The sequence below is a fragment of the Streptomyces sp. NPDC005808 genome (assembly GCF_042871385.1).
Classification (GTDB): Bacteria; Actinomycetota; Actinomycetes; order Streptomycetales; family Streptomycetaceae; genus Streptomyces.
Map to the genome: position 1 here is coordinate 172,266 of NZ_JBIAIK010000008.1, position 57,671 is coordinate 229,936.

General features: G+C 68.8%; 46 protein-coding genes, 2 tRNA genes, 1 pseudogene and 1 riboswitch (2 of these 50 cut by a window edge). Of the genes and pseudogenes, 27 read left to right on the top strand and 22 right to left on the bottom strand.

What is annotated here, in order from left to right; genetic code table 11:
* On the top strand, positions 1–1,756 hold the 3' portion of the coding sequence (locus tag ACFYPC_RS19735; RefSeq protein ID WP_388677628.1) for a pentapeptide repeat-containing protein. It extends 236 nt beyond the left edge of the window; the window shows 1,756 of its 1,992 coding nt (coding positions 237–1,992); its start codon lies off the left edge, out of view; it ends in the stop codon at positions 1,754–1,756.
* A gap of 207 nt (positions 1,757–1,963) precedes the next feature.
* On the opposite strand, the pseudogene ACFYPC_RS19740 reads toward ACFYPC_RS19735, so the two are convergent.
* Positions 1,964–2,269, bottom strand: a pseudogene (locus tag ACFYPC_RS19740) (YdcF family protein); the annotation flags it as partial.
* 5 nt (positions 2,270–2,274) lie between these two features.
* Here ACFYPC_RS19740 and ACFYPC_RS19745 point away from each other — a divergent pair.
* Positions 2,275–2,958, top strand: a complete 684-nt coding sequence (locus ACFYPC_RS19745; RefSeq protein ID WP_388677630.1) for a tyrosine-type recombinase/integrase — start codon at positions 2,275–2,277, stop codon at positions 2,956–2,958.
* A 134-nt stretch (positions 2,959–3,092) separates the two neighbouring features.
* Here the strand turns inward: ACFYPC_RS19745 and ACFYPC_RS19750 are convergent.
* Both ACFYPC_RS19750 and ACFYPC_RS19755 read right to left on the bottom strand, forming a co-directional pair.
* Positions 3,093–3,179, bottom strand: a tRNA-Ser gene (locus ACFYPC_RS19750).
* 87 nt (positions 3,180–3,266) lie between these two features.
* Entirely contained in the window at positions 3,267–4,856 is a 1,590-nt protein-coding gene (locus ACFYPC_RS19755) for a trypsin-like peptidase domain-containing protein (protein ID WP_388677632.1), read from the bottom strand.
* Between the two features lie 257 nt (positions 4,857–5,113).
* Here ACFYPC_RS19755 and ACFYPC_RS19760 point away from each other — a divergent pair, with 257 nt between their 5' ends.
* The 3 genes from ACFYPC_RS19760 to ACFYPC_RS19770 all read left to right on the top strand — a co-directional run bounded on the left by ACFYPC_RS19760 (position 5,114) and on the right by ACFYPC_RS19770 (position 7,888).
* A complete protein-coding gene (locus ACFYPC_RS19760; RefSeq protein WP_388677634.1) occupies positions 5,114–5,923 on the top strand; it encodes a glycerophosphodiester phosphodiesterase in 810 nt (269 codons plus the stop codon).
* Positions 5,924–6,040: 117 nt separating this feature from the next.
* On the top strand, positions 6,041–6,709 hold the full coding sequence (locus ACFYPC_RS19765; RefSeq protein WP_388677635.1) for an ATP-binding protein: 669 nt from the start codon (positions 6,041–6,043) through the stop codon (positions 6,707–6,709).
* A 189-nt stretch (positions 6,710–6,898) separates the two neighbouring features.
* Complete coding sequence (locus ACFYPC_RS19770; protein ID WP_388677636.1) at positions 6,899–7,888, top strand: DUF5926 family protein; 990 nt, start codon at positions 6,899–6,901, stop codon at positions 7,886–7,888.
* Between the two features lie 437 nt (positions 7,889–8,325).
* On the opposite strand, the gene ACFYPC_RS19775 is transcribed toward ACFYPC_RS19770, so the two are convergent.
* Positions 8,326–8,919, bottom strand: coding sequence for a hypothetical protein (locus ACFYPC_RS19775; RefSeq protein ID WP_388677639.1), 594 nt, complete (start codon positions 8,917–8,919; stop codon positions 8,326–8,328).
* A gap of 56 nt (positions 8,920–8,975) precedes the next feature.
* The gene (locus tag ACFYPC_RS19780) at positions 8,976–9,641 is read right to left on the bottom strand and encodes a bifunctional DNA primase/polymerase (RefSeq protein ID WP_388677641.1); all 666 of its coding nucleotides are present in this window, start codon (positions 9,639–9,641) and stop codon (positions 8,976–8,978) included.
* 480 nt (positions 9,642–10,121) lie between these two features.
* Here ACFYPC_RS19780 and ACFYPC_RS19785 point away from each other — a divergent pair, with 480 nt between their 5' ends.
* Complete coding sequence (locus tag ACFYPC_RS19785) at positions 10,122–11,642, top strand: PP2C family protein-serine/threonine phosphatase (RefSeq protein WP_388677643.1); 1,521 nt, start codon at positions 10,122–10,124, stop codon at positions 11,640–11,642.
* Between the two features lie 310 nt (positions 11,643–11,952).
* On the top strand, positions 11,953–13,449 hold the full coding sequence (locus ACFYPC_RS19790; RefSeq protein ID WP_388677646.1) for an aminopeptidase P family protein: 1,497 nt from the start codon (positions 11,953–11,955) through the stop codon (positions 13,447–13,449).
* Between the two features lie 101 nt (positions 13,450–13,550).
* Here ACFYPC_RS19790 and ACFYPC_RS19795 read toward each other — a convergent pair whose 3' ends face one another.
* Together ACFYPC_RS19795 and ACFYPC_RS19800 are read right to left on the bottom strand one after the other, a co-directional pair.
* On the bottom strand, positions 13,551–14,390 hold the full coding sequence (locus ACFYPC_RS19795) for a triphosphoribosyl-dephospho-CoA synthase (RefSeq protein WP_388677649.1): 840 nt from the start codon (positions 14,388–14,390) through the stop codon (positions 13,551–13,553).
* Between the two features lie 375 nt (positions 14,391–14,765).
* The gene (locus ACFYPC_RS19800; protein WP_388677652.1) at positions 14,766–15,266 is read right to left on the bottom strand and encodes an ATP-binding protein; all 501 of its coding nucleotides are present in this window, start codon (positions 15,264–15,266) and stop codon (positions 14,766–14,768) included.
* A 405-nt stretch (positions 15,267–15,671) separates the two neighbouring features.
* On the opposite strand from ACFYPC_RS19800, the gene ACFYPC_RS19805 reads away from it, so the two are divergent.
* The 9 genes from ACFYPC_RS19805 (at position 15,672) to ACFYPC_RS19845 (ending at position 25,968) form a co-directional block, all read left to right on the top strand.
* Positions 15,672–16,571, top strand: a complete 900-nt coding sequence (locus ACFYPC_RS19805) for a hypothetical protein (protein ID WP_388677655.1) — start codon at positions 15,672–15,674, stop codon at positions 16,569–16,571.
* 226 nt (positions 16,572–16,797) lie between these two features.
* A complete protein-coding gene (locus ACFYPC_RS19810) occupies positions 16,798–17,547 on the top strand; it encodes a YcnI family protein (protein ID WP_388677658.1) in 750 nt (249 codons plus the stop codon).
* 107 nt (positions 17,548–17,654) lie between these two features.
* The gene (locus ACFYPC_RS19815) at positions 17,655–18,308 is read left to right on the top strand and encodes an SCO family protein (RefSeq protein WP_388677661.1); all 654 of its coding nucleotides are present in this window, start codon (positions 17,655–17,657) and stop codon (positions 18,306–18,308) included.
* Positions 18,305–18,769 (top strand): copper chaperone PCu(A)C, encoded by a 465-nt coding sequence (locus ACFYPC_RS19820; protein WP_388677664.1) that lies wholly within the window; start codon positions 18,305–18,307, stop codon positions 18,767–18,769. The genes ACFYPC_RS19815 and ACFYPC_RS19820 overlap by 4 nt, the downstream gene beginning before the upstream one ends.
* Positions 18,770–18,783: 14 nt before the next feature.
* Entirely contained in the window at positions 18,784–20,739 is a 1,956-nt protein-coding gene (locus ACFYPC_RS19825; protein WP_388677667.1) for a copper resistance CopC/CopD family protein, read from the top strand.
* A gap of 6 nt (positions 20,740–20,745) precedes the next feature.
* Complete coding sequence (gene efeB / locus ACFYPC_RS19830) at positions 20,746–22,098, top strand: iron uptake transporter deferrochelatase/peroxidase subunit (protein ID WP_388677670.1); 1,353 nt, start codon at positions 20,746–20,748, stop codon at positions 22,096–22,098.
* A 114-nt stretch (positions 22,099–22,212) separates the two neighbouring features.
* Positions 22,213–23,145, top strand: a complete 933-nt coding sequence (gene pheA / locus ACFYPC_RS19835; RefSeq protein ID WP_388677672.1) for a prephenate dehydratase — start codon at positions 22,213–22,215, stop codon at positions 23,143–23,145.
* A 664-nt stretch (positions 23,146–23,809) separates the two neighbouring features.
* Positions 23,810–25,087, top strand: a complete 1,278-nt coding sequence (gene serS / locus ACFYPC_RS19840; RefSeq protein WP_388677674.1) for a serine--tRNA ligase — start codon at positions 23,810–23,812, stop codon at positions 25,085–25,087.
* Positions 25,084–25,968 carry an HAD family hydrolase gene (locus ACFYPC_RS19845; RefSeq protein ID WP_388677677.1) on the top strand — a complete coding sequence of 295 codons (885 nt, stop codon included), beginning with the start codon at positions 25,084–25,086 and terminating at the stop codon, positions 25,966–25,968. The genes serS and ACFYPC_RS19845 overlap by 4 nt, the downstream gene beginning before the upstream one ends.
* Positions 25,969–26,000: 32 nt before the next feature.
* Here ACFYPC_RS19845 and ACFYPC_RS19850 read toward each other — a convergent pair.
* The 6 genes from ACFYPC_RS19850 to ACFYPC_RS19875 all read right to left on the bottom strand — a co-directional run bounded on the left by ACFYPC_RS19850 (position 26,001) and on the right by ACFYPC_RS19875 (position 30,521).
* Positions 26,001–26,087: transfer RNA gene (locus ACFYPC_RS19850), tRNA-Ser, on the bottom strand.
* A gap of 418 nt (positions 26,088–26,505) precedes the next feature.
* Positions 26,506–26,805, bottom strand: a complete 300-nt coding sequence (locus tag ACFYPC_RS19855; RefSeq protein ID WP_388677680.1) for a hypothetical protein — start codon at positions 26,803–26,805, stop codon at positions 26,506–26,508.
* A gap of 131 nt (positions 26,806–26,936) precedes the next feature.
* Entirely contained in the window at positions 26,937–27,656 is a 720-nt protein-coding gene (locus tag ACFYPC_RS19860; RefSeq protein WP_388677682.1) for an ABC transporter permease, read from the bottom strand.
* Between the two features lie 9 nt (positions 27,657–27,665).
* A complete protein-coding gene (locus ACFYPC_RS19865) occupies positions 27,666–28,577 on the bottom strand; it encodes an ABC transporter ATP-binding protein (protein WP_388677685.1) in 912 nt (303 codons plus the stop codon).
* Positions 28,574–29,542, bottom strand: a complete 969-nt coding sequence (locus tag ACFYPC_RS19870) for an ABC transporter permease subunit (protein WP_388677688.1) — start codon at positions 29,540–29,542, stop codon at positions 28,574–28,576. The genes ACFYPC_RS19865 and ACFYPC_RS19870 overlap by 4 nt, the downstream gene beginning before the upstream one ends.
* On the bottom strand, positions 29,532–30,521 hold the full coding sequence (locus tag ACFYPC_RS19875; protein WP_388678091.1) for an ABC transporter ATP-binding protein: 990 nt from the start codon (positions 30,519–30,521) through the stop codon (positions 29,532–29,534). The genes ACFYPC_RS19870 and ACFYPC_RS19875 overlap by 11 nt, the downstream gene beginning before the upstream one ends.
* Before the next feature lie 251 nt (positions 30,522–30,772).
* Between ACFYPC_RS19875 and ACFYPC_RS19880 the strand changes: the two genes are divergently transcribed.
* From ACFYPC_RS19880 to ACFYPC_RS19910, 7 genes are all read left to right on the top strand, one after another.
* A complete protein-coding gene (locus tag ACFYPC_RS19880; protein ID WP_388677691.1) occupies positions 30,773–31,615 on the top strand; it encodes a M24 family metallopeptidase in 843 nt (280 codons plus the stop codon).
* On the top strand, positions 31,612–33,372 hold the full coding sequence (locus ACFYPC_RS19885; protein ID WP_388677694.1) for an SDR family oxidoreductase: 1,761 nt from the start codon (positions 31,612–31,614) through the stop codon (positions 33,370–33,372). Before ACFYPC_RS19880 ends, ACFYPC_RS19885 begins: the two co-directional genes overlap by 4 nt.
* 194 nt (positions 33,373–33,566) lie before the next feature.
* Entirely contained in the window at positions 33,567–34,478 is a 912-nt protein-coding gene (locus ACFYPC_RS19890; protein ID WP_388678093.1) for a MerR family transcriptional regulator, read from the top strand.
* Between the two features lie 122 nt (positions 34,479–34,600).
* Positions 34,601–35,149: an RNA 2'-phosphotransferase gene (locus ACFYPC_RS19895; RefSeq protein WP_388677697.1), complete on the top strand. Its 549-nt coding sequence runs from the start codon at positions 34,601–34,603 to the stop codon at positions 35,147–35,149.
* A 12-nt stretch (positions 35,150–35,161) separates the two neighbouring features.
* A complete protein-coding gene (locus ACFYPC_RS19900; RefSeq protein WP_388677699.1) occupies positions 35,162–35,620 on the top strand; it encodes a hypothetical protein in 459 nt (152 codons plus the stop codon).
* 167 nt (positions 35,621–35,787) lie between these two features.
* Positions 35,788–36,690: an LLM class flavin-dependent oxidoreductase gene (locus ACFYPC_RS19905; protein WP_388677701.1), complete on the top strand. Its 903-nt coding sequence runs from the start codon at positions 35,788–35,790 to the stop codon at positions 36,688–36,690.
* Positions 36,691–36,800: 110 nt separating this feature from the next.
* Entirely contained in the window at positions 36,801–37,691 is an 891-nt protein-coding gene (locus tag ACFYPC_RS19910; RefSeq protein WP_388677704.1) for a Cof-type HAD-IIB family hydrolase, read from the top strand.
* A 66-nt stretch (positions 37,692–37,757) separates the two neighbouring features.
* Here the strand turns inward: ACFYPC_RS19910 and ACFYPC_RS19915 are convergent, their stop codons facing one another.
* The 6 genes from ACFYPC_RS19915 to hisC form a co-directional block, all read right to left on the bottom strand.
* Positions 37,758–38,804, bottom strand: coding sequence for a peptidoglycan DD-metalloendopeptidase family protein (locus ACFYPC_RS19915; protein ID WP_388677707.1), 1,047 nt, complete (start codon positions 38,802–38,804; stop codon positions 37,758–37,760).
* Between the two features lie 498 nt (positions 38,805–39,302).
* Positions 39,303–41,045 (bottom strand): GAF domain-containing sensor histidine kinase, encoded by a 1,743-nt coding sequence (locus tag ACFYPC_RS19920; RefSeq protein WP_388677709.1) that lies wholly within the window; start codon positions 41,043–41,045, stop codon positions 39,303–39,305.
* A 133-nt stretch (positions 41,046–41,178) separates the two neighbouring features.
* The gene (gene cydD, locus ACFYPC_RS19925; RefSeq protein ID WP_388677712.1) at positions 41,179–44,868 is read right to left on the bottom strand and encodes a thiol reductant ABC exporter subunit CydD; all 3,690 of its coding nucleotides are present in this window, start codon (positions 44,866–44,868) and stop codon (positions 41,179–41,181) included.
* A gap of 88 nt (positions 44,869–44,956) precedes the next feature.
* Positions 44,957–45,964: a cytochrome d ubiquinol oxidase subunit II gene (gene cydB / locus ACFYPC_RS19930; protein ID WP_388677715.1), complete on the bottom strand. Its 1,008-nt coding sequence runs from the start codon at positions 45,962–45,964 to the stop codon at positions 44,957–44,959.
* A gap of 19 nt (positions 45,965–45,983) precedes the next feature.
* Entirely contained in the window at positions 45,984–47,501 is a 1,518-nt protein-coding gene (locus tag ACFYPC_RS19935) for a cytochrome ubiquinol oxidase subunit I (protein WP_388677718.1), read from the bottom strand.
* A 636-nt stretch (positions 47,502–48,137) separates the two neighbouring features.
* Positions 48,138–49,217: a histidinol-phosphate transaminase gene (gene hisC, locus ACFYPC_RS19940; RefSeq protein ID WP_388677721.1), complete on the bottom strand. Its 1,080-nt coding sequence runs from the start codon at positions 49,215–49,217 to the stop codon at positions 48,138–48,140.
* 420 nt (positions 49,218–49,637) lie between these two features.
* On the opposite strand from hisC, the gene ACFYPC_RS19945 reads away from it, so the two are divergent.
* The 3 genes from ACFYPC_RS19945 to ACFYPC_RS19955 all read left to right on the top strand — a co-directional run bounded on the left by ACFYPC_RS19945 (position 49,638) and on the right by ACFYPC_RS19955 (position 53,065).
* Positions 49,638–50,750: a LacI family DNA-binding transcriptional regulator gene (locus ACFYPC_RS19945; protein WP_388677723.1), complete on the top strand. Its 1,113-nt coding sequence runs from the start codon at positions 49,638–49,640 to the stop codon at positions 50,748–50,750.
* A 186-nt stretch (positions 50,751–50,936) separates the two neighbouring features.
* Positions 50,937–52,010, top strand: a complete 1,074-nt coding sequence (locus tag ACFYPC_RS19950) for a metallophosphoesterase (RefSeq protein WP_388678095.1) — start codon at positions 50,937–50,939, stop codon at positions 52,008–52,010.
* Positions 52,011–52,192: 182 nt separating this feature from the next.
* Positions 52,193–53,065, top strand: a complete 873-nt coding sequence (locus ACFYPC_RS19955; protein ID WP_388677726.1) for a hypothetical protein — start codon at positions 52,193–52,195, stop codon at positions 53,063–53,065.
* A gap of 142 nt (positions 53,066–53,207) precedes the next feature.
* Here ACFYPC_RS19955 and thiC read toward each other — a convergent pair whose 3' ends face one another.
* Positions 53,208–55,031: a phosphomethylpyrimidine synthase ThiC gene (gene thiC, locus ACFYPC_RS19960; RefSeq protein ID WP_388677729.1), complete on the bottom strand. Its 1,824-nt coding sequence runs from the start codon at positions 55,029–55,031 to the stop codon at positions 53,208–53,210.
* A riboswitch (TPP riboswitch) is annotated at positions 55,024–55,180 on the bottom strand. Its footprint overlaps the gene before it by 8 nt.
* Before the next feature lie 71 nt (positions 55,181–55,251).
* Between thiC and ACFYPC_RS19965 the strand changes: the two genes are divergently transcribed.
* Positions 55,252–56,862: a YibE/F family protein gene (locus tag ACFYPC_RS19965; RefSeq protein ID WP_388677732.1), complete on the top strand. Its 1,611-nt coding sequence runs from the start codon at positions 55,252–55,254 to the stop codon at positions 56,860–56,862.
* A 100-nt stretch (positions 56,863–56,962) separates the two neighbouring features.
* On the opposite strand, the gene ACFYPC_RS19970 is transcribed toward ACFYPC_RS19965, so the two are convergent.
* Positions 56,963–57,400 (bottom strand): SsgA family sporulation/cell division regulator, encoded by a 438-nt coding sequence (locus ACFYPC_RS19970; RefSeq protein ID WP_388677734.1) that lies wholly within the window; start codon positions 57,398–57,400, stop codon positions 56,963–56,965.
* A gap of 99 nt (positions 57,401–57,499) precedes the next feature.
* A protein-coding gene (locus ACFYPC_RS19975; RefSeq protein WP_388677737.1) for an IclR family transcriptional regulator crosses the window boundary here: on the bottom strand, positions 57,500–57,671 show its end. 629 nt of this gene lie beyond the right edge of the window; 172 of the gene's 801 nt are visible here — the last part of the coding sequence; the start codon falls outside the window, past its right edge; the stop codon is at positions 57,500–57,502.

The following is a 57,671-nucleotide window of genomic DNA, read 5'->3' on the forward strand; positions in this document are numbered from 1 at the left end:
GGATTGCCAGTTCCTAGCGCCGATCGATTTCAGCGACTTCAAGTTTCAAGGTGCATGCTGGTTTGATGGCGCATCATTTGATGCCGCAGACTTCAGTCGGAGCATTTTCCATGAGTCTGCCTGCTTTCTGGGAGCGACATTCCACGCACCGGTAACATTCCAACTTTCCTCACTCGGAAGGGCCGATCTGTCCCGGGCCCAATTCAAAGGCGGGGCGGACTTTAGCTCACTACAAAGACGCCCGTCCGTAAATTTCCAGGATTGCACCTTCGAAGACATCACCAGTTTCGAAAACTCTGAGCTAGAAAACGGCAGTTTCGAACGTACACAGTTCCAAATGGTGCGATTCTCCAGAGCAACCTTCCTAGCTCTTCCGACCTTTCGTCGAGCAGAATTTGGAGGTCTGGCTAACTTCGAAAAAGTAAGGTTTCCGTATGGGGCAAATTTCAGATACAGTAGCTTCCCCGAGGGATGCCTTTTCACAGGTAGCGAATTTGGGTCGCGAGGCCCCGCAGTATTCGCCGGGGCACAGTTCGGCCAAATGACAGGGTTTACCGAGGTCAAATTTGAAAGCGAGGTTTCTTTCAGCGGAGCAGTCTGCAAGGGATCGATAAGTTTCAAGTACAGCCAATTTTCCGACCTGCTCCATGGACCGCTCAGCGCGAAGGACGTGAATCTGGGTTACGCAAGCTTCGATCGCTCGGTTCGTTTTGAGGTGAGTTCAAAAAATCTTGGCCTGTCCCGTGCAACGTTCTCAGCAGCAGCGGCATTTAGTGCCCGATTTTCCACAGTTGACCTCACGGACGTGCATCTTAGCTCTCCTTTGACAATCTCCTCTTATCATAGCGAGTTCACCGTAGGCGATCTCCCGGTTCCTGATCCCGAGCTGGGAGACCTGGACCCCTTGAGTAAAGTAACTCGGCTCGCCGGGGTGGACGCAAAATTGCTGGTGCTCAGCGACGTAGACCTAGCCAAGTGTTCTTTTGCTGGGGCATATCACTTGGATCAGATCACTTTGGAAGGAGACTGTCGCTTCGCCACTCCACCAACTGGCATAAAGTGGGGGGTCTCCACAGTTCCTTTCCGCTGGTGGACGCAGCGCAAAACGCTTAGCGATGAAGTCTCGTGGCGGTCACAGCGTCCAGTTAAACTCTTGAATAAAAAAGGATGGGAAGTAAGTCGTGAAGTTCCGACCCAGACTCCCAGCATCCAGAATATCGCAGCAACATATCGCCAACTCCGTAAGGCATTTGAAGACGGCCTGAATGAACCAGGCGCAGCCGATTTCTACTACGGAGAAATGGAGATGCGAAGGCGTGATGAGCACGCTAGCCGCAGCGAGAGAGGCCTCCTGCATGCTTACTGGGCACTCTCCGGATTCGGTCTTCGGGCATCTCGCGCAATCGGCTGGCTTGCCGCCTCAATGGCAGTCACTATTGTCTTGATGATGGGATGTGGCCTACCCAATCAGGCAGCAAAACAGACAGCCACTGGAATCGCGTCCGCTCCCGGAAAAGAAACAACGCTAGTAATAGAAGTACCCAAACAGAATCTGACCATTCCGTTTGATAAGCGATGGACACTAAGCCGACTAGAAAGGTCGGGGCGGATCGTTATCAATTCCGTTATTTTTCGGTCCAGCGGCCAGGGCCTGACATCCGCTGGCGTTTGGATCGAAATGACTTCCCGCTTCACGGAGCCCATTTTTTTGGGCCTTTCCATTTTGGCCATCAGGGGACGGATCAAACGAAAATGATCTATTTCTGATGGTCAGGCAACACTCGAATTTTAGGGTCCGAGGGCAGGAACAGCGACGGCCCGCACTGCTCAGTGCGGGCCGTCTCCATGCGTGTGGATCAGCTGATGGGCGGGCTGTAGCGCAGGACCCAGTCGAGGCCAGGACGACGAACGGCGCTGAACGAAGCGGGGAGAGCGAAACCCGAGATAGAGCGGACCGAGCCCATCAGGTACGTTGCGCCGCGTCCGGGATGAGTCGACTCGTGAACCCCTGGTCGCGTAGACGCTCGTACGCTGCCACGACGGTATCCGGCACGGCCTGCTCAATGGCCAGACCCCAGTTGGGGAAGAGGAGCACTCGTTGCAATGCTCCGGCGATCATGTCGATCACCATGCGGACGTCCCCGATGGAGTCGGCGTACTCCTCCAAGCCCATCGGCGTGGACGCGGATACGACCTCAACGTCGGGCCAGAGCTTCCGCATCATGGCGTACGAGCGCCGTTCTTCATATGGCTTGCTCACGAGCAGGATTGGACGTGCGGAGCGTAGCCACGCCCGCACAGGCAAGGGCGTTGCTGGACGCGGTCCGTGCGCAGGGGCCGCGCGGTACTCATCTGGTCGCGTTCTTCGCCTGCATCTACTACGCGGCGATGCGCCCGGAAGAGGTGTCCATGTTGAGCGCTGACCAGTGCGAACTACCCAAGGAGGGGTGGGGGCGGCTCATGCTCGCCGGCGCCCGGCCGCAGGTTGGTTCCGCGTGGACGGATGACGGCAAGCCGTACGAGGAAAGGCAGTTGAAGCACCGGGCTCGCCGCGCGGTCCGGCCCGTGCCGATTCCACCTGTCCTGGTCGCCATACTGCGGGCGCATCTCGAAGCGTTCGGGACCACGTCCGAAGGTCAGTTGTTCAGCGCCGTACGCGGCGGCCCGATCCGGTCGCAGGAGTACGGCGCCGCGTGGAAGGAAGCCCGCCGCAAAGCACTCACGCCGGCGCAGGTGACCTCTCCGCTGGCAGCGATCCCGTACGACCTGCGGCACGCCTGCGTGTCGTTCTGGCTCCGCTCCGGGGTGAGCCTGGCCGAGACCGCCCGGCGCGCGGGACAGAGCGTCGCCGTTCTTCAGCGCTACTACGCCAAGGTGCTGGACGGCGAGGAAGGGAAGATGAACACCCTGATCGACCAAGGGTTGGCGGAGCACGAGAGCGGGGCCGAGGGGCCCTGAATCCTGGCCGCAGGTTGGCCGCACGCGCTGGTCAGAAGTGGGATACCGGCGAATCAGGGTGAGACAAGGTCATGCAGAAGGGGTGCCGCTCCGGAGAGTGGCACCCCTTCTGACCTGCAAGCTTCTGACCTGCGCGGTGGGTGTGGGATTTGAACCCACGGTGACATCGCTGCCACGACGGTTTTCAAGACCGTTCCCTTAGGCCGCTCGGGCAACCCACCTCCGCACCGACCACCAGGGGACGGAGCGGGTACAGCGTACCCGCCTCGGGGTGCGTCATGGGCTGGTGGGCCACCCGCAGGCCACGGTCAGCTGTCGCCCTCGCGTTCGCCCAGGGTGACGTCGGTGGTGTGGGTCTTGCCGTCGCGCGTGTAGGTGAGCTTGACGGTGTCGCCGGGCTTGTGGGTCCAGATCTCGCCGATGAGAGTGGGGCCGCTGTCGATCACGGTGTCGTCGAGCTTGGTGATGACGTCACCGGACTTGAGGCCGGCCTTGTCCGCGGGACCGCCGGACGTGATCGAGGCGGAACCGCTCGCACCCTCGTCGGTGATCTTCGCGCCGCCGGTGCCCTCTTCGAGGGTGACCGACGCGCCGATCACCGGGTAGACCGGCGTGCCCGTCTTGATCAGCTGCTGGGCCACGCTCTTCGCCTGGTTGATCGGGATCGCGAAGCCCAGGCCGATGGAGCCGGACTGGCTGGTGCCGCCGAGGCTGCCGCTGGACTGGATCGCCGAGTTGATGCCGATGACCGCACCCTGGGCGTCCAGGAGGGGGCCGCCGGAGTTGCCGGGGTTGATCGAGGCGTCCGTCTGCAGGGCGCTCATGTACGAGGAGCTGCTGGACGTGCCGTCGCTGGAGGCCACCGGGCGGTTCTTGGCGCTGATGATGCCCGTGGTCACCGTGTTCGAAAGACCGAAGGGCGCGCCGATCGCGATCGTCGAGTCGCCGACGGCGACCTTGTCGGAGTCGCCGAGGGCGAGGGGCTTGAGATCCGACGGCGCGTTCTTCAGCTTGATGACCGCGACGTCGTAACCCTGTGCGTGGCCGACCACTTCGGCGTCGTACTTCTTGCCGTTGGAGAAGGTCGCGGTGAGCTTGCCGTTGTCGACCGCGTCCGCCACCACGTGGTTGTTGGTGAGGATGTGGCCTTCCTTGTCGAAGACGAAGCCCGTGCCGGTGCCGCCCTCGCCGCTGCTGCTCTCGGCCTCGATGGTGACCGTGCTGGGCAGCGCGTTGGCGGCCACGCCCGCGACGCTGTCCGCGGCGCGCTTGACGTCACCGCTGCTCTGCGGGGCGGACACCGTCGTCGAGTCCGTGGAATCGTCGTTGTCCTTCGCCAGCGTGTAGCCGATGCCGCCACCCACGCCGCCCGCGACCAGCGCGGCGACGAGGATCGCGGCGACCAGACCCCCGCGGCCGCCACCGGACTTGGGGGCGGGCTGCTGGTAGGAGGAGCCCCAGCCGGAGCCCGAACCACCGCCGTCGGCGTACGAAGGGGTGGCGGGCGGCGGAGGCGGCCAGTCCGCGTCTGCCGCGGAGACCGGCGCCCCGGAAGGCCCGTTGGCCCCGGAGTTGAGGCCGTGCCCGCCAGGAGCCCCGGCGCCCACGGAGGCGTACGCCGGTGCCTGGTCCGGAGATCCGTAGGCCGACGTGTGGCCGGGTGCGCCGTAGGTCGGCGTCTGCTCCGTTGAGCCGTACGCCGGTGCCTGGCCAGGTGTGTCGTACGCCGGTGCATGCTCCGGTGTGCCGGGGGCGCTCGGAGGCACCGTCGGGAGCTGCGCGGTCGGCACGCTCTCCCCCGGCGCGGCCGTCTGCGCGGAAGCAGCGGGAGTGTCCACCGGCACAGGAGGTGCGGACGGGGCCGGGGGTACTGCAGTGCCCTCGTTCTCGGTGCTCACAGCTCTTCTCCTCGATCCACGGCTGTTGTTCTCGGTCGCACTCGGTCACGCTCGCTCACGCTTGTCGGCGGTCCGGCGCGAATCAGCTGTGCATGTGCTCTTGTCTGCCGTCAGCTTTTCCCACTGGACGTCAGAGCACCATAAGCGGTACCTGTGCGTCCCAGACCGTTCTTTATAAGGGTCTTGTCAGGCGAAATTAACCCATTCTCGGCATACCCGCCCTCACGCCTGCCCTTCGACGGTGGCACCATGACGCGGTGACCCACGCACGACAGCAACCGATTCAGGTCGTCGCCCACCGCGGAGCCTCCGAGGAGGCACCCGAGCACACCCTGGCCGCGTACAAGAAGGCGATCGAGCACGGCGCGGATGCCCTCGAGTGCGATGTACGGCTGACCGCGGACGGCCATCTCGTCTGTGTCCATGACCGCCGCGTCAACCGTACGTCGAACGGCCGCGGAGCGGTGTCGGCCCTGGAACTCGCCGACCTCGCGGCGCTGGACTTCGGCGCCTGGAAGAACGGCGACGAGTCCCCCGACTGGGAGTACGGCCCAGGGGACCGCGAGGACACCTCCGTCCTCACCCTGGAGCGGCTGCTCGAACTCGTCGCCGACGCCGGAAGGCGGGTGGAACTGGCCATCGAGACCAAGCACCCCACGCGTTGGGCCGGCCAGGTCGAGGAGCGGCTGCTGCACCTGCTGAAGCGTTTCGGGCTGGACTCCCCGGAGTCCGCCGCGGAGTCGCCCGTACGCGTCATGAGTTTCTCGGCGCGCTCCCTGCACCGCGTCCGGGCCGCTTCGCCGACCCTGCCCACGGTCTATCTGCTGCAGTTCGTCTCACTCCGGCTGCGCGACGGACGGCTGCCCGCGGGTGTCCGGATCGCAGGCCCGTCGATGCGGATCGTACGCAGTCACCCCGGTTACATCGAGCGCCTGAAACGTGCCGGACACCAGGTCCACGTCTGGACCGTGAACGAGCCAGAGGACGTCGACCTCTGTGTTGAGCTGGGCGTCGACGCCATCATCACCAACCGCCCACGCGCGGTCCTGGGGCAGCTGGGCCGCTGACGCGACCGCACACTTTCAGCCAGCGATCTCCCAAAACTCCACAAGAAACCATCGAAATCCAGCCATGCGTTCACTGGGAGTGCTCCGGCGCGTTCGCTCCGTATTCGATCGTTACGAGTGCGTCAGCAGACGTTGATTGGCCGGTTTCCGGTCCAGTTCAAAGGGGCATCCACACCGTGGCGTGGGGCAAAGGAGGTCTCGGGGGTGGCGTTGGTGGTGGCACAGGAGGTGCCCGCGTCGTCGAGCATGGCCGTACCTCATGGCCCTGCGGGCGTGGGGGAAGCAAGACACCGGATGCGGGATCACCTGCGTACCGGTGGCGTAGCGGAAACGGTCATCGACGACGCCGTACTGATCCTTTCCGAACTGCTCAGCAACGCGTGTCGACACGGCAGGCCACTGGGCGACGCCCTCGCGGGGGACGGCGACGTCCGTGCCGCATGGCGTGTGGACCCCTCCGGAAGACTGATCGTCGAGGTGACGGACGGCGGCGGCCCGACCCGTCCGGTGCCGGCCACGCCCTCGGTCACCGCGCACGGCGGCCGCGGGCTGAACATCATCACCGCACTGGCCAAGGACTGGGGCGTCCGGGACGACGCCCGCGGAGAGATCACGGTCTGGGTCGTCGTCCAGGACAACGTGACGGCGTCGCGCCGACGCGACGACCTGGACCGCGACGACCTGGCTACGCGCGTCGCCTCACCGGCCCAGCGACTGCAGCCGCTGATTCCGCAGCAGCCGATACCCGGCCTGGACCTCGCGGACGCCTTCGACGACTTGGCCTGAGCAGGCCCGACACGACGCCGACCGCGGGCTCGACACGACACCAGCGGCAGGCCCGATACGACACCGACCAGGACCGAAGCGTCGGTTCCGGGACGACTCGGTGCGTTGTCCACAGGGTCCCGTCGGCCTCCGTACGAACGGCTAGGCTCGCGCCCGTACGAGACGAGCCGTAACCGGGAGACACCCACGATGGCCAAGAAGCGACCCCAGACGAAGGCCAAGCAGCCGCAGCTGAAGGATGGTGCCCGAGCCGGAGGCGCTGATGGACACGTATCGGTTGTCGGCGCACGCGAACCCTGCCCCTGCGGCAGTGGCCGCCGCTACAAGGCCTGTCACGGCCGAGCCGCCGCGCATGCCGCGACCGAGCTGGTGCAGCGCCCCTTCGAGGGCCTGGCCGGCGAGGGCGACTGGATCGCGCTGCGCGAGCTGGTACCCGCCGCGACCGTCGAGCTGAAACTCAGGGAGAGCCTGCCGGAGGGCGTTCCCTCTGTCACGCTCGCCACCGTCCTGCCGATGGCCTGGCCCGCGCTGCGCCGCGACGACGGCTCGGTCCTGATCGGCCTGCAGAACGACACGGCGTCCGGCGACATCAGCCGCGACCTGGCCGACACCCTCCAGCGGGCGCTCACCGCGCAGCCCGGCACCCCGATCGAGGGCCGCCGCGCCCCGTCCGACGGCCCGCGTCTTCAGGATCTCCTCGACCCGGAAGGCGCGTTCGAGCCAGTTGTGCACGCGGGCTTCGAATTCTGGGTGCCCGACGCGGAGAACGCGTCGGCCGAGGTGACCGCCTCCCTGGAGCGGGCCAACGCCGCCGCCATCCCGACCGTGAAGCTCTCCGGCGTCGACGCCGCCTACTGGTGCGAGACGCCCGACAAGAACCATCTGCGCTGGGTCATGCCGTATGCGGAGGAGCGTCTTCTGGACGCACTCGCGCGGCTGCACGCGGCCGGGAAGTCGAGCCTCGGAGAGGGCACCCGGCTCGTCGGCTCCTTCCGCGCACACGGGCTCACCGTGCCGGTCTGGGACCTGCCGACAGAGGTCACGGCGGACGATGTCGAGAAGCCCGCGGCCGAGTTCGCCGAGCGTCTCACCACCGCCCTGGCCACGGACTCCCCGCTCACCGCGGACGAGCGCCGGGCGCGCGGCGGCCTCACCAATCGACAGGTGACACTCAGCTGACACACAGGCAGGGGAACTGACCTACGGGTCAGGTGGTCAGGAGTCACCAGCCAGGTGACTCCTGTCACAACTCCCCGTACTGGCAGGTAAATTCGTGTCCGAATAGCCAAGACCGAATTTGCGAACTGCCGATCTCTTGTTACCGTTCGAGTAGCCCGGTTGCTGGTGCATCCCCCGTCGCCAGCAACCGGGTCTTTTCCTGTCCGGGCTCTCGTGCGGTGCCAACCACCTTGCTGCAGCACCGAGTTGCTTCCGGAACCTGCTGGGCCGACCTGCTTCCGAACCTCCGCGGCCGACTTGTTTCCCGAACCTGCGGCGCCCAGTTGATGCCTGAACCTGCGAAGCCGAGCTGCTCCTCGATCTACGGGGCGGAGGTGCTCCTCGACCTACGGGGCGAAGGTGCTCCTCGACCTACGGGGCGGAGTTTGCTCCTCGACCTACGGGGCGGAGTTGCTCCCCGAGCGCAGCAGCAGCGGTCCGTCCTCGCCGCCCCTCGCGAACTCCGCGACCGCCGCGTACGCCGCCACATCCCCCGTCGTACGCCCCCGCGGTGTCTCGCACGCCCCCGGGTCGTCCTCCGCGCCCACCGCACAGCGCATCAGCACCGTGCGGCCACCGGGCTCCATGAGGCTCAGTACGGAACTCAGCTCGCCGCCGGTCGCGTTGCGGTAGTAGGTGCGCGCCCAGGTCTCCTCACCCTGCGTCAGGACGCAGGTCTGCGCCTCGATGCCGTCGGCCGAGGTGAGTTCGGGGCCGCAGCGGGCGGCGGTGGCGAGACCGAGGCCGAGCAGCCGGGGCGACGGGGCGGGGTCGGAGGCCGGCGCCTTGTCGCTGCCACTGCCGCTGCCGCTGCCATCGTTTTTGTCACCGTCACCGTCGCCGTCGCCGTTGTGTGGGGAACGGCCGGAGTCTGCGGACGCACGTGCATCCGCAGAACCCGTCTCACCGACAGGTCCTGCGGATGCCACGGCCAACGGAAGAGCCACCGTGACCGCCACTACGCCCGCGAGTGCGAGCAGGCGAAGGTTCATGGAGGTGAAGATAACGACCATGGGCGGGCGCCCGGCTCGCCGCGCGCCCGACACCCCTACAACTCGGGCGCGCTCACACCCGTACGAGTGAGGGCCTCGACCACCGCGTCCACCACAGCCTCCACATCGGGCACCCAGGGCGCGGCCGAGCCGGGCAGTGGCGCACGTTCCCAGCGGATCTCGCCCTGGCCGGTCTCCGAAGGAGGCAGCGCGATGTAACCGCCCTCTCCGTGGAAGCGCAGGGAGCCGGGGACGTAGTCCTTGGCGTACAGCAGCTCACCGAGCTGCTCCAGGGAGTACGGCGCGACGAGGATCGCCCATCGCGCGGGGGCCGCGACGACCGGGCCCAGGCGCATGCCCTGGCGGTCGAGCGCGGCGAGCGCGCGAGCCGCCGCGAGGGCGGGCAGGCTCACCGCGCAGGGGGCCCACCCACCGGTGGCCAGCACGATCGGGGCCGTCGGCCGGTTGGTCCACCACCAGCGCACCATGCGCTCGTCGGTGGTGGCCGCGAGGAGGCCGGGGTCGAAGGGGTGGGCGCCGGGCACCGTGCACTCCGGGTCAGGGCATCCGCAGCGGGCGCGCCCCTGCGGGTCGGCCGCCACACCCGGGAGTACGGGCCACTGCCATTCGGTCGCGAAGGTCAGGGCCGACTTGAGCATCTCAGTCCTCCCCTTGTTTCGCCTGGACAGGAGCCTGCGTCGCCTTCCGAGGATCTCGCGCATGAGCGCTCGTTCCTTTCCGTTGCACGCCTGGCAACACTGTGGACCATTCACATCATGTGTCGATCACTTCACTGTGCGTACCTGTTGGCGCATCACACCCTTGCTGGAGACAAGGGAGCCCCTCTGGGCCGAGCGTCGGGCTTCGTCCGCGTCCGTACTGCGTGTGCCTGAAGCATGGGCATGGCGTGGGGTGGCGGCGCCTGGCGTTTTGCCGTCCGGGTATTTCTAGCCGCCTCCGCCACGGGAGGATGGGGCACGATCGTCGGTGGTTAAGACGCCCGGGTCCGCTGCCAGGTTCCGGGCGATACGCAATCGCCCCTGGCCTTCACCGAGTACGTACCCATCACGACCGCTGTGACGCTCCGTCGAACTAGGCCAGTCGACCTCAATATGCCGTTGCCCGAGTCAGTTTTAAGCCAACTTTACTTTCCCGCACGGGTTACCGCCGGTCTCACGGACACCAGGAATCCCGGCAGGACAATGCTGGACATCCCCTCACGAGTGCGTGTACATGTGGAGACACTGCTTGCGGCGCAGAACGACATGGGGGTTTGCGATGCTATTGAGCAATACGCACCGGTCGGAAAGCCGGATGACATGACCGCCCCTCACCTTCCGAAAGTGGCCGGAATCGATTCCACGGTTCCCTCTCCCGCACACACTGTCGCGCCGAGGTCCGCCACCACGGTCACCCCCTCGGCAACCTCTTCCACCGGCCCAGGAGCCGATCTCCAAGATCGTCTCGCCGGACTTGTCTCCGATCTCACCACGCTCCACGAACTCACCGAACGCCTGGCACGCACCGCGACACTGAGCGACGCGCTCGAGGAACTGCTGCGCGCCGGAGCCGCCCTCGTGGGCGCACGCCGCGGTCTCGTCGTCATGGAACCGGGCGACGGACTCGGCCCGGACACCACGATCGGACTGGGCCTCGCGCGGGCCGATCTCGGCCACATCGAGACAGTCCCGCGAAGCTCCATGGCGTACGGGAAACTCCTCGACACGGCGGCCGGACTGCCCGGCGGCGAGGCAGAGATCACACAGCCCGACCTGTTCGCCGACGACGGGCTCGACCCCCGCCACCGCGAGGTGGCCGCCCAGCTCGGCTACGCGGCGAGCTACGCGCTGCCCCTGTCCACAGACGCCGCGGGCCGCCTGGGCGCCGCCGTATGGCTCTACGACGAGCCCGCCGAACCGGTCGAGCGCCAGCGCCACCTCATCGGCCGCTACGCCCGGCACGCCACCGAGCACCTGGCACGGCTGCTGGAACTGCAGCGCACGCGCGCGTGCCTCACGACGATGTCCGAGGAGTTGCTTCCCTCGCGGCTGCCCCGGGTCTCCGGCGTCCAGCTCGCCGCCCGGCACCGCACCGGTCCGCGCGGCGGCGGTGACTGGTACGACGCGCTGCCGCTGCCCGACGCCGCGCTCGGCCTCGCGGTCGGCTCCGTCACCGGGTCCGGGCCCAGCGCGGTCGCCGCGATGGGCCGGCTGAGGGCGTCCCTGCGGGCGTACGCGGTCATGGAGGGCGAGGACCCCGTCGCCGTCCTGTCCGACCTCGAACTGCTGATGCGGCTGACCGAGCCCGCCCGCTCCGCCACCGCACTGTTCGCCTTCTGTGAGCCCGCGCTGCGCAAGATCACGCTGGCCGGGGCCGGACACAGCCCGCCCCTGGTGATCGGCCCGCGGCGCACGGAGTTCGTGGAGACCTCCCTGTCGGCGCCCCTGGGCATGCTGGCCTGCTGGGAGGCACCGAGCGTCGAACTGAGCGCCGAGCCCGGCGAGACGGTGCTCCTCTACACGGACGGCCTGCTGCACCGCACCGGCGACCCCATGGACCGCGCCTTCGCCCGGCTGCACGCGGCCGCGGCGAGCGTCCCCAGGACACTGCGCGACGATCCTGGCGCCCTCGCCGACCACGTCCTACGGAGTGTGCTGCCGGACGGGCTGGACGAGGCGGACTCCGAGGAGGACGTCGTACTTCTGGCGGCACGCTTCGAGTGAGCCGTACGGCAGGCTTCGAGTTCGAGTGAGCCATACGGCACGCTTCGACTTCGAGTGAGCCACACGGCACGCTTCGAGCAGGCCGTGATCAACGCACCCTGGCGAGCCGTGAGCAAAGCGCTTCGAGCGAGCCGTGATCAACGCACTGCGGGCGAGCCGTAAGCGGAGGCGCGTCGGGCGAGCCGTAAGCGGAGGCGCTTCCGGTGAGCCGTAGGCGAGGGTGATCCGACTGAGCCGCGTGCAACGCGCTTCCAGTGAGCCCTGCGTAACAGGTCTTCCCGCTCTGGACCCCCTTCAGTACGTCCGTACGATGGTGGGATCCAGAGTCGTATCTAGGAGGCAGACCGTGGCGGACGAGCTCAACCCGGAGACCCCGGACGAGACTCCCGAAGAGCCGATCAAGCAGCGCAAGAACGGCCTGTACCCGGGTGTGTCGGACGAGCTGGCCGAGAGCATGAAGTCCGGCTGGGCCGACACGGAACTGCACGGCCTGGAGCCGATCGCGCAGGCCGAGCACACCGCCGCCCGCCGCGCCGCGCTCTCCGCGCGCTTCCCGGGCGAGCGTCTGGTCATCCCGGCGGGCAACCTGAAGACCCGCTCCAACGACACCGACTACCCCTTCCGCGCCTCCGTCGAGTACGCGTACCTCACCGGCAACCTGACCGAGGACGGCGTCCTGGTCCTGGAGCCGACCACCGACGGCCACAAGCCGACCATCTACCTGCTGCCGCGCTCCGACCGCGAGAACGGCGAGTTCTGGCTCAACGGCCAGGGCGAGCTGTGGGTCGGCCGCCGCCACTCCCTGACGGAGGCCGGACAGCTGTACGGCATCCCCGCCTCGGACGTCCGCGAGCTCGCCGAGACGCTGCGCGCGGCCACCGGTCCGGTCCGCGTCGTACGCGGCTACGACGCCGGCATCGAGGCGGCACTCACCGACAAGGTGACCGCCGAGCGCGACGAGGAGCTGCGGGTCTTCCTGTCGGAGGCCCGGCTCGTGAAGGACGCGTTCGAGGCCGGCGAACTGCAGAAGGCCGTCGACTCGACCGTGCGCGGCTTCGAGGACGTCGTGAAGGTCCTCGACAAGGCCGAGGCGACCAGCGAGCGCTACATAGAGGGCACCTTCTTCCTGCGCGCGCGGGTCGAGGGCAACGACATCGGCTACGGATCGATCTGCGCCGCCGGACCCCACGCCTGCACCCTGCACTGGGTACGCAACGACGGTCCGGTCCGCTCCGGCGACCTGCTCCTGCTGGACGCCGGCGTCGAGACGCACACGCTCTACACCGCCGACGTCACGCGCACGCTGCCGATCAACGGCACGTACACGGAGATCCAGAAGCAGATCTACGACGCCGTGTACGAGGCCCAGGAGGCCGGTATCGCGGCGGTGCAGCCGGGCGCCAAGTACCGCGACTTCCACGACGCCGCGCAGCGCGTGCTGGCCGAGAAGATCGTCGAGTGGGGACTCGTCGAGGGCCCGGTCGAGCGCGTCCTGGAACTGGGCCTGCAGCGCCGCTGGACCCTGCACGGCACCGGACACATGCTCGGCATGGACGTCCACGACTGTGCGGCCGCACGGACGGAGACGTATGTGCAGGGCACGCTGGAGCCCGGCATGTGCCTGACCGTCGAGCCCGGCCTGTACTTCCAGGCGGACGATCTGACGGTGCCGGAGGAGTACCGCGGTATCGGCGTGCGGATCGAGGACGACATCCTGGTGACCGAGGACGGCAACCGGAACCTGTCGGCTGCCCTGCCGCGGCGATCCGACGAGGTCGAGGCGTGGATGGCCGCCCTGAGGAGCTGAAACACCGCTCTTCGCGTCTTCGCGGGCTGATACGAGGTCGGTGGCCGGGTACCTGTCGGGCAGCCCGCCCATATCGGTGAACTGACCGCCGAAGGCGCGCGTCAGGCCGCCGCCGCCGGTGAACTGACCATCACCGGAAGCGAGTCCACGAACAGCGCCCCCGCGAGCAGCCCTCCACTGCCGCGGGGGCTCCACGCGCGCGCGTGGAGGTCGTCGTCGAGGGCGGACAGCGCCTGGCGGCCCTCGTCCGTGGACGTACCGCCCGCTTCGAGGACTCCGCGCGCGGACCCCTGGACATGGCGGAGGCCGTGCGGACCCGCCGTGTGCAGCAACTCGGTGTCCTGGAGGGTGGACATGATGGTGAGGAGGGCGTCGAGACGGGCGCACGGCTCGGACGCACCGGCGTCGCGGGCGACGGTGAGCGCGTCCAACGCGTCCCGTACGTGCGGGAATCCCGCTCGCGCCTCGCCGCGCGCCCCGGCGGCGCCGTACTTCGCCGAGATGGACGACCCCCGCGAGGGCCGCCGCGGCGCCCGCCGGTCCTGGTGCGCCGCGATCTGCTTGGCGGCCGCGGTGACGTCGTTCCCGGTGGCCCGAGGTTCCAGGGCCGCGGCGGCGACCAGGAACCCGAGGACCCACATGGCGCCACGGTGTCCGCCGCCCGCGAGGCCCACCGAGTGCTCGGTGGACCGGCCGATCGTGCCCAGTTCCGTGCGGAGTTCGCGCGTGGGCTCGCCGATGCGGCGAGCGGCGGCCGCCATGGCCACCAGGCCGGGCTCCAGTGCCCTGGCCGACCAGCACAGGGCGCGGTGGTCCCGGCGCGTGGACCGTGCGTCGAGGTCGCGCGGATCGGGCAGTCCGGGCTTGGGAGCCAGCTCCAGCTGCCGTGTCAGCGCGGCCACGGCGGCCCGCGCGAGCGTCTCGTCCTCGCGGCTCCTCATGGGCCTACCTTACGAAGACGCCGAGGCGGACGGGGAGGCGGACGGGGAGGCGCTGTCCGTCGGGGCATCGCTCGGCGGCGTACCGGTCGGCGCGTCGCCCGGATCAGCCCCGGACCACCGCCCGAACCACCGCCCGAACCACCGCCCGGGGGCGTACTACCGCCGCGACGGGTCCTCCGTGACGCTCGATGCTCGACATCAGCACGCACTGGCCGCCGGTGGCGGAGGTCGCCAAGGCCGATGTCGATCGCGCGGCGCCGGGTGATCGTCTTCTCTTGGTGGCTTCCCGTCAAGGCGGGAAAATTAGGGGAGTTACCCGCCAAGGGCATGGGCGGCGCTGTCGGTTGACCATGGCCCCTGGCAGGTCGGCGTGGACTACACCGCCACCAACGGCGCGTCCTTCTTCCACTTGAGGATCTTGTCGAAGCTGACCACCGCGCCGCCCCGCCCCGGCTTGTTGCCGATCTGGACGTGGTCCGCGAGTTCCTGGATGAGACACAGCCCGCGGCCGTGCTCGGCGTCGCTGCGGGCCGGACTCGGACGGAGCGGGGCGCGCGTGACACGGCCTGACGGGAGGTCGGCGCCGGCTGGAAGGGCGGTGCCGGACGGGAACCCCGGGCCGGAGTCGGCGACTTCGATGCGGCAGGTCTCGCCGTCGAGGTAGGCGGTCACCCGGTAGGCCTCGGAGGAGCCGCCCTGCGCGGTGTCGCCGCCGTGCTCGACGGCGTTGGCGCAGGCCTCACTCAGGGCGATGGAGAGGTCGAAGCAGACGTCCGGGTCGACGCCCGCCGTCTCCATCGTGCCGAGCAGCAGACGTCTCGCGAGCGGAACGCTCGCAGCTTCACGCCGCAAATGGAGTGACCACCAGATGCTCATGCTCCAGCCTCCCGGCCGCGGCTCGACATACCGTTACGTATTGCCGCAACCACGCGTGCGCAATCGCCCACTTGACGTGATGCCGCCCATACGGCGGATGCGCGTGCGACAGAAATCGGTGTATGTGCGGGCAGCGGAGCCCCCTACCCGCGGGACGATACGAACGTCAGGAACGGCAGGAACGGCAGGAAGTACACGAAGGCACGAACGGTGCTGGCGGCATGGTCGACACCGAGAGGGACGGCACGGAGACGAGCGGCACGGGCGGCATGGTCGGCGCTGAGACGAGCGGCACGGACCGCCAGGCATAAGGAAGATCGCCCGGATCACCGCCCTCCGGACCAAACGTCATCTTGCGGACCTGCCGTAGGGAACGGGTAAGCCCAGTGCGATGATGGGCCCGCCATGACTGCCCCCCACAAGCGCACGGCGCGCTCCGGATGCGATATCCGGATGCTCCGGGCCGCGGTGTTCGCCGCGGTCTGCGTCGTGCTGGCTGCGGCCGGTCATGTGCTCGCCTCCTCCGCCACGGTCCCGCCGTGGACACTGGCCGCCGGTTTCCTCGGGGTCTTCGCCGTCGCCGCGCCGCTGGCAGGACACGAGCGTTCGCTTCCAGGCATCGCGGCGGTCCTCGCGACCGGCCAATGCTTGCTGCACACGCTGTTCGGACTCGGCCAGCACGGCGCTGCGACGATGACGATGGGGTCGGCCACCGCGTCGACGGCCGGGATGAGCACCGGGTCAGGGACCGGGTCCGGCATGACGTCGGGCATGACGTCCGGCATGACGTCGGGCATGGTCATGACCGACGCCTCGGTCGTCGAGCGCGCGGCGCGCCTGCTGTGCGGCGCGACAGCGGCGGTGATCAGCCCCGCACAGGCCCAGCAGATCCTCGCCGACGCCCGGATCGACACGGGCACGACGCAGTCCATGCACCACCCCGCGGACGCCATATCGGCGACCGGTTCCTCGATGTCCGTGCTGCCCTCCCTGCCGATGCTGCTCGGCCACGTCCTCGCGGCCGTCGCCGCCGGATGGGTGCTGCGCCGGGGGGACATGGCGCTGCTGCGTCTCATCAGGCTTTCGGCGCACGGGGTTGCCGAAGGGTCTCTCGTACGTTCCCTGCGCGCCGCGCTCGCACTCGTACGCGCCCTGCGCACAGGGCTTCCGGGTACGCCCGGCGCGGCACCGCGCACTCCGCGCCCCGCGCAGCTCAGGCCACCGAAACCCCGTACCGCCGCGCTCCAGCACACGGTCATCCGGCGCGGACCGCCGCCTTCCACTTCGCTCGTCCTCGCTGCCTGACGCGACGCACCACTCCACCGAGGGGCTGCCGTCGTGCGGCACACGCGCGTGCCCGCGTTTTCGACGCCTCCAAGGGGCGCTCCGGGCGCTTTCCGCACGCGCATCGCGCACCACGCGCGCCCCAACTCACCGGATCCCATCCGATCTCACCGGATCCCATCGGTCTCACCGGATCCCGTCCGATCCCATGCGATCCCGTCGGACTCACAGTGGAGTGCTTCCTGTCATGAAGGTTTCCCGTATCGCCGCCGCCGGTGCCGTCGCCGCCTCGGCCGTCCTCGTCCTGTCCGGCCCCGCCTTCGCGCACGTCAGCGTGCAGCCTGAGGGCGAAGCCGCCAAGGGCGGATACGCCACGGTCGACTTCAAGGTCCCCAACGAACGCGACAACGCCTCGACCACCAAGCTCGAGGTGAGCTTCCCGACCGACCACCCGCTCGCCTCCGTCATGCCGGAGCCGGTCGCCGGATGGACCGCCAAGGTCACCACGTCCAAGCTGGACAAGCCCCTCGAACTGCACGGCGAGACGATCTCCCAGGCCGTCACCAAGGTCACCTGGACCGCCACCGGCAAGGGCATCGAGCCCGGCTTCTTCCAGAAGTTCCCGCTCTCCATCGGCGCGCTCCCCGAGGACACCGACGAACTCGTCTTCAAGGCGGTCCAGACGTACTCCAACAAGGAGGTCGTCCGCTGGATCGAGGAGCAGGCGGAGGGCGCGGAGGAGCCCGAGAATCCGGCCCCGGTGCTCGCACTCAGCGCGGCGAGCGAGGAGGGCCACCACGGGGCGACCTCCACGGCCACCCCCTCGGACGAAGCCTCCGACGTCTCCGCCGAGCACGCGGAGACCACCGAGGTCGCCGCCGCTTCCACCGACAGCAGTGACACCACCGCGCGCGTGCTCGGCGTCGTGGGCATCGTCGTCGGCGCGGCAGGCGTGGCGTACGGCGTACTGGCCGGCCGTCGGCGCACCAACGCCTGAGGCCCATCGCACTCTCGGTGCCGCGCCGGAGGTCGTACGACGTCGCCGTACAGGCCCTCGTACGACCCCGGTGCGCACCGGTCACCTCACATCTGGGACATTTTTGTATGCGCAAGAAGACGTATGCCGCGGCCGCTCTCTTCGCTGCCGCCGCTCTCACCCTCTCCGCCTGCGGCAGCGGTGACGACAGCAACAAGCCGATCGCCGACGTGTCCGCAGAGGCCGACTCGGGCAAGGCCGCGACCGTACTCGACCAGCCGTTCGAGAAGCCGGACCTCGTACTCACCGACAGCGAGGGCAAGAAGTACGACCTCCGCGCGGAGACCAAGGGCGATCCGACGCTGATCTACTTCGGCTACACCCACTGCCCCGACGTCTGCCCGCTGACCATGAACAACCTCGCCGTCGCCAAGAAGGCGCTGCCCAAGGCCGAGCAGGACAAGCTGCGCGTCGTGTTCGTCACCACCGACCCCGACCGCGACACCCCCGCCGCGCTCCGCGAGTGGCTCAAGGGCATCGACTCCGACTTCATCGGCCTGACCGGTGACTTCGCCACCATCCAGGCCGGCGCCCGCACCCTCGGCATCTCCATCGAGCCGACCACGAAGGACAAGAACGGCAAGCTCGTCTCCGTGCACGGCACCCAGGTCATCGCGTTCTCGCCGAAGACCGACGGGGGATACGTGCTCTACGGCGAGGACGCCACCGTCGACGACTACATCAAGGATCTCCCCAAGCTCATCAAGGGACAGAACCCGTGAGGCGTCGTCGGACGGGAGCCACCGTGCTGACCCTCGCGGCCCTGACACTCGCCGGGTGCGGCGCGGACAGCTCCGCCAACACCTCGGCCAGGCCCGAACTCAAGGTCACCGGCGCCTACATGCCCGCCCCGAGCATGGACACCATGGCGGCCGGCTTCTTCACCGTCACCAACTCCGGCGGCGCCGACACCCTGACCTCCGTCACCAGCGACCTCTCCGACGACGTCACGCTGCACTCCACCAAGGACGGCACGATGGAGGAGGAGACGTCCTTCGCCGTGCCCGCCCACGGCACCCTCGACTTCGCCAGCGGCGGCAACCACCTCATGTTCGAAAAGCTCACCCACCGGCCGAAGCAGGGCGAGAAGGTGTCGGTGGAGCTGCACTTCGCCAAGTCCGGCACCCTGAAGATCTCCATGCCGGTGCAGTCCGCGACGTACAACCCGAAGACCGGGCACTGAGGGAGGGATCACCTGTGACACCGACCATCGCTCTCCGTGGCGCCACGCAAGGCGTCGCGCGAGCACGGACGCTGCTGTTGCTGTTCCTCGCCGTCACCGGCGCGCTCCTGGCCGGCGCCGCGCCCGCCTCCGCGCACGCCGCGCTGACCGGCAGCAACCCGACGCAGGGATCGGTGGTCGACAAAGCACCCACAGAGGTCTCGCTGACCTTCTCCGAGCAGGTCGCCCTCTCCGACGGCGCACTCCAGGTGCTCGACCCCAAGGGCGAGCGCGTCGACACCGGCAGGGCGACCAACCCGAGCGGCACCACGTACGCCGTGAAACTCCACGCCGGGCTGCCCGACGGCACCTTCACCGTCACCTACCAGGTGGTGTCCGCGGACAGCCATCCCGTCTCCGGCGCCTTCACCTTCTCCATCGGTGCGCCCTCCCAGACCACCGTCGCCGTGTCCGACAAGGAAGTCGGCGGCGGAGTCGTCGGAGCGCTCTACGAAGCCGGGCGCTACATCTCGTACGCCGGGTTCATCCTCCTCGTCGGCGGCGCGGGCTTCGTGCTGGCCTGCTGGCAGCGGGGCGCCGGAGTCCGTCCGGTACAGCGGCTCGTGGTGTCCGGATGGCTCGCGCTGACCGGCGCCACCCTCGCACTACTGCTCCTGCGCGGCTCCTACGTCGGCTCCGGCAAGGTCGGCGACATCTTCGACCTGACGCTGCTCGGGCAGGTGCTGCAGACCAAGGCGGGCGCGGCTCTGGTGTCACGGCTGCTGCTGCTCGCCGCGGGCGCGCTGTTCATCGCGGTGCTCTTCGGGGCGTATGTGAAGCGGGACGAGGCAGAGGCTGGGGATGGAGCGGACACAGAGGACGACGCCGAGGACGCCGCCGCCGCGAAGCGGGACCTCACCTTCGGGCTCGCGATCGGCGGTGCCGTCGTCGCGGCCGGACTGGCCGCGACCTGGGCGATGGCCGAACACGCCTCGACCGGCATCCAGACGGGCATCGCGATGCCCGTCGACGTCCTGCACCTGCTGGCGGTCGCCCTCTGGCTCGGCGGCCTCTCGACACTGCTCGTGGCCCTGTTCCGGGCACCCGCAGACGCCCAGATCGAGGCGGCGGCCGTCCAGCGCTTCTCGCGCGTCGCGTTCGGCAGCGTGATCGCACTCGTCGCGACCGGCATCTACCAGTCATGGCGGCAGGTCGGCTCGTGGTCGGCGTTCACCGACACGACGTACGGACAGCTGCTGCTCGTCAAGATCGGCCTGGTCACCGTACTCGTCGGCATCGCGTGGATCTCGCGGCGCTGGACGGGACAGCTGTCCGAGCTTCCGGCACCGCAAGCCGTCGCGGCGGCCGTGGTCGAACAGCGCGCGAAGACACGGACCAAGGTTCCCGCGGGCTCCGGCGACTCACGGCGAGCAGCCCAGCTCGCGCGGCAGGAAGCCGCCCTGGCCACCACGCGCGACAAGCGCCTGCGCGACGCCGACCCGCTCCGCTCGGGCCTGCGCCGCTCGGTGCTCGCCGAGGCCGGCGTCGCCGTCGTCCTCCTCGCGGTCACCACCGTGCTGACGTCCACCGAGCCTGGACGCACCGAAGAGGAAGCCAAGGCAGCCACCTCGGCCACCTCCCAGCAGGCCGGACCACTGTCGCTGAAGATCCCGTTCGACACGGGCGCCGAGGACGGCAAGGGCACCGCAGAGGTCACACTCGACCCGGCCCGCGTGGGCGCCAACGAAATGCACGTCTTCGTAGTACGGCCCAACGGCAAGGCCTTCGACGTCCCCGAGGTGAAAATCGCCTTCACGCTCGAATCGAAGGACATCGGACCGCTCCCCGTGACCCCCGACCGCGTCGCCACCGGCCACTGGACGGCAAGCGGCGTACAGATCCCCATGGCGGGCGACTGGACGATCGCCGTGACCGTGCGGACCTCCGACATCGACCAAGCGACCGTAGACAAGAACACGAAGATCGGCTGAACCACCATGGCTGACCAGTCCACGCCGGGGGCCTCCTCCCAGGGAGACACCGCCCAGGAGACGTCCTCTGATACCTCTCCCGAAGAGGGCGCTCTCAAGGTGGGCCCTCCCAGGGAGGCCGTTTCTGAAAACGCCTCCCCCAAGGAGGGCATTTCGCGGCGGCGGCTACTGGGAACCGCCGGGGCCACCGGGCTCGCACTCGGCGCGGCGGGCGGAGCCGCGGGATACGCCACCGCCCCCTCCGACAAGGCCCTGCCACTCACCTCACTTGGCGCGGACACGGTGATGTTTCACGGGAAACATCAGCCCGGCATCACCACCGCCCTCCACGCCAGCGGCCACCTCATCGCCTTCGACCTGGCGACGGGCGCAGGCCGCAAGGAAGCGGCCGCACTGCTGCGCCGCTGGTCGAAAACAGCCCAGCGGCTGATGGCGGGCGAGGCCGCCACCCAGGACGACACGGACGTCGCCCGGGACGCCGGACCCTCGTCCCTGACCGTCACCTTCGGCTTCGGACACAGCTTCTTCACGCGCACCGGCCTGGAGAAACAACGCCCGGTCGCCCTCGACCCACTGCCCGACTTCTCCTCCGACCACCTCGACAAGGCACGCAGCAACGGCGACCTGTGGGTGCAGATCGGCGCGAACGACGCCCTGGTCGCCTTCCACGCCCTGCGCGCGATCCAGAAGGACGCGGGAAGCGCTGCCCGCGTCCGCTGGCAGATGAACGGCTTCAACCGCTCGCCGGGCGCCACTACCCACCCGATGACCGCCCGCAACCTGATGGGCCAAATCGACGGCACCCGCAACCCGAAGCCCTCCGAAACCGACTTCGACGAGCGCATCTTCGTCCCCGCATCCGGCGATCCGACATGGATGGCGAACGGCTCGTACGTCGTCGTACGCCGCATCCGCATGCTCCTCGACAGCTGGGAGCAGCTCTCGCTGAAGGCCCAGGAGGACGTCATCGGGCGGAAGAAGTCCACCGGGGCAGCGCTCAGCGGCGGCACAGAGACGACCGAGATGAACCTCGACAAGACCGACGCCGACGGCAACCTCGTCGTCCCCATCAACGCGCACGCCCGGATCACCCGGCCCGACCAGAACGGCGGCGCCGCGATACTGCGCCGCCCGTTCTCCTTCCACGACGGTTTCGACCCGGACGGGGTGCCCGACGCGGGCCTGCTCTTCATCTGCTGGCAGGCCGACCCCGTACGCGGCTTCGTCCCCGTCCAACGCAAGCTCGACCGCGGCGACGCGCTCTCCGAGTTCATCCGCCACGAGTCGAGCGGGCTGTTCGCGGTGCCGGGCGGGGCGGCGGAGGGGGAATACGTGGGGCAGCGGTTGCTGGAGGCGTGAGCGGGCCTTTTCGGGATGGTGGGTTCATGGGTTCGCGCGTCGCTCACTGGGGCCGTGGAGCCCCGGTTTCCACAGGCGTGAGCCGGGGTGCGCAGAGCCCATTAGGGTGAGGTCATGCCAGCCAGTTACGCGTATCTCGGCCCGCAGGGCACCTTCACCGAAATCGCCCTGCGGACGCTTCCGGAGGCTGCCACCCGGGAACTCGTCCCGATGGTGTCGGTTCCCGCCGCGCTCGACGCCGTCCGCAGCGGCGAGGCCGAGGCCGCGTTCGTGCCGATCGAGAACTCCGTGGAGGGCGGCATCACCACGACCCTCGACGAGCTGGTCGCGGGCAAGCCGCTGATGATCTACCGCGAGGTGCTGCTGTCGATCACCTTCGCCCTGCTGGTCAGACCCGGCACCAAGCTGTCCGAGATCAAGACCGTGACCGCGCACCCCGCCGCCCAGCCGCAGGTCCGCAATTGGATGAAGGCCAACCTCCCTGACGTGCTCTGGGAGTCCGCGGCCTCGAACGCCGACGGTGCGCGACTCGTACAGGAGGGCCGGTACGACGCCGCCTTCGCCGGCGAGTTCGCGGCCGGCCCCTACGGCCTGGAGGCCCTGGAGACCGGGATCCACGACGCCGTCAACGCGCAGACACGGTTCGTACTGGTGGGCCGGCCCGCCCGGCCCGCCGCGCCGACCGGCGCGGACAAGACGTCCGTGGTCCTGTGGCAGCGCGACGACCACCCCGGTGGGCTGCGCGACCTGCTGGGTGAGTTCGCCACACGGGGTATCAACCTGATGCTGCTGCAGTCCCGGCCCACCGGCGAAGGCATCGGCAACTACTGCTTCTGCATCGACGCCGAAGGCCATATCTCCGACCGCCGGGTGGCCGACGCCCTGATGGGACTCAAGCGGATCTGCCTGGAGGTGCGGTACCTCGGGTCGTACCCGCGCGCCGGTGCGAGTGTCGAGGACGTACGCACTCCGCTGCGGGGGACGTCGGACGACGAGTTCATCGCGGCTGCCGAATGGGTGGCGCGCTGCCACGACGGCCGGTTCTGAGCGGTCCGGTCAGGTCTGGCACGGGCGGTCAAATCTGTCACGGGCGGTCAGGTCTGGCACGGGCGGTCACGCCCGTCCCTGCCCGTCCTCGCCCGTCCCCGTTCACCCCTGCAGCCAGTCGTACCTGCCGATTTTCCTCATCCACAAGAGTTATCCACAGGCGCCCTTCTCGACCTGGGGACAAGTCGACAACGAAGTGCTACATCGTCGACAAATCGGCCTGGGGGCCCCTGATTCATCCACAGGACGGCACGTCACCCCTCGTCCACTCTTTTCCCTTGGTCAATCCTATGGAGCGAAGCATTTCTGCTCGAATCCACTCGAACGTGGGTGTAGGGATGGTTTGACCCGAGAATCCCCCGCCCCGGCCGCCACTTTCGGAATGATCACCTCCGTAGTCCACAGATCTTCCACACACCCTGTGGATAACTTGCTGGGGGCGTGGGCTCCTGTGGACAACCGGCTGCTCAAGTCCCCTTGCTCATAAGGGGATCCAGTCAACAGCCCCACCACAGAATGCCCCGATTCAGGGAGCATCGTCCCTTTTATTGACGGATATCACCGATCAAGAAATTCAGCCCGTCATTTCGCCCATAACGTGACAGAAGCCGCGGCGCGGAATATCGAGTCGTTGACCGGAAGCACGCACCGGTAACCTTGAGGGGTGATTGACCTTCGCCTGCTCCGTGAGGACCCCGACCGTGTTCGCGCCTCCCAGCGCGCCCGTGGAGAGGACGTCGCGCTCGTCGACGCCCTCCTCTCCGCCGACGAGCGGCGCAGGTCGTCCGGCCTGCGGTTCGACGAGCTGCGCTCCGAGCAGAAGGCGCTCGGCAAGCTGATCCCCAAGGCTTCGGGTGACGAGAAGGCCGAGCTGCTGAAGAAGGCCGGCCAGCTTGCCGCCGACGTCAAGGCGGCCGACGCCGAGCAGCACGAGGCGGACGAGGAGACCAAGCACCTCCTCCTCCAGCTCGGCAACCTGGTCCACCCCGATGTGCCGGTCGGCGGCGAGGAGGACTTCGTCGTCCTGGAGACGCACGGCACCATCCGTGACTTCGGCGCCGAGGGCTTCGAGCCCAAGGACCACCTGGAGCTCGGCGAGGCGCTGGGCGCGATCGACGTCGAGCGCGGCGCCAAGGTGTCGGGCTCACGCTTCTACTACCTGACCGGTGTGGGCGCACTCCTGGAGCTCGCCCTTGTCAACGCGGCGATCGCGCAGGCCACCGAGGCCGGTTTCATCCCGATGCTGACCCCGGCGCTGGTCCGCCCGCGCGCCATGGAGGGCACCGGCTTCCTCGGCCAGGCCGCGGAGAACGTGTACCACCTGGAGAAGGACGACTACTACCTGGTCGGCACCTCCGAGGTCCCCCTCGCCGCGTACCACATGGACGAGATTCTCGACGCCGACAAGCTGCCCCTGCGGTACGCCGGCTTCTCGCCGTGCTTCCGCCGTGAGGCAGGCACCTACGGCAAGGACACCCGCGGCATCTTCCGCGTACACCAGTTCGACAAGGTCGAGATGTTCTCGTACGTCGCTCCCGAGGACGCGGAGAACGAGCACCAGCGGCTCCTGGAGTGGGAGAAGCAGTGGCTGACCGGCCTTGAGCTGCCCTTCCAGGTGATCGACGTGGCCTCGGGCGACCTCGGCGCTTCCGCCACCCGCAAGTTCGACTGCGAGGCGTGGATCCCGACGCAGGGCAAGTACCGCGAGCTGACCTCGGCCTCGAACTGCGACGGCTTCCAGGCGCGCCGTCTGTCGGTGCGGATGCGCGACGGCAAGAAGGTGCAGCCACTCTCGACGCTGAACGGCACGCTGTGCGCCGTACCGCGCACGATCGTGGCGATCCTGGAGAACCACCAGCTGGCCGACGGCTCCGTGCGGGTGCCGGAAGTGCTGCGTCCGTACCTGGGCGGCCGTGAGGTCCTGGAGCCGATCTCCAAGTGACCAACACCGCTGGGGCGACCGGTTCGACCGGACCGAGTGAATCGACCGGTTCGAGTGCGGCCGGGTCGGACGCGTCGGACGGGTCGTTCCCGTACAAGCTCGTCGCGACCGACCTCGACGGGACGCTGCTGCGTTCCGACGAGTCGGTCTCGGCACGTACGCGTGAGTCGCTCGCGGCGGTCACCGCCGCGGGCGCCGCGCACATCGTTGTCACCGGGCGCGCGGTGCCCTGGACCCGGCACATCCTCGACGACCTCGGCTACGAAGGCCTCGCGGTGTGCGGTCAGGGCGCGCAGGTGTACCACGCGGGGGAGCACCGGCTGCTCACCTCGGTGACTCTCGACCGGCAGCTGGCCGCTCTGGCGCTTGCCAAGATCGAGGCGGAGGTCGGCCCGCTGCTGCTGGCCGCGAGCCGCGACGGGCTCGACGGCGAGGTGCTGGTCGGGCCCGGCTACCGGGTGCACGAAGGCCCGCTCCCGGTCGTGCCGTTCAAGGACGCGGCGGACCTCTGGGTGGCGCCTCTGAACAAGGTGTACGTGCAGCACCCGACGCTCTCCGACGACGAGCTCGCCGCTGTGGCCCTGGAGGTCGCGGGCGGTCTGGTCGGGGTGGTCATGGCCGGCGCCGGGATAGTGGAACTGCTCCCCCTCGGCCTCTCGAAGGCGACGGGGCTTTCCCTGGCGGCCCGGCGTCTCGGTGTGAAGGCCGCGGACACGATCGCCTTCGGTGACATGCCCAACGACATCCCGATGTTCGCCTGGGCGGCACACGGGGTGGCGATGGCCAACGCCCATGAGGAACTCAAGACGGTGGCGGACGAAGTGACGCTGTCCAATGAGGAGGACGGCATCGCGGTCGTACTGGAGCGGTTGCTCGGCTGAACGGCCTGCGTTACTGCTGTGCCTCAGGTCTGAGGAGGATGCGCGGATCGAACGCGCGCGGGGTGTGACCCCCGATCTCGGCTTAGCAAGCCGGTGCCTTACCTCTCGGCCAATCCTCCGGGTGGGCGGCCCGCGCGTGTACGCGCTCGAAGCGGCCGCCCCGGACAGCCCCCCGTGCGGCGCGGGTTCGACGGAGGTGACTACTCCGGAATCCGCCGCGGGCTGCCCTGTCGGGAGCTCGACGAACTGCTCCTGACGAACATCGTCGCGCTCCTCTCCCCGATCGTGGCGCCGGTCCGAACCGGCGGCGTTGACACAACTAATGTGCCCGTACGCCGAGTTGGGCGCCACCGAATAAAACCGGACGGGAAGCCGTGGCCAGAAGCGACGGTCAGCGCCACGAGCGGCGGCCAGTGCCCAGCAGCGGTGGCGAGAGGACAGGAGCGGTGGCGAGAGGCCGGGAACGGTGATCAGGGACCAGGGACCAGAACCGACGGTCACCGGCCAGAAGCATTGGTCAGCGGCCGGGAGGCGAGGCTAGCGGCGGCGCCACCTGCGTCGGCGGCCCTTGCTGAAGAACCATCCTGCGGGTGGCTCGTCGGAGCGCCAGGGCTGCGGATCGGGTCCCCCGTTGCGCCAGCGGGCGGCGAGCATCCGCGCGCGGGCCGACGGTTCGGTCGTCTCGGCGGATCGTATGAAGTCCTCGTCGAGCACGAGGTCGTCCCAGACTTCCCCGGCCCCGGCCCCGGCGCCGTCCGCGTCCACTTCCCCGTCCACGCCCGTGCCCCCGTCTCCGGACTGCTCGCGACCGTCACTCCGTGGTTCTTCGGCTGCCATCCCCGTTCCTCCTGGACGTGCGTCCCCGTCTGCCCAGTGTGCACAGACAGACGTGAAGCCTCTGTCAAGAAAAGAGGGCTCTACGCGCGCGTGCGCCGTGAGATGCGGGCACGCGCGCGTGGAGCCCTCGCTCACTCCTCGCCGGCCAGTGTCAGCGTCCGCAGCTTCTGCCCGGCGTACCAGGTGGCGAGGACGGTGACCACTACCAGCAGCACCGTCGCGGTCGGCAGGCCCACGTCCGAGGTGACGAGGTCGCCCCCGGTGACCTCGTGTCCTACCGCGAGCGCCCACTGCTGGACACTGAGGGTGCGCGCGCCGGACACCAGTGATCCGAAGAGGGCCTCCCAGACCAGCGCGTAGACGAGACCGAAGACGACCGCGTGCCGGGTGATCGTCCCCAGGAGCAGGAACAGCGCGGCGTACGCGATCGAGGCGACCAGGGCTGCAACGGTGTAGGCGACGGCGATCTGCTGGCCGTTGCCGTTGAGGATCATGCCGGCGATGAAGGTCGGCACCGCGGAGAACGCCATGGTGACGGCGATGGCGACGATCAGCTTGGTGAAGATGATCGTGGGCCGCTTGAGCGGCTTGGCGAGCAGGTACACCACCGAGCCGTCGTCGATCTCGGGGCCGATGGCGCCGGTGCCGGCGATGACGCCGATGATCGGGACCATGGTGGCGAGCGCGAACCCGCCGAGGACGTCCGCGGCCGTCTGGTCGTCGGCTCCGGTGAAGCCGCGTACGGCCGCGGAGATCACGATGAGCAGGACGGGAAGGGCGCAGAGAATGAGGGCTCGGCGGCGGCCGAGCAGGGCTCGATAGGTGAGCCGGGCGACTGTGGGGTCGTACATCTTGGCCTCCTACGCCGCGACGAGATACGAGAAGACGGACTCGAGGGACTCGTCGGACGGCGAGACCGTGAGCAGCCGGATGCCGCTGTCGCGCGCGACCCGGGGCAGCAGCGCGGTGAACCGGCCGAAGTCGACGGCCTGGATGCGCAACGCGCCCTCGGCGAGGTCCACTTCGATGCCGGACGTCGACGGGTCGGCGATCAGCGCGGCGGCGAGTGCCCGGTCGTCGCTGGAACGGACGAGGTAGCGGTGCGGGCGGTCGGTCATCAGGCGGCGGATGCGCCGGAAGTCGCCGCTGGCCGCGTGCCGTCCGGCGACGATCACCTCGATGTGGGCGGCGAGTTGCTCGACCTCTTCGAGGATGTGGGACGAGAACAGCACCGTACGGCCTTCGTCGCCCATGCGGCGCAGCAGGTCCATGAGCTGCATGCGCTGGCGCGGGTCCATGCCGTTGAAGGGTTCGTCGAGCAGCAGCAGGGACGGCTCGTGGACGAGGGCGGACGCCATTTTCACGCGCTGTCGCATGCCCTTGGAGTACGTCGAGATCTTGCGGTCCTGCGCGTACTCCATCTCGACCGTGGCAAGCGCCTTCTGGGCGGCCTTCTTGCCCAGGCCGTGCAACTCGGCGTTGGCGACGACGAATTCGAGGCCGGTCAGGAAGTCGTACATGCCCTCGCGCTCGGGGACGATGCCGATCTTCTTGTAGATCTGTTCGTTGCGCCAGGTCGGTTCGCCGTCGAGGGTGACGGTTCCCGTTGAGGGGGCCAGGAAGCCGCCCATCATATGGATGAGGGTGGACTTTCCGGCGCCGTTCGGGCCGAGCAGGCCGGTGACTCCGGGGCCGATCGTCATCGTGATGTCGTTGACCGCCACCACGTTGCCGAACCAGCGGGAGACGTGGTCGATGTTGAGCGTGGTCACAGCCCGACCTTTCGGTAGCGGCGCACCAGGAGGCCGTAGCAGCCGGCGATGAGCCCCAGGACGACGATGAGGTAGACGACGCCCTGCGCGGACGAGGGGCCTTCCCCTCCGGGGAAGGCGGAGGTGGCGCCCAGGAAGGCCGTCTGTACTCCGTCGATGAGTGTGATGGGCGAGAAGAGGCCGAGCCATGAGACAGCCGTGGGGTCGCTGGACTGGTTGAAGGCGATGGCCTGGACGGTGGACACGGCTCCGTAGGAGATGGTCAGCACGGCGATGACGGCCGCGATACCGAAGCCGCGGCGCGGGGTGACCGCCGAGATGACCAGACCGATGCCGGCGAAGAGGAGCGACAGCAGTGCCACGGAGACCAGTCCCTGTGCGAAGCCCTTCGTCTGGTCGGCGAAGTCGAGCTTCGCCAGCAGCGCCCCTACGTAGAGGACGATCAGCGGCGCGGCGGTGAGGGCGAAGAGGGCGGAGGCGAGGGCCGCGTACTTGGCGCGTACGTAGTCGGCGGTCTCGATGGGGCGCGAGAAGTACAGCGGTACGGTCTTGAAGCGCAGGTCCCGGGAGACGGACTGGGGTCCCTGGGAGGCCACGTAGAGGCCGATGACGGCCTGCATGATGATCGCGTAGCGCGTGTAGTCGACGGGCAGGTCCTTCGCCTTGGTGGCGACCGCGACCGCCACCATGATCAGCGCGGGGACGCACATCACCACGAAGAGCAGCATGGGCAGCACCTTGGACTTGACCGAGCGGCCGAGTCCGTAGGAGCCGCGCAGCGACTGCGAGTACAGCGAGCGGCGGGCGTACGCGCGGCCCAGGCGCGGTCCGTCGTAGTTGCGGTAGCCGATGTTGTGGATGCGGGTCTGCTCGCCCGCAGGGGGTGCGGGGTGGACGCCCGCATGGGCTGTGGGCTGGGCGCCCGTATGGGCTGTGGGCTGGACCTGGGGCTGCTCAACCGCCATGGCCGACCGCCTCCTTCCGCTGCTCGCGCTCGTCACGTTCGCCGTTCTGGCCGCTGTCGGTGTGGAAGACCTCGGCGATGTGGTGCCTGCGCTGTTCCATGCGGACCAGGCCGAGGCCGAGGTCGGCGACGATGTCGCGGACGAGGTCGTAGGTCTCCTCGCCCTCGGCGGTGAGCAGCAGGATGTGGCCGGCGCCGGGCAGGCCGCTGCCGTCGTGGGTGTCCACTCCGCGCGCGTGGAGCACATCGCGCACCGCGCCGGTGCCGTCCGGGTGCTCGTCGGTGTCGGTGACCTCGATGGCGAGGGTCGTCGTCTTCTGGGTGAAGTCCGTGGTGGAGCTGGACCGCAGCAGCTTGCCGCCGTCCACCACGACGACGTGGTCGCAGGTGCGCTCCAGTTCGCCCAGGAGGTGTGAGGTGACGAGGACCGAGATGCCGAAGTCGGTGTGGATCCGGCGGATCAGGCCGAGCATCTCGTCGCGGCCGACCGGGTCGAGGCCGTTGGTCGGCTCGTCGAGAAAGACCAGTTGCGGGTCGTGGACGAGGGCCTGCGCGAGCTTGACGCGCTGCTTCATGCCCGTCGAGTAGCCGCCGATGGGGCGGTACCGCTCCTCGTACAGGCCGACGTGGCGCAGTGTGTCCGCGGTCCGCTCGCGGGCCGCGGCCGGCGGGAGTCCGGACATGCGCGCCATGTGGACGACGAACTCGGTGGCCGAGACGTCGGGCGGCAGGCAGTCGTGCTCGGGCATGTATCCGACCCGCTCGCGGATGGCGCCGCCTTCGGTGGCGACGTCGAGGCCGAGTACGTGTGCTCGGCCTTCGGTGGCGGGGGACAGACCCAGCAGGATCTTGATCAATGTGGACTTGCCGGCTCCGTTGGCTCCGACGAGTCCGGTCACACCGGGTCCGACGTCCACGGAGAGCCGGTCAAGAGCGGTCACCCTGGGGAACCGCTTGCTCAGGCTTTCGGTCGCGATCACAGTCACGGTTCGAAGGTAGTGGCGCACGCCACATCAGGTCGTCAGACCAGGGAGCTGTATCGGCGTCCCTCTCCGGTCGTACGGGCCCGTAAGGGTCCCCCTGAGGTCGAACAACCGACGACGGGTTGTCCACATCGGTCCCGTTGTCCACAGGGGTCACGCCCGCCTATTGACGCAGCCTCCAACCATTGTCACATTCGTCAGTGTCAAGTTACGGGCACGTACGGCGATCGTGGTGGACGGACGGTGGCATGAGCAGTGCAGCGACAGGTGAACTCTCCGCGGAGCTGCGGGGGTTCCGGGAAGTGCAGCGTCTCGCCTACGCGTGTGCGGAGGCGGTCGCGGCGCAGCTGAAGCCGGGGGTGACCGAGCGCGAGGCGGCGCGGATGCAGCGTGTGTGGCTGCGCGAGCGCGGGGTGCGGGACTGGTTCCATCTGCCCTTCGCCTGGTTCGGTGACCGCACGGCGTTCGTCAACTTCCGCATCCCGCTGCAGTTCTTCCCCACCAACCGCCGTCTGAAGGCGGGGATGCCGTTCATCCTCGACCTGGCCCCGGTCCACAAGGGCTTCACGGCGGACATCGGTTACTCGGGCTCCCTGGGGCTGAATCCCGTGCAGGACAAGCTGATGGCCGACCTGGAAGCGCATCGCAAGCTGATCCTGCGCGAGGTGCGTGAGCGCCGCCCGCTGCGTGAGATCTATGAGGACGTGGACCGGCTCATGGTCCACCAGGGCTATGCGAACCGGCATCGCGCGTATCCGTTCGGCGTGATCGCCCACAAGGTCGACCGGGTGAAAGAGCGCACCTGGTCACCGCATCTGTTCGGGTTCGGCACCCAGTCCCTGAAGGGCCTGGCGAGTGACGTCATCCACGGTCACCGCGACGGCTGGTCGCCGCTGTGGTCGCCGTACAGGTTCTCCGACCATCCGCCCCGGCCGGGGCTGTGGGCGGTCGAACCGCACCTCGGATTCCGGGGCACGGGCGCGAAGTTCGAGGAGATCCTCGTCGTCACCGACTCCAAGGACCCCGAGCAGAGCGCGTTCTGGCTTGACGACGATCTGCCGCACGTGCGGCGCTGGGCGGAGGACAAGTGAGTCTCACGGGGGCGCGCGAGCGCTGGGTGCGGACGGGCGGAGTCGAGCTGTGCGTCGCCGAGTTGGGCGACCCGCACCGGCCCACGGTCGTGCTCGTGCACGGCTATCCGGACTCCAAGGAGGTGTGGTCCGAGGTCGCCGGGCGGCTCTCCGAGCGCTTTCACGTCGTGCTGTACGACGTCCGCGGGCACGGCAGGTCATCGGTGCCGCAGCCGCTGCGGGGCGGGTTCACGCTGGAGAAGCTGACGGACGACTTCCTGGCCGTCGTGGACGCGGTGAGCCCTGACAAACCCGTACATCTGGTGGGGCACGACTGGGGTTCGGTGCAGTCGTGGGAGTTCGTCACGGTCGCGCGCACCGAGGGCCGGATCGCGTCCTTCACCTCGATGTCAGGGCCCTCCCTCGACCACTTCGGGCACTGGATCAAGCAGCGCGTGAAGCGGCCGACCCCGCGCGCGATCGGCCAGTTGCTCGGCCAGGGCGCCAAGTCCTGGTACGTGTATCTGCTGCACACGCCTGTGCTGCCCGAGCTGGCCTGGCGCGGCCCCCTGGGCAAGCAGTGGCCGAAGATTCTGCGGCGCGTCGAGAAGGTCCCCTCGGACGGCTACCCCACGCCGTCACTGCCCTTGGACGCCGCGCACGGAGCCTGGCTGTACCGGGACAACGTACGGGCCCGGCTGAGCAGGCCGCGCGCGGACGCGTACGCACACGCGCCCGTGCAGCTCATCACGCCCTTGGGGGACGCGTTTCTCTCCGAGCGGCTGTACGACGAGCTGGAGCAGTGGGCACCGGGGTTGGTGCGCCGTACGCTCCCGGCCAAGCACTGGGTTCCGCGCACCCGGCCCGACCAACTGGTCTCCTGGATCACGGAGTTCGTGCACGCCAACGAGGACGGTGTACCCGTGGGGGACACCGTGGCCACCGGCAGGTACGCGGACCGGTTCGGCGGGCAGCTCGTGCTGGTCACCGGTGCGGGCAGCGGCATCGGGCGGGCCACCGCCTTCGCGTTCGCCGAGGCCGGTGCGCGTGTGGTGGCCGTCGACCGTGACGCGGAGGGCGCGGCCCGCACGGCGGAGATGTCCCGGTTGATCGGCTCCCCAGGGGCTTGGGCGGAGACCGTCGACGTCTCCGACGAGCAGGCCATGGAGAAGCTCGCCGAGAAGGTCGCCACCGAGTACGGCGTGGTGGACGTGCTGGTGAACAACGCCGGGATCGGGCTCTCGGGGTCCTTCTTCGACACCGCTCCGGAGGACTGGAAGAAGGTCCTCGACGTCAACCTGTGGGGCGTGATCCACGGCTGCCGGCTCTTCGGGAAGCAGATGGCCGAGCGCGGGCAGGGCGGTCACATCGTCAACACCGCGTCGGCGGCGGCGTATCAGCCGTCAAAGGCACTGCCCGCGTACAGCACCTCGAAGGCGGCCGTGCTGATGCTCAGCGAGTGTCTGCGGGCGGAGCTCGCAGGCCAGGGCATCGGCGTCTCGGCGATCTGCCCGGGCTTCGTCAACACCAACATCACCTCGACCGCACGCTTCGCCGGCGTCGACGCGGGCGAGGAGCGGCGGCGCCAGAAGAAGTCGGCGCGGCTGTACGGGCTGCGGAACTACCCGCCGGAGAAGGTGGCCGACGCGATCCTGCGCGCCGTCGTCCGCAACCAGGCGGTCGTGCCCGTCACTCCGGAGGCACGCGGCGCCCGCCTCATGTCCCGCTTCGCACCGAGGGCGTTGCGCGCGATCGCACGATTGGAGCCACCGCTGTGAGCGACTCGACGGAGGAGTCGGTGGGCGGGGCGGGCGCTGGCGGTCCGGCGGCCGGTGGCGGTCCGACCACCGCGGGCACTCCAGCGGCCAGTCGCCGTCCGACCACCGCGGACACTCCAGTGACCAGTCGCGGTCCGACCACCGCTGGTAGTCCAGCGGCCAGTCGCGGTCCGGCATCCGCCGGCGCGTACCGGATAGAGGATCTGGCGCATCGCAGTGGTGCCACGGTCCGCACCATCCGTGCCTATCAGGACCGGGGCCTGCTCCCCCGCCCCGAGCGGCGCGGCCGCGCCAATGTGTACGGGGACGCGCATCTGGCCCGGCTGCGGCAGATCGCCGATCTCCTCGACCGGGGGTTCACACTGGCCTCCATCAAGGAACTCCTGGAGGCCTGGGACGCGGGTCGGGGTCTCGGCGGTGTTCTCGGTCTGGTCGCGGAGGTCGACGGGCCGTGGACCGACGAGGAGGCCGTACGGATCTCCCGGGCCGACTTGGACGAGCGGTTCGGCGGCTCCCCGGACGACGCGGCGGTCGCCGACGCGATCGAACTCGGCGTACTGGAGCCCGTGCCGGGGGACGACGATCTCTTCATGGTCCCGAGCCCTCAAGAGCTGGCTGTGGCCGTCGAGTTGTACGCGGCGGGGGTTCCGTTGTCCGCGATCTCCCTTCACCTGAGGGAGTTGAGAGGACAGGTCGAGCACATCGCCTCCCGTTTCCTGGAGTTCACGACCGAGCACGTGTTCGCCCGCTATCTGGGGGAGCACCCTCCGACGGACGCGGAGGCGGCCGAGGCGGCCTCGCTGGTACGACGGCTGCGGCCCCTCGCGCGGCAGACGGTGGACGCTGAACTGGCGCGCGCCATGCGGCTGTTCGCCAATCGGCATCTGCGTCAGCGCCTTGGTGCGGACAAGGTGCCGCAGTCCATGGACGAGACCCATTTCGTCGCACTCCCGGCCGGGACAACAGAGGCGGTGGAGAAGCTGGTTGGCGCCAAACAGGTCGCCGCTTTCATCGCCGCCGCGGCCGAACGGGAGGTGCAGGCCCGCACCTTGGACCAGCTCACGGCAAATCGTTACAAAACACGCATAGTTGACGAACCTCCCTAATCTGCTTGCGTGTTGTCCACAGAATCGCCAATTCCCCTGTGGATAACTGGACTTGGCTGTGGATCAAACCTGAGGAACAAAATCAAATGCGTGATCTCCGTCCCGCCAGGCACCCTTGCGGGATGGACGAAAGGCGCACCGTGAAGGTGTCGAAGTACCTCTCCAAGCATCTGCGTCACCAGCCCGGGCGGATCGGGCTCACGCTCGGCGAGGGGGGCTGGGTGGAGATCGAGGCGTTGATCGCCGCGGCGTCGGCGCACGGTTTCGGGTTCACGCGCGAGGAGCTGGACCACGTGGTGGCCGCGAACGACAAGCGGCGCTTCGCGGTCGAGGGAACGCGGATCCGCGCAAGTCAGGGCCACTCCGTCGACGTCGACCTCGGACTGCCCACGGCGACTCCGCCCGCGTACCTCTACCACGGGACCGTGTCCCGCAGCCTGGACGCGATCCGCGCCGAGGGCCTGAGGCCCATGAACCGGCACGACGTGCATCTCTCGCCCGACCGCGAGACCGCCACTCGCGTCGGCGCCCGCCGCGGCCGGCCGGTCGTGCTCTCCGTGGACGCCGCCGCGATGGACCGTGACGGCCATGTTTTCCACGTCAGCGCGAACGGGGTGTGGCTCACGGAGGCCGTACCGCCGCGGTATATCCGGTTCCCGGCGTCGCACTGACGTGAGTCAGGGATGATCGGGAACATGGAGCAGCTGCCGAGCACCGAAGCCGCCGTCACCGCGCTCCGCGCGATCGCGGACGAGTACGCGCGTGAGATCGAGGTCACCCACGACATCGGTGCGGACCAGACATCCCGCCGCAGCGCCGCGGGCGTGGGTGTGAGCGCCGATCCCGACGGCTCGCTCCCGCACGAGGCCTTCGTGGAGTTCGGCGGGCTGCCCAGGCTGAGTGTGCGGCTCTATCCGGAGGACGATGCACTGATCACCGTCGAGGGCGTCGAGTTCCCCGATGTCCCGCGCGACGACGTGCCCGCCTTCCTGCGCTCGGTCTTCGGCGGCCTCGCGTACGTGAGTGCGCGCCGGTTCCCGCCCGGCTACCGGCTCATCGTGCCGTTGCCCGGCGACCGGACGTACAAGGAACATCTGCTGATGATCAGCCTCAGCCCGTGGCTGAGCGGACGGGTGCGCTGAGCGGACGATGCGCCGGGGGCAGGCGCGCCAGGCAGGTGCGCCAGGCAGCTGTGCGCTGAGCGGGCAGGTGCGCCAGGCAGGTGCGCCGAGCGGATGGGCGCTTGGGCAGGTGTGCGCCGAGCGGGCGCGGGCACCGAGCGTTCGTTCCTGCGCTTAGGCTCGATGGCATGAGTCTGCGTCTGAGTACCGCGATCCTTCCGTACCTCCGCTGGCACGAGGGTGGTCGTGCCGCATGGCAGCGGGCGGAGCAGCTCGGTTTCCACACCGCGTACACGTACGACCACCTGTCGTGGCGGACTTTCCGGGACGGCCCGTGGTTCGGTGCCGTGCCGACGCTGACCGCGGCGGCCGCCGTCACCGACCGCCTCCGCCTCGGGACGCTCGTGACCTCGCCGAACTTCCGGCATCCGGTGACCCTGGCCAAGGAACTGATCTCTCTCGACGACATCTCGGGCGGCCGGATCACTCTGGGGATCGGCGCGGGTGGCACCGGATTCGACGCGACGGCGCTCGGTCAGGACCCCTGGACCCCGCATGAGCGTGCCAACCGTCTCGCGGAGTTCGTTCCGCTGCTCGACCGGCTCCTGACGGAGGATTCCGTCTCGTACGAGGGCGACTTCTACTCGGCGCATGAGGCCCGGAACATCCCCGGGTGTGTCCAGCGCCCCCGGCTGCCCTTCGCGGTGGCTGCGACCGGGCCGCGCGGTCTGAGGCTCGCGGCACGGTACGGGCAGGCGTGGGTGACGACGGGCGACCCGAAGCTGTACGAGGCGGGGACCCCTGAACAGTCGCTTCAAGCCATTCGCGGGCAGGTCGAAAAGCTGGGCGTTGCCTGTGCCGAGGCCGGCCGTGACGTGGACGAACTGGGCAAGGTCCTGCTCACCGGCTTCACTCCGGACCGCGGCCGTCCGCTGGAGTCGCTGGACGCGTTCGTCGACTTCGCGGGGCGTCACGCCGAGCTGGGCTTCACCGACCTGGTGATCCACTGGCCGATCCCCGACTCCGACTTCGCGGCGAAGGAGAAGGTCTTCGAGCGGATCGCCATGGAGGCTGCCGCACAGCTCGCCTGAACCGTCGGCCGAAACCCGGCTTCGTCGGCTTGATCTTGACAGGGCGTAACGTCCCTGGTGAGGACGGTAATCACTCACATGTGCGGACCGCCGCCCGCACGTGCGCGCATATGCGGGAGAATGGGCCAGTGACCTCCGCGACTCGACGGCCCGAGACCCCGGCCTACACGGTTCCACCCCGGCTGATCGCCACCGACCTCGACGGCACTCTGTTGCGCGACGACAAGTCGGTGTCCGACCGTACTGTCGCCGCCCTCGCCGCCGCCGAGCAGGCCGGCATCGAGGTGTTCTTCGTCACCGGCCGCCCCGCCCGCTGGATGGACGTCGTCAGCGACCACGTCCACGGACACGGCCTGGCGATCTGCGGCAACGGCGCCGCCGTGGTCGACCTGCACGGCGGTCCCGGCGCCCACCGCTTCGTCAAGATCCGCGAGCTGGCGCCCGACGTCGCTCTCGACGTCATCCAGTTGCTGCGCGCCGCCGCCCCCGGCACCACGGTCGCCGTCGAGCGCACATACGGCCTCCATCTCGAACCGGCTTACCCGTCGTTGCACATGGAGCCCCCGGAGATCATGGCGCCCGCCGAGAAACTCCTCGCCGAGGACGCGCTCGACGCCGATCAACCGGTCCTCAAGGTGCTCGCGTACCACCCCGAGATGGACCCGGACGACTTTCTCACCGTCGCCCGCCTGGCCATCGGCGACCGCGCCGGTGTCACCCGCTCCAGCCCCAGCGCCCTCCTGGAGATCAGCGGCCCCGGCGTCTCCAAGGCGAGCACGCTCGCACTGTGCTGCGCCGAGCGCGGCATTTCCCACGAGGAGGTCGTGGCCTTCGGTGACATGCCGAACGACGTCGAGATGCTCACCTGGGCGGGCCGCTCGTACGCGATGGGCAACGCCCACCCCGCCGTGATCGCCGCGGCGTCCGGGCGCACGGTCGCCAACAACGACGACGGGGTGGCGGTGGTGATCGAGCGGATCATCGCGGCGCGGCAGGTGTAGCCGTTCGGCCGCCCTGAGCGGTGCCCTTTTTGCCGCTACGGCCGTGGCGGTGGCCGCTGTTCGGAGCTACAGCTGGACCCCGTGCTCGGCCAGCCACGGCGCGGGGTCGATCCCCGACCCCAGTTCCGGCGTGACCCGCACCTCGAAGTGCAGATGGGGCCCGCTCGAGTTGCCGGTCGTGCCCGACTGCCCGATCCACTGACCGGCCGCGACCTGCTCCCCCTGGTCGACGGTGACGGCGGCGAGGTGCGCGTACTGCGTGTAGTAGCCGCCCGGGTGCTGGACGAGGATCTCGATACCGAAGGCCCCGCCGCACGACACCTTCACCACCGTGCCCGCCCCGACCGCGCGCACCGGCGTGCCGATCGGCACCGCGAAGTCCTGTCCGGTGTGCCGGCTCGCCCAGCGCTCGCCGCCACTGCCGAAGCCCGCGGAGAGTTCGTACGTCTCCACCGGCGCGACCCACGCGCGCGTGGGGTCCGTTGCCGGCTGGTCGAGCTGGACGGCACCACGGCAGGCACCCGCCACCACCGCGGCGTCCGCCTGGCCCTGGAGCACCGACCGTGCCTCGTCCAGCTTCGCCTGGATGGTCCGCTTCATCTCGGCGAGTTCACCGTTGCGCTTCTCCAGTGCCTGCCACTCCGCCTGGGCCTTCGCCTCGTCGGCGGCGAGCTTCGCCTCGGCCCGGCGGCTCTTGCTGACCGCGTTGTCGACGGCGAGATCCGCCTGCCACACGGCACGCTGACCGCGCATCAGGTCCTCGGGGCTGTCGGCGAGCAGCAACTGCGCGGTGTACGGCAGCCCGCCGCCCTGACGGTACTGGGTGCGCGCGATCCGGCCGAGGTCGTCGTGGAGAACCGCGATGTCCTGCCGTTCCCGTGCGAGGAGTTCCTCGGCCCGCTGGGCCCTGCCCCGCTGCGCTTCGGCCTCCTGCTGTCCCGCCTCGTACTGGCGCGCCACCACGGAGGCGTCCTCGTAGAGCCGCGCCACCTGGGCGCTGATGCCCGGCTCGCTCCCGGACTCACCCCCGGCGGCGGTGGGCCGGGCCGCGAGAACCGCGACGGCGCACAGCAGTGCCGGCACGAGCAGGGGATGGCGGCGAGGTGAGCGCATGACAGCGATCGTGTCGTGCGCCCCCACTCGCGGTCCTGTTCAAGGGGTACGCCCGGGGGAACGGGCTCCACGGATGGCTCCGTCGCCTGGGCCGAACAGGGGCTTGGCTTGGGCGTGTTGCCCCGCCCGGGCGCTGGAGTGTGCTTGGGACACCTCCGTGTGCTGCGCTCGGTTGAGCCGCCGAGTGATCCTCGGGGAGCGCGCGCAGAGGGCCCGGTTGAACGGTCGGGTGCGCTGGGAAGGCCGCGCAGAGGGCCCAGCTCAACGATCGGGTGCGCTGGGGAGACCGCGCAGAGGGCCGCCCAGCTGAACAGTCGAGTGACCTGGGGAAAGCCGCTCAGTGCACCTGGCGAAGCCGTGGCACACCAGCGAAGCCGTGCGGCACATCAGGTGAAACCGTGCGGCACACCAGCGAAGCCAATACGGCACGTCAGGTGAACCGTGCGGCACAACAGCGAAGCCATACGGCACGCCAGGTGAAGTAGCAGCCGAGTGCGTTCAGTACGGCGCCTGCCACACCACGGTCGTACCGGCCTCGTCCTTGCCCGCCCCGGGCCCGTACCAGCTCTCGCCGCCCAGGGACTCGGCGCGCCGCTCAAGGTTCCGCAGGCCGCTGCGCCGCCCGCCGCCCGTGATGCCGACGCCGTCGTCGGCGACGGTCAGCCGGACGCCCTGGCGCCCGTCCCGCAGGTTCACGGTGGCGTCGACGACGACATCGATACGGGAGGCTCCGGCGTGCCGGAAAGCGTTGGAGAGGGCCTCGCGCAGCGCGGCGATGAGGTTCTTGCCGGTGAGTTCCCCGACCACGGTGTCCACCGGGCCGACGAAGCGGTGGGTGGGTTTGAAGCCGAGGGGTACGGCGGCCATGTTGATCTCGCGCAGCACGCGGGTGCGCAGGCCGGACGGCGTTTCTGTGGGGTCATGCCGGAGCGCGAAGATGGCGGTGCGGATCTCCTGGATGGTGACGTCGAGTGCATCGACCGCCTTGCCGACACCTTCCCGGACCTCGGGAGCGACGGACAACCGCTGGGCACTCTCCAGCATCATCCCGGTGGCGAAGAGCCGTTGGATCACGAGGTCGTGCAGGTCGCGGGCGATCCGGTCGCGGTCCTCGTACACCGCGAGCCGCTCCCGGTCGCGCTGCGCCTCGGCCGTCATCAGCGCGAGAGCGGCTTGCGCGGCGAAGTGCGCGGCCATGGTCCGCTCGCTCTCGGTGAACAGGCGGGCGCCCGGCGCGCGAGGTGTGACGAGGCATCCGAGCACGCGGCCGCCGTACTGCAGGGGGAGCATCATCATCGGCCCGTACACGCGGGCGAAGTCGGTGACCATGCGTGGGTCGGTGGCCGCGTCCTCGACGAACACCGTCTCTCCGCCGAGGAGTTCGGCGACGAACTCGTTCTCCGGCGGGAAGACCATGCCCAGCGCCTTCGAAGGGTGCTCCGAGGCGACGGCGACAATCTCAAGGCCGCCCTCGGCGGCGGGCACGAGCACGGCCCCGGCAGCCGAACCGGAGAGCCGGCGGGCCTGTTCGGCGACGACTTGAAGGGCATCCCCGGCGCCACCGCCCGACAGGAGTGCAGTGGTGACGGCCACCGAACCGTCGATCCAGCGCTCGCGCTGCTGCGCGGCCTCGTACAGACGGGCGTTGCCGATGGCGATGCCCGCCTCTGTGGCCAGCACGCCGACCATGTCGAGGTCGTAGTCGCTGAAGGTGCCGCCGCCCCGCTTCTCCGTCAGGTACAGATTTCCGAAGATCTCGCCCTGCACCCGGATGGGGACCCCCAGGAAGCTGCGCATCGCCGGATGATGCTCCGGAAAGCCGCAGGAGCGCGGATCGTCTGCCAGGTTCGCGAGCCGGACCGGCTCCGGTTCGTGGATGAGCGCTCCGAGCAGTCCCGTGCACCCGTCGGGGGTCCGTCCGATCAGTCCCGCGGTCTTCCCTTCGACCCCGTGGAACACGAAGTCCACGAGGCCCTCGCCTTCCTCCGCCACGGTCCCGATCGCCGCATACCGCGCATCCGCCAGCTCGGCCGCCGTCTCACAGATCCGATCCAGCGTGGAGCGCAACTCCAGCCCCGTTCCGACCGACCGCACAGCCTCCAGCAACTGAGGTACGCGCAGAGCCAGCTCGGCGGGCAGCTCCTGGCTGCCGCGGACCACAGGGCCCGCTGCGCCCGAGCCTTCGTCGGGCGCTGACTCGGACTCGGACTCGGACTCGGGCGAGGCGGGGGCTGCCGACATACCTTGAGCGTAGTTAGTCCCATTTGCCACGGAAAGTCGAAGTGGTGGCCGTCCGGTGAGACACCCGCCGCCACCGCGCCCGCGCCACCGCGCCACGAAGCCGAGTCAGCGGGCCGGCAGGTCGGCAGGGTCACTAGACGTAGGAGCCCACGGCACCGACCAGCAAATCCCCCGCAGCCTCCCGGTCGACCATCTCCCGCAGCGGTCCTTCGACGGCCGCCAATTCCGCGTACGGCCCCCGCTGGGCCACGCGGCCCTCCGCAAGCACGAGCACCTCGTCCACCGCGTCCAGCCCGGCCAGACGGTGGGTGATCAACAGCGTCGTACGGCCCTCGGTCGCGGCGAGCAGATCCTTGGTGAGGGCGTCGGCCGTCGGCAGGTCGAGGTGTTCGGCTGGTTCGTCGAGGACGAGGACGGGGAAGTCGGCGAGCAGCGCGCGGGCGAGTGCGAGCCGCTGGCGCTGGCCCCCCGACAGCCGGGCGCCGTGCTCACCGATGAGCGTGTCCAGCCCGTCGGGCAGCCCGTCGGCCCAGTCGAGGAGCCGGGCCCGCGCGAGCGCGTCACGCAGCTCGGCCTCGGTCGCGTCCTTCCGGGCCAGCAGCAGGTTCTCGCGCACCGAGCTGTCGAAGAGGTGCGCGTCCTGGGCACACAGCCCGACCAGCCGGCGTACGGCGTCTCCCGCCATCTCGTACGCGTCCACGCCACCCAGCGTGTACGTCCCCGCGTCCGCGTCCAGGAACCGCAGCAGTACCTGCGCGAGCGTGGTCTTGCCGGACCCGGAGGGGCCCACGACGGCGACCCTGCGTCCCTGTTCCAGGGTCAGGTCGAGCCCGGCGAGCGCGTCCCGGTCCTGCCCGGTGTGGCGCGCGCTCAACTCGTTGATGACCAGGGGGAACGCGGACAGTGGTGCCGTCGCCGGCTCTTCCGGTTCGCGTACGGGATCGGGGGCGTCCAGCACCTCGTACACCCGCTCCCCGCTCTTGCGTACCCGTTGTCGGTGCTGGGCGGCGAGCGGCAGCCCGAGGACTGCCTCGAACGCGGCCAGCGGGGTGAGGACGACGACAGCCATCGCCACACCGCTCAGCCGCCCGGCAGCGACCGCCTGGGCGCCCACGAGGGCCGCGGCTGCGACCGTCACCCCGGAGACCAACGCGGTGAGTCCGTCGCCGAGCGCGGTCGCGGTGGCGGCCCGCGAGGCGATGCGGGTGAGCACCGAGTCGGCCCGACGGGTCTCGGCGGTACGGGCGGGCAGCGCGCCCGCGACCGTCAGCTCCGCCGTTCCCGTGAGCAGGTCGGCCACCCGTGTCGCCAGGACACCGCGCGCGGGTGCCAACCGCCGCTCCGCACGGCGCGCCACGGCGCTGGTAAGCAGCGGCACGCCGATCCCGGACGCCAGCAGTCCCACGGCGAGAACGGCACCGGCCTCGGGCACCAGCCACGCGGTGAAGCCGACGGAGGCGGCGGACACGAGGACCGCGGCCCCGACCGGCAGCAGCCACCGCAGCCAGTAGTCCTGGAGCGCGTCCACGTCGGTGACGAGCCGCGACAGCAGATCACCGCGCCGGGTCGTCCGCAGCCCCGCGGGCGCCAGCCGCTCAAGGCGCCGGTACACGGCGACCCGGGTGTCGGCCAGCATCCGCAGCACCGCGTCGTGCGACACGAGCCGCTCCGTGTACCGGAACACAGCCCGGCCGATCCCGAACGCCCTGGTGGCTGTCACCGCCACCATCAGATACATCACCGGCGGCTGTTGAGAGGCCCGCGAGATGAGCCACCCGGAGGTGGCCATCAGCCCGACCGCACTCCCGAGGGCGAGACTGCCGAGCAGGAGAGCGAGAGCCAGTACTCCCCGCCTGGGGGCAGCCATGGCACGGACGCGGGCGAGCACGCCTCCACGGCCGCGCGGAGCCGAAGCCAGCACCGGAGACAGGACCGAAGCCGAGGCCAGGACCGAGGCCGGAGCCGAAGCCGAAGCCGGAGACAGAGCCAGAGCCGGAGACAGGACCGAAGCCGAGGCCAGGACCGGAGCCGAAGCCAGCACCGGAGCCGGAGCCGGAGCCGGAGCCAACTCCGCTCCTGCTGCCGCGGACACGCCCTCCGCCTCGACGGGCCAAGACTCCCTCGCGTCCGCGGCGTACACCATCCCCGCCCCTTGGACACGCGCCCCGGGCCCCGCGGCGACCACCCCGGGCTCCAGCCTCACCACTCGGTCAGCCGCCCCCAGCAACGCCGGCCGGTGCACCACCAGCAGCACCGTCCGCCCGACGGCGAGCCGCCGCACCGCCTCCACGACCTCCGCCTCCGTCGCTCCGTCCAGCGCGGCTGTCGGCTCGTCGAGAAGCAGCACCGGACGGTCCGCGAGGAACGCCCGGGCCAGAGCGAGTCGCTGGCGCTGGCCGGCCGACAGCCCGGCACCGTCCTCACCGAGCACCGTGTCGACCCCGTCCGGCAGCGCGTCGACGAAGCCGGCGGCGCCCGCGTCGGCCAGCGCCCGGCGTACCGCTGCGTCGTCCGCGTCGGGCCGCGCCAGCCGTACGTTCTCGGCGATGGTCTGGGCGTACAGATGGGGTCGCTGCGGCACCCAGGCGATCCTCGAGCGCCAGTCCGCCAGGTCGGCCTCGGAGAGATCGACTCCCCCGATCCGCACCCGTCCCTCGGCGGGCTCCACAAATCCCAGCAGCACGTTCAGCAGGGTGGACTTGCCCACACCGCTCGGCCCGACAAGGGCCACCGTCTCTCCTCGCCCGACCGTGAAGGAGACGTCCGAGACCGCGTCTCGTGAGCGCCCCGGGTAGCGCACGGTCACGCCCTCGAAGCCGATCTCGCCCTCGGACACGGAAATCGAGCCGGAGTCGGCCAACGGCGTCTCCAGCACCGAGAAGATCTCCTCCGCCGCAGAGAGTCCCTCAGCGGCGGCGTGGTACTGAGCCCCCACCTGTCGCAGCGGAAGGTACGCCTCGGGCGCGAGGATCAGGATGACGAGTCCGACGTACAGATCCATCTCGCCGTGGACGAGCCGCATTCCGATGGTCACCGCGACCAGCGCGACCGAGATGGTGGCGAGCAGTTCCAGAGCGAAGGACGACAGGAAGGCGATCCGCAGCGTCCGCATGGTCGCCTGCCGGTAGTCGCCGGTGATCTTCCGGATCGACTCGGCCTGCGCCTTGGCCCGGCCGAACACCTTGAGCGTGGGCAACCCCGCGACCACGTCCAGGAAGTGTCCCGAGAGCCGTGACAACAGCCGCCACTGACGGTCCATCTGGCTCCGGGTGGCCCAGCCGATGAGAATCATGAAGACGGGGATCAGTGGCAGCGTGCCGGCGATGATGGCCGCCGACACCCAGTCCTCGGTGACGATCCGTGCGAGCACCGCCACAGGGACCACCACGGCGAGCCCCAACTGCGGCAGATAGCGCGAGAAGTAGTCGTCGAGTGCGTCAACTCCCCGTGTGGCGAGGGCGACCAGCGAACCCGTCCGCTGCCCGCCCAGCCAGCCGGGACCAAGCAGCGCTGCCCGCTCCAGCAGCCGCCCCCGCAACTCCGACTTGGCCGCCGCGCTCGCCCTGTGCGCGGCGAGCTCGGTGAGCCAGGAAACGATCGCCCGCCCCACCGCTACCAGGACCAACAGCCCCAGCGCCGCACGGAGTTCAGCAACCGAATGGCCGTGCTGGAAGGCGCCGACCACCACTTCGGCGACGAGCATTGCCTGGGCGATGATCAGTACCGCCCCGGCGGCCCCCAGGCCGACAACGGCCGCGAGGAAGAAGCGAGTGGCGCGGGCGTACCGAAGTAGACGCGGGTCGATTGGTTTCACGTGAAACACACCCTTGGCTCATCAGGCATGTTTCACGTGAAACATGCCGTTATTCGGACTCTGCGCGCCGCGCCGGACCCGGTGCGCACGGCGGGAATCAGTGCGTGCCATCCACGGCGATGTGGTGCGTACCGATCCGCTTACGGAACACCCAGTACGTCCACGACTGGTAAAGCAGCACCATCGGCGTCGCGATCCCCGCACACCAGGTCATGACCTTCAGGGTGTAAGGGCCCGACGACGCGTTGGTGACCGTCAGGCTCCACTCGGCATTGAGCGAGGACGGCATGACATTCGGGAAGAGCGACAGGAAGAACATCGCGACGACCGACACGATGGTGAGCCCCGAGAGCATGAAGGCCCAGCCCTCACGCCCAGCCCTCACCGCCCCGAGTGCCACGACGAGCGCGGCCACCGCGATAATCGCCGCGGCCAGAGACTTGCTGTTACCGCTGTCGGACTGGGTCCAGATCAGGAAGCCAAGTGCCAACGCGGCGGTCACCAGGCCGAGTTTCAGCGCCAACTTCCGCGCGTGCTCCCGGATGTCCCCGACGGTCTTGAGCCCGACGAACACCGTCCCGTGGAACGTGAACAGCGTCAGTGTGACCAGACCGCCGAGGATCGCGTACGGGTTGAGCAGGTCCCAGACAGTGCCGACGTACTCGAAGTTCCTGTCGATCTTCAGGCCGTGCACGATGTTGCCGAAGGCCACACCCCACATGAACGCGGGGATCAGCGATGTCCAGAAGATCGCGTGCTCCCAGTTGCGCTGCCAGTTCTCCTCGGGCCGCTTCACCCGGTATTCGAAGGCGACGCCACGCACGATCAGGCAGACCAGGATGAGCAGCAGCGGCAGATAGAAGCCGGAGAAGAGTGTGGCGTACCACTCGGGGAAGGCGGCGAAGGTCGCGCCGGCCGCTGTGAGCAGCCACACCTCGTTGCCGTCCCAGACGGGTCCGATGGTGTTGATGAGGACCCGCCTCTCGGTGCGGTCACGGGCCAGCAGTTTGGTGAGGACGCCGACCCCGAAGTCGAAGCCCTCCAGGAAGAAGTAGCCGGTCCAGAGGACCGCGATGAGGACGAACCAGACATCGTGGAGTTCCATGGCTCAGTGCTCCCTTGGCCTAGTAGGAGAAGGCCATCGGCTTGTCGGCGTCACTGGAATCGCCGCCGATCTTCGTGGGCGGGTTGAGGTCCGCCTCGGTGAGCTCGGGCGGGCCCTGCTTGACGTACTTGGCCATCAGCTTCACCTCGATGACGGCGAGGATCGCGTAGACCAGGGTGAACACGATCAGAGAGGTCAGCACCTCGCCCTGTGAGACTCCGGGCGAGACCGCGTCCTTGGTCTTCAACAGGCCGTACACCACCCAGGGCTGACGTCCCGTCTCGGTGAAGATCCAGCCCCAGGAGATTCCGATGAGCGGGAAGATCAGCGTCCACTGGGACAGTCGCCACCACCAGATGCCGAGCTTCGGTGTCAGCTCCATCTGCTTGGTGAGCATGAGCTTCGGTACGTCCTCGTCCCCGGTGCGGTGCGCCGCCGCCAGCCAGAACTTCCGCCTGGTCAGCCAGAGGCCGCCGACGCACAGGGCCATCGAGACTCCGCCGAAGCCGATCATCCAGCGGTACGACCAGTAGGCGGTGGGGATGTTGGGGCGGTAGTCGCCAGGCCCGTACTTTTCCTGCTCGGCCTTGTTGATGTCGTTGATGCCGGGGATTCTGGCGTTGAAGTCGTTCTTGGCGAGGAAGGACAGTATCCCGGGGATCTCGATGGCGACCGTGTTGTGGCCCTTGGCGACATCGCCGTACGCGAAGAGCGAGAAGGGTGCGGGCTGCTCCGAGTCCCACAGGGCTTCGGCGGCCGACATCTTCATCGGCTGCTGCTCATACATCACCTTGCCGAGGGTGTCGGCGCTGACGACGGTGAGGATCGTGCCGACGAGCGCGGTCACCAGGCCGAGCCGCAGCGACACCCGCATGGTCCGGATGTGCTGCTTCTTGCGGAGATGGAAGATGGCGATACCGGCCATGAAGGCGCCGCCGACCAGGATGGAGGCGGACATGACGTGCCAGAAGTTGACGAGCGCCGTTTCCTGGAAGAGCACCTTCGGAAAGTCGATGAGCTCGGCCCGTGTACTGCCGTCGGCCTTCTTCACGATCCGGTAGCCGACCGGATGCTGCATGAAGGAGTTGGCCGCCATGATGAAGTACGCCGACAGGATCGTGCCGATCGAGACCATCCAGATACAGGCGAGGTGGATCTTCTTCGGCAGCTTGTCCCAGCCGAAGATCCACAGCCCGATGAAGGTGGACTCGAAGAAGAACGCGATCAGGGCCTCAAGGGCGAGCGGGGCTCCGAAGACGTCACCGACGAATCGCGAGTAGTCGGACCAGTTCATGCCGAACTGGAACTCCTGCACGATGCCGGTCACGACACCCATGGCGATATTGATCAGGAACAGCTTTCCCCAGAACTTGGTCGCCCTGAGGTAGTGCTCCTTACCCGTTCGCACCCATGCGGTCTCCAGGATCGCCGTGAGTGCGGCGAGCGAGATCGTCAGGGGGACGAAGAGAAAGTGGTAGACGGTGGTGATGCCGAACTGCCAGCGCGCCAGGGTCTCGGGCGCCAAAGCCAATTCCACGTCGTCAGTCTCCTTACGTCGCCGTGGTACAGCGGCAGTTTGCCCCCTTTGTTACGTACATCACAGGAGCAACCGGACACGCTTGTGAACGCGTTCACATTCACAAGCAAGTATGACGCATGGCCGTTCGAGGGTTGACACGCGGGGGGTGCCTAAGCGTGGACCGGCTGGTCACGGACGCGTGGTCGACACGGAGGGGCCGGCCCGGCGCCAGGAGGGCTGCTTCGACACGGTCGTCACCGTCAGCCGCAGGACGGACCCAACAGGTCGCCGCACAGGTCGCCCAGCAAGTCCTCGAGCCATGGTGGCCTCCGGACCGAAGGCAAAACCCGCGTGCTCCCCTTCGGGCCCACGCGGATCTCGCGGGGCACCGAGTCAACGCCTCCCGAGCCCGTGCAGCATGCTGAGCCGCGTCGACGGCGACCCGCACACCTTTCACGACCGTGGTCGACGGCGGCCCCACACGCTCGCCACGGCGCAAACGAAGGCGGCCCCGCAGGCTCACCGCCGCGCAGGGACATCGGGCCCATACGCTCGCCGCCGCGCAGCGACGTCGACCCCGCACGCGCGCCGCCGCGCAACGACGTGGACCCGCACGCGTAGAACTCCTGGCAGATCCAGGAACGGCCTCAGGTGTCAGAGCTCCTTGCGGAACCCTTCCGTCGTCTTGAGGAAGATGTCGTTCGCCTCGGTCTCGCCGATGGTCACCCGGACCCCCTCGTCGGCGAACGGCCGCACGACGACCCCGGCCTGCTCACAAGCGGCGGCGAAGTCGAGCGTGCGCTCCCCCAGCCGCAGCCACACGAAGTTGGCCTGCGTCTCGGGCACCGTCCAGCCCTGCCCTCGCAGCGTCTCGACCACCCGTACGCGCTCCGACACCAGAGAGCCGACCCGGCCGAGCAGTTCGTCCTCGGCGCGCAGCGAGGCGACCGCCGCGTCCTGTGCGAGCTGGCTCACACCGAAGGGCACCGCCGTCTTGCGCAGCGCTGCCGCAACCCGGTCATGGGCGATCGCAAAACCGACCCGGAGGCCCGCGAGCCCGTACGCCTTGGAGAAGGTGCGCAGAACGCAGACGTTCGGCCGGTCGCGGTAGAGCACGACGCCGTCCGGCACCTCGGCATCGCGGATGAACTCGCGGTAGGCCTCGTCCAGGACCACCAGCACATCGCTGGGCACCCGGTCCAGGAACCGCTCCAGCTCGGCCCGGCGCACCACCGTGCCGGTCGGGTTGTTGGGGTTGCAGACGAAGATCAGCCGGGTCCGGTCGGTGATCGCGTCCGCCATTGCGTCCAGGTCGTGCACCTCACCCGGCGTCAGCGGCACCTCGACCGGGGTCGCGCCGCTGATCTGCGCGATGATCGGGTACGCCTCGAAGGACCGCCAGGCGTAGATGATCTCGTCGCCCGGGCCGCTCGTGGCCTGGACCAGCTGTTGCGCGACCCCGACGGAACCGGTGCCGGTGGCCAGGTTCGAGAGGGGGACGGCGAAGCGGTCCGACAGTTCGTTCATCAGCGCGGTGCACGCCAGGTCCGGGTAACGGTTGAAGGAGCCGGCCGCGGCGGTCACGCTCTCCATCACACCGGGCAGCGGCGGATAGGGGTTCTCGTTGGAGGACAGCTTGTACGCCACCGCACCACCGACCGCGGCAGGCTTGCCGGGCTTGTAGGTGGGGATACCCTCCAGCTCGGCACGCAGCTTGGGGCTCGTCTCGCTCACCGCAGTCCTCCTCGTGACCACCGTCGGCTCATGTTCGCCGTCGGCTACCAATACTCCTCACCCTATGAGGATTGGGCTTCGCTGCGAATGGCCTGTGGACAACCACCTCGCCGCCACGAGCAGCCCGAGTGATCATCCCCGTACGAAGGCGTACGAATGGGGGCGCGCCGCTCGTCTCATCGCGCGCCGGTGGCTCACGCCGTGGCGCGCATCCCTCGTCAAGGTGAGTTGAGACCTCTTCGAGACATGACCCGGTTGGCAGGCCCATGCGCGCCGACAAGTCACGTCCTGCCATTGGATCGTTCAACTGGCTTTCTTTCTAATGCAGTTGACCCACTTCGACCATGCAGAAACGTGCCTGTCAACGAGTGCATATGCGTCCGCACTACCCCACCGCATGAGCCCTACTATCGGCTCGCCATGACAGCAGCAGGGAAGCACCAGGTGAGCCGGGCGGAGACAACCCGCCGCGGCGGTCGGCCGGGACGGGCGGGCATCAGAGATGTTGCCGCAGCCGCCGGAGTGTCCATCACGACCGTCTCCGACGCCCTCAACGGCAAGGGCAGGCTCCCGGACGCCACCCGACGCCATGTCCGCGAGGTCGCCGACCGGCTGGGCTACCGCCCGTCGGCCGCGGCCCGAACCCTCCGTACCGGCAAGTCGGGCCTCATCGGCCTGACCGTGACGACGTACGGGGATGAACCTTTCACCTTCACCGAGTTCGCGTACTTCGCGGAGATGGCCAGAGCCGCCACGTCGGCGGCGCTGGCCCGGGGCTACGCCCTGGTCATCCTCCCTGCGACCTCGCGCCACGACGTGTGGTCCAACGTCGCCCTGGACGGAACCGTGGTCATCGACCCGTCCGACCACGACCCGGTCGTCAGTGAGCTGGTCCGCCAGGGCTTACCGGTCGTCTCCGACGGCCGCCCGGCCGGCACGCTGCCGGTCACGGCCTGGGTGGACAACGACCACGAGGCCGCCGTCCTCGGCATCCTCGACCATCTGGCAGACGCCGGCGCCCGCCGGATCGGCCTCCTCACCGGCACCACCACCGACACCTACACCCACCTCTCCACCACCGCTTACCTGCGCTGGTGCGAGCGCGTGGGCCAGGATCCGGTCTACGAGGCCTACCTGGCGCACGATCCGTGCGCGGGAGCCGTCGCCGCTGACCGGCTGCTCGCGCGGCCCGACCGCCCGGACGCCGTCTACGGGCTCTTCGACCCGAACGGCACCGACCTGCTGGCCGCGGCCCGGCGCTACGGCCTGCGCGTACCGGACGACCTGCTCCTCGTCTGCTGCAGCGAGTCCACCGTCTACGCCAACACCGAGCCGCCCGTCACGACGCTCTCACTCAAACCGCGCCGGATCGGCACAGCGGTCGTCCAGCTCCTCATCGACGCCATCGAGGGAGTCGACTCGGACCAGCCGGTCGAGCAGGTGATACCGACCGAACTGATCGTGCGAACCTCCTCGCAACGCCGTCCGCCGCGTACGACGGTGAGTCCGCCCCGATCACCCGAGAAAGGTTGACTCCCGCTGAAGACTGGGCGGGAAAGCCTCGCCCAATTCGGGCAAAAACCCCGGTGAACTGGGCTCCTGCTCCGATTCACCACCCCTGGGTCATCACATGGCGCGATCCGCATTCCTATGATGGGCCCACGACACCGCGGGCAGCTGCGACCAGGCAGTCCGATCCGGTGCAGATGCGGCGCGATGGTGGTGGAGGGGTCGATGACTCAGGGGGCCGGTCAGGGACCCGAGGTGGCGCGGACGGCGACGTTGCGCGACTTCCGAGTGCCCGCGTACGTCCACGAGACCGGTCCGTTCGCGCAGGACACACCACCCGACGAGGACGCGGGGCCCGGCGGGGAACCCGAGGGGTACACACCGACGCGGCGCGATCTGCCCGTCATCAACCGGAGTGACACGGTCCAGGTCGCCGTTGACGCCGCCGCTTCGGAGGGCGCCGACGGGCCGGGTCCGCTGTTTGTCGTAGGCGATGTGCACGGCTACCTGGACCAGCTCGTCGCCGCGCTCCAGGAGAAGGGCCTCATCGACGCTGCCGGCAACTGGTCGGCCGGGACCGCCCGCCTGTGGTTCCTCGGCGACTTCACCGACCGCGGCCCGGACGGCATCGGCGTGATCGACCTCGTGATGCGGCTGTCCGCCGAGGCCGCCGCCGCCGGCGGCTACTGCAAGGCGCTCATGGGCAACCACGAGCTGCTCCTCCTCGGCGCCAGGCGCTTCGGCGACACCCCCGTCAACTCCGGCGCGGGCACCGCCACCTTCCAGGCCGCCTGGCTGCTCAACGGCGGCCAGAAGACCGACATGGACCGTCTCCAGGACCACCATCTGCAGTGGATGGCCCGCCTCGACGCCATGGAACAGGTCGACGGACACCTCCTGGTGCACTCCGACACCACCGCCTATCTCGACTACGGCGACTCGATCGAGGCGGTCAACGACACCATCCGCGAAACCCTCACCCGCAACGACGCGGACGAGTGCTGGGACCTGTTCCGCAAGCTCACCAAGCGCTTCGCCTTCCGCGACGACGGCAGCGAGGCCGTGCGCTCCCTGCTGGACATGTACGGCGGCTCACGCATCGTCCATGGCCACAGCCCCATCCCGTACCTCCTGGGCGACGTGGGCTCGGAGGACGGCGAGGACAGCGCGGGCCCCTTGGTCGAAGGACCGCATCTCTACGCCGACGGACTGGCCATCGCGATGGACGGTGGCGTGACCATGGCCGGAAAGCTGCTGGTCCAGCAACTGCCACTGGACATCTGAGGGTTCATCGGGCAGGTGTCGCCCTGCTGAAGACCGTGCTGGCCAGGGGGCAATTTCTGGAAACCCCCTGTCACGGCGTGCCATCGCGGCTCTACCATCGGACTATCCGTAGCAGGCTCCCCTCCGTTTCTGCCCAACGGCTCGTCAGCGTGCGAGCTATCAGCCCTACGGAGCATCGGGGGATGCAGATGAACAGCGTTCCGCAGCACCTGCTGAGCGAGGACCGCCAGGATTACGAGCGGCTCCTCGATGAGGCGCTGCGCTCCGCACCACACCGCCCGGAACTCGCCGCTGTCGGCCAGCGGCTCAACCCGGAACAACTGCGCACCATGGCGCTCAACGCCAGCGCGCTCATCACGGTGGCCGCGGCCACCGAGTACCAGCACTATGTGAAGGTCCGTGAGGAGCTGCGTCAGCCGGCGCCGACCACCCCACCCGTCCGCAAGGAAGCCGGTTCCGCCGAACCGGGTTCGAGCGCGATGGGACTCGCCGCCACCGTGGGGGAGGTCACCGAGACAGCCGGAGCGGGCGCCATCGCCGTCGTCGCGGTACTCGCCCCCGTCCTCGCCGGGACAGCCGCGGCGATATTCCTGCTCGTGGGGTACATCCTGAAAATGATCGACCCCGAGCCGGCGTTCGCCAAGACCCTCCTGACCACCGGGTGGGTCTTCGGCGCGGTCACGGCGGCCGCGATTCTGGTCGCCGCGGTTGGCCTCCTGCTCACCGCACTGCGCAACGGCTCGTCCTCGCTGCAGGCCGGAGCACGCGGCGAGCTCGACGAACAGGTCGCCCGGGCCAGGGAAGCCTGGCGCGAGGCCCTGCTGGAGCGCGGCATCATGCCGTTCCTCCGAGAAGCCCTGGCGGACCCGGGCTCGGCAGCATTCGGCGGTCCGTCGCCGTCGCCGACACCGACGAGCCGCATGCCGCAACTGGGCTACAACCGCCCGGGGTTCAGCAGCCCCGACGGCGGCCCGGCAGCGGGCCCGCGCCCGAGCTACTCCAGCCCGGACTTCTCCAGCCCGGACTTCGGGGGGCCTGAACACCAGCCGGAGTGACACCCGGCCGTGGTCGCGCTCAACCTCCAACCGCCAAAACACGCCGGCTACATGCTCGAACACGTCACAGCCTGCGGAGCCCGACAGCCGGTAGTGCGCCGGAGCTGTCCCAACAGCCCCGGCGCGCTGCCTGCGTTCGCGGTCAGTCGGCCAGCGGCAGATACACCCGGTTCCCGCTCGCCGCGAACTCCTTCGACTTCTGCAGCATCCCCTCGGCGACCTCCTCAACGGAGGCTCCCGCGGCCGCCGTACCGCCGAACTGCTCCGTGATGCTGTGGCTGATCTTCATGGAGCAGAACTTCGGCCCGCACATGGAGCAGAAGTGGGCCGTCTTGGCGGGCTCGGCCGGGAGTGTCTCGTCGTGGAACTCCCGTGCCGTGTCCGGGTCGAGGGCCAGGTTGAACTGGTCCTCCCAGCGGAACTCGAAGCGGGCGTCGGACAGCGCGTCGTCCCATACCTGCGCACCTGGGTGCCCCTTGGCGAGGTCGGCTGCGTGGGCGGCGATCTTGTAGGTGATGACGCCGGTCTTGACGTCGTCACGATTGGGCAGGCCCAGGTGCTCCTTGGGCGTGACATAGCAGAGCATGGCCGTGCCCCACCAGGCGATCATCGCGGCACCGATGCCGGAGGTGATGTGGTCGTACGCCGGCGCGACGTCCGTGGTCAGCGGGCCGAGCGTATAGAACGGAGCTTCATCACAGATCTCCTGCTGAAGGTCGATGTTCTCCTTGATCTTGTGCATCGGGACATGTCCCGGGCCTTCGATCATGGTCTGAACATTGAAACGCTTCGCGATCGTGTTGAGTTCCCCGAGCGTCCTCAACTCCGCGAACTGCGCCGCGTCGTTGGCGTCCGCGATCGATCCCGGCCGCAGCCCGTCACCGAGCGAGTACGTGACGTCGTACGCCGCGAGGATCTCGCACAGCTCCTCGAAGTTCTCGTAGAGGAAACTCTCCTGGTGGTGGGCCAGGCACCACGCCGCCATGATCGAGCCACCGCGCGAGACGATGCCGGTCTTGCGGTTCGCGGTGAGCGGTACGAACGGCAGGCGCACGCCCGCGTGGACCGTCATGTAGTCCACGCCCTGCTCGGCCTGCTCGATGACCGTGTCCTTGTAGATCTCCCAGGTCAGCTCCTCAGCACGGCCGTCCACCTTCTCCAACGCCTGGTAGAGCGGCACCGTGCCGATCGGCACAGGAGAGTTGCGCAGTACCCACTCTCGGGTGGTGTGGATGTTGCGGCCGGTGGACAGGTCCATGACCGTGTCCGCGCCCCACTTGGTGGCCCAGGTCATCTTGTCCACCTCCTCCTCGATGGAGGAGGTCACTGCCGAGTTGCCGATGTTCGCGTTGACCTTCACCAGGAACCGCTTGCCGATGATCATCGGCTCGATCTCCGGATGGTTGACGTTCACGGGCATCACCGCGCGGCCGGCAGCGATCTCCTCGCGTACGACCTCGGCGGCGACGTTCTCGCGAACCGCCACGAACTCCATCTCCGGCGTGATCTCGCCGCGCCGGGCGTACGCGAGTTGCGTCACGGCCTGTCCGGAGCGGCCCCGGCGCGGCTGGCGCGGCCGCCCCGGGAAGACCGCGTCGAGGTTGCGAAGGCCGCCGCGCGGTGAGGTGTGCTTGATCCCGTCGTCCTCGGGGCGGACGGGGCGGCCCGCGTACTCCTCGGTGTCGCCGCGGGCGATGATCCAGTGTTCGCGCAGCGGCGCCAGACCCCTGCGTACATCGGTTTCGACGGTCGGATCGGTGTACGGGCCGGAGGTGTCGTACAGCGTGACGGACTGGCCGTTGGTGAGGTGCACCTGACGGACCGGTACCCGCAGATCGGGACGCGATCCCTCGACGTACGCCTTGTGCCAGCCGATGGACTGCCCGCCCCCGTCGTTCTGGGACGGGGAAGGGGCCCCGCCCGTCTGGCTGGAGACAGACGTGCCTGCTTCGTCCTTGTTGGTCATGAGACCTACTCCCTACGCCGGCATTACCCGGTAACAGGTTCGGCGGTCGACGCAGCAGATTCCGTCTGCCGATGTTTCATGTGAAACATCGCTAAGACGGAGATCAGCGCCCTCTCAGCCCGGTGCTCCGAGCTCCCGCGTGTGCAAAGGTGCCTCCACGCTAGCGTCACATCGGGCGCGCTGAACAGTGGGCCCCGTCCGTTCTTGCGATGATCGGTCGGTGACCACGATGCAGCAGCCCCCTATTCCGCCGTCCGAGCCGCCGCACGGACATGGCCCCGGCGACGGCCACGGGCACGGCCCGGGCGGTGGCAGAGGTCCCGGTGACGGCCGGGGACCCGGCGGTGGGCAGGGATCCGAGGGCAGCAACGGACCCGGGGTTGCGGGCGGACCTGGGGGCGGCCACGGACCCGGCGGTGGGCAGGGATCCGGGGGCAGCAACGGATCCGGCGGTGGGCGAGGACCCGGCGGTGGGCAAGACCCGGGCGACAGCCACGGCCACTCGCACAGTCACAGTCATGGCCCCGCGGCCCCCGTCTCCAAGCACCTGCGCAAGGTCATCGGCGCGGTGCTGATCCCCTTCGCCGCCGCGGTCGTCGTGGGGCTCGTGGTGCTCTGGCCTGGCGGCGCCCCGGGGCACGAGCGCACCGGTGTCGGTTTCGACCGACAGACACAGCAGGCGACGGTCACCAAGGTCGAGAAGGTGGATTGTGATTCCGTGAACGCCTCGGGGGAGACCCCGACCGGCGACACCTCCACTGCCGAGGGTTCCTCGGCAGTGCAGCAGGCGACGGGTGACTGCAAGAAGGCGACGATCCGGGTCGACACCGGCAGCGACAAGGGCCGTACGTTCACCGAGATCGTCCAGCCGGACCAGTCACGCCAGTTGCACCAGGGCGAGAAGGTCGTGGTCGCGTACGAGCCCTCCGCTCCGAAGGACCTGCAGTACTCGGTCAGCGATGTGAACCGCAGGATTCCGATGGCGGTGCTCGCCGGGATCTTCGCGCTGATCGTCGTGGCGGTCGGCCGGTTGCGCGGCGTCATGGCGCTGGTCGCACTTGCCGTCAGCTTCATGATCCTGACGTTCTTCATCCTGCCCGCCATCCTGGAGGGCTCGAACCCACTGGTCGTGGCGGTCGTCGGAGCCAGCGCCATCATGCTGATCGCGCTCTACATGTGCCATGGCCTCTCGGCCCGGACATCGGTGGCGGTGATCGGCACCCTGCTCTCGCTGCTGCTGATCGGGGTGCTCGGTTCCCTCTTCATCGGCTGGGCCGCGCTGACCGGCAACACGGACGACAACACCGGCCTGATCCACGGCCTGTATCCGTCCATCGACATGAGCGGTCTGCTGCTCGCCGGCGTCATCATCGGTTCGCTCGGTGTGCTCGACGACGTGACGGTGACGCAGACCTCCGCCGTCTGGGAGCTGCACGAGGCGAATCCGACGATGGGCTGGCGGGGGCTGTACCGCGCGGGCATCCGCATCGGCCGCGACCACATCGCCTCGGTCGTCAACACGCTCGTCCTGGCGTACGCGGGCGCTGCGCTGCCCCTCCTGCTGCTCTTCTCGATCGCGCAGAGCAGCGTCGGCTCTGTCGCCAACAGCGAACTGGTCGCTGAGGAGATCGTGCGCACCCTGGTCGGATCGATCGGCCTGGTCGCCTCTGTGCCCGTCACCACCGCCCTGGCCGCTCTGGTCGTCTCGGCCGACCGCACGGGGACTCCGGCCGGTCGACCCGCGGCTGGGACTCCTGGCGCCCCCGTGGAGCCCATGGGGGCCGCCAGAACGCCGGTACGTGGTGGGAAGGGTCGCCGCCGCAAGCACTGAAGTCACGTGGTGCTCAAGTCGACTTGAGCTGCGCGTGCGGCCCCTGTTCCATACGCAGGCCGGTCGAGAGGAAGCGTTACTCCACTCGGGGAGACGGCGCTCAGCCCGCGCTCTGCTCCTCCGCCAGGATGCGGACCAGCGCCTCGTCGAGGTGGGCGTCGAAGTCGGCGAGGGAACGCTCCTGCCCGAGCGGCACCAGCTTGTCCGTACGGTCGAGGAACGCCACGAGCGGCGCCGCACCCGACCTGAACAGCGCGTGATCGCCGCCTACCTGAAGCCTGATCAGCACCTCGCCGAACGCGTCCGGGTCGGCGGGTGCGATGTGTACATCACCGTCACCACACGGCCGGCCCACACCGTCGACCAGCAACTCCCTTCCGAACGCCCAGGTCACAGGCGCGTCGCCGGGCAAGTGAAAGGTCAGCCGCACGGCGTACGGATCACAGGTCTCGTATCGCAGCTCCACCGGAATACGGAAGGAGAGCTCCTCCGACACGAGGAAGCTCATCATGACCTCTGCCTGTACCGACTCACGCATCGCCTACCCCGTCGTTTGCGGTCGACTGGCCAGGAATCGTTCCCCTGACACTGCTGAAATCTTGCTCAACGTACACGGCAGATCACAAGGAGTGAGTTTTCAGATACTGATAGAGATGGCGAGTGTCCCTGGCGCTCTGCCGATCGCCTCTTGCAACTGGCGTGCAGCAGGCAGGAGTCGGTCGGCCTGGTGCGACGGCAAGGAGATGGCCACGGTCGATGCGGTGGCGCCGACGGTGATGGGAATCGCGGCGCAGACCGTGCCCAGCGCG

Excerpts from the sequence above, each read along its gene's own strand:
- ACFYPC_RS19770 (WP_388677636.1), top strand. The coding sequence starts at position 6,899 with ATGGCCAAGAAGCGACCCCAGACGAAGGCCAAGCAGCCGCAGCTGAAG.
- ACFYPC_RS19775 (WP_388677639.1), bottom strand. The coding sequence starts at position 8,919 with ATGAACCTTCGCCTGCTCGCACTCGCGGGCGTAGTGGCGGTCACGGTG.
- ACFYPC_RS19780 (WP_388677641.1), bottom strand. The coding sequence starts at position 9,641 with ATGCGCGAGATCCTCGGAAGGCGACGCAGGCTCCTGTCCAGGCGAAAC.
- ACFYPC_RS19785 (WP_388677643.1), top strand. The coding sequence starts at position 10,122 with ATGCTGGACATCCCCTCACGAGTGCGTGTACATGTGGAGACACTGCTT.
- ACFYPC_RS19790 (WP_388677646.1), top strand. The coding sequence starts at position 11,953 with ATGGTGGGATCCAGAGTCGTATCTAGGAGGCAGACCGTGGCGGACGAG.
- ACFYPC_RS19795 (WP_388677649.1), bottom strand. The coding sequence starts at position 14,390 with ATGAGGAGCCGCGAGGACGAGACGCTCGCGCGGGCCGCCGTGGCCGCG.
- ACFYPC_RS19800 (WP_388677652.1), bottom strand. The coding sequence starts at position 15,266 with ATGAGCATCTGGTGGTCACTCCATTTGCGGCGTGAAGCTGCGAGCGTT.
- ACFYPC_RS19805 (WP_388677655.1), top strand. The coding sequence starts at position 15,672 with ATGACTGCCCCCCACAAGCGCACGGCGCGCTCCGGATGCGATATCCGG.
- ACFYPC_RS19810 (WP_388677658.1), top strand. The coding sequence starts at position 16,798 with ATGAAGGTTTCCCGTATCGCCGCCGCCGGTGCCGTCGCCGCCTCGGCC.
- ACFYPC_RS19815 (WP_388677661.1), top strand. The coding sequence starts at position 17,655 with ATGCGCAAGAAGACGTATGCCGCGGCCGCTCTCTTCGCTGCCGCCGCT.
- efeB (WP_388677670.1), top strand. The coding sequence starts at position 20,746 with ATGGCTGACCAGTCCACGCCGGGGGCCTCCTCCCAGGGAGACACCGCC.
- pheA (WP_388677672.1), top strand. The coding sequence starts at position 22,213 with ATGCCAGCCAGTTACGCGTATCTCGGCCCGCAGGGCACCTTCACCGAA.
- ACFYPC_RS19855 (WP_388677680.1), bottom strand. The coding sequence starts at position 26,805 with ATGGCAGCCGAAGAACCACGGAGTGACGGTCGCGAGCAGTCCGGAGAC.
- ACFYPC_RS19860 (WP_388677682.1), bottom strand. The coding sequence starts at position 27,656 with ATGTACGACCCCACAGTCGCCCGGCTCACCTATCGAGCCCTGCTCGGC.
- ACFYPC_RS19870 (WP_388677688.1), bottom strand. The coding sequence starts at position 29,542 with ATGGCGGTTGAGCAGCCCCAGGTCCAGCCCACAGCCCATACGGGCGCC.
- ACFYPC_RS19880 (WP_388677691.1), top strand. The coding sequence starts at position 30,773 with ATGAGCAGTGCAGCGACAGGTGAACTCTCCGCGGAGCTGCGGGGGTTC.
- ACFYPC_RS19895 (WP_388677697.1), top strand. The coding sequence starts at position 34,601 with ATGGACGAAAGGCGCACCGTGAAGGTGTCGAAGTACCTCTCCAAGCAT.
- ACFYPC_RS19900 (WP_388677699.1), top strand. The coding sequence starts at position 35,162 with ATGATCGGGAACATGGAGCAGCTGCCGAGCACCGAAGCCGCCGTCACC.
- ACFYPC_RS19905 (WP_388677701.1), top strand. The coding sequence starts at position 35,788 with ATGAGTCTGCGTCTGAGTACCGCGATCCTTCCGTACCTCCGCTGGCAC.
- ACFYPC_RS19910 (WP_388677704.1), top strand. The coding sequence starts at position 36,801 with ATGCGGGAGAATGGGCCAGTGACCTCCGCGACTCGACGGCCCGAGACC.
- ACFYPC_RS19915 (WP_388677707.1), bottom strand. The coding sequence starts at position 38,804 with ATGCGCTCACCTCGCCGCCATCCCCTGCTCGTGCCGGCACTGCTGTGC.
- ACFYPC_RS19920 (WP_388677709.1), bottom strand. The coding sequence starts at position 41,045 with ATGTCGGCAGCCCCCGCCTCGCCCGAGTCCGAGTCCGAGTCCGAGTCA.
- cydB (WP_388677715.1), bottom strand. The coding sequence starts at position 45,964 with ATGGAACTCCACGATGTCTGGTTCGTCCTCATCGCGGTCCTCTGGACC.
- ACFYPC_RS19945 (WP_388677723.1), top strand. The coding sequence starts at position 49,638 with ATGACAGCAGCAGGGAAGCACCAGGTGAGCCGGGCGGAGACAACCCGC.
- ACFYPC_RS19955 (WP_388677726.1), top strand. The coding sequence starts at position 52,193 with ATGCAGATGAACAGCGTTCCGCAGCACCTGCTGAGCGAGGACCGCCAG.
- thiC (WP_388677729.1), bottom strand. The coding sequence starts at position 55,031 with ATGACCAACAAGGACGAAGCAGGCACGTCTGTCTCCAGCCAGACGGGC.
- ACFYPC_RS19970 (WP_388677734.1), bottom strand. The coding sequence starts at position 57,400 with ATGCGTGAGTCGGTACAGGCAGAGGTCATGATGAGCTTCCTCGTGTCG.